General features: G+C 56.7%; 53 protein-coding genes (2 of these 53 running past the window's edge). 26 read left to right on the top strand and 27 right to left on the bottom strand.

What is annotated here, in order from left to right:
• The 4 genes from glmM to rlmE all read right to left on the bottom strand — a co-directional run.
• Positions 1–540, bottom strand: partial view of a phosphoglucosamine mutase gene (glmM, locus tag AC6I8I_RS02060; RefSeq protein WP_312055276.1) — the beginning only. The gene continues 795 nt to the left of window position 1, outside the view; the window shows 540 of its 1335 coding nt (coding positions 1–540); it begins with the start codon at positions 538–540; its stop codon lies off the left edge, out of view.
• A gap of 2 nt (positions 541–542) precedes the next feature.
• Complete coding sequence (gene folP / locus AC6I8I_RS02055) at positions 543–1376, bottom strand: dihydropteroate synthase (protein ID WP_031375416.1); 834 nt, start codon at positions 1374–1376, stop codon at positions 543–545.
• An 80-nt stretch (positions 1377–1456) separates the two neighbouring features.
• Entirely contained in the window at positions 1457–3385 is a 1929-nt protein-coding gene (gene ftsH, locus AC6I8I_RS02050; protein ID WP_031375417.1) for an ATP-dependent zinc metalloprotease FtsH, read from the bottom strand.
• A 113-nt stretch (positions 3386–3498) separates the two neighbouring features.
• Positions 3499–4128: a 23S rRNA (uridine(2552)-2'-O)-methyltransferase RlmE gene (gene rlmE, locus AC6I8I_RS02045; protein WP_031375418.1), complete on the bottom strand. Its 630-nt coding sequence runs from the start codon at positions 4126–4128 to the stop codon at positions 3499–3501.
• A 127-nt stretch (positions 4129–4255) separates the two neighbouring features.
• Between rlmE and yhbY the strand changes: the two genes are divergently transcribed.
• Complete coding sequence (gene yhbY / locus AC6I8I_RS02040) at positions 4256–4549, top strand: ribosome assembly RNA-binding protein YhbY (protein WP_010251809.1); 294 nt, start codon at positions 4256–4258, stop codon at positions 4547–4549.
• Between the two features lie 106 nt (positions 4550–4655).
• Here yhbY and greA read toward each other — a convergent pair whose 3' ends face one another.
• Positions 4656–5132: a transcription elongation factor GreA gene (gene greA, locus AC6I8I_RS02035; RefSeq protein WP_031375419.1), complete on the bottom strand. Its 477-nt coding sequence runs from the start codon at positions 5130–5132 to the stop codon at positions 4656–4658.
• A 248-nt stretch (positions 5133–5380) separates the two neighbouring features.
• Here greA and dacB point away from each other — a divergent pair, with 248 nt between their 5' ends.
• Positions 5381–6814, top strand: coding sequence for a serine-type D-Ala-D-Ala carboxypeptidase (gene dacB / locus AC6I8I_RS02030; protein WP_312055278.1), 1434 nt, complete (start codon positions 5381–5383; stop codon positions 6812–6814).
• A 306-nt stretch (positions 6815–7120) separates the two neighbouring features.
• On the opposite strand, the gene AC6I8I_RS02025 is transcribed toward dacB, so the two are convergent.
• Entirely contained in the window at positions 7121–9382 is a 2262-nt protein-coding gene (locus AC6I8I_RS02025) for a TonB-dependent siderophore receptor (RefSeq protein ID WP_312055279.1), read from the bottom strand.
• A 252-nt stretch (positions 9383–9634) separates the two neighbouring features.
• On the opposite strand from AC6I8I_RS02025, the gene fes reads away from it, so the two are divergent.
• The 3 genes from fes (at position 9635) to AC6I8I_RS02010 (ending at position 15090) form a co-directional block, all read left to right on the top strand.
• Positions 9635–10852 (top strand): enterochelin esterase, encoded by a 1218-nt coding sequence (fes, locus tag AC6I8I_RS02020; RefSeq protein ID WP_312055280.1) that lies wholly within the window; start codon positions 9635–9637, stop codon positions 10850–10852.
• Positions 10853–10955: 103 nt separating this feature from the next.
• Positions 10956–11171: an MbtH family protein gene (locus tag AC6I8I_RS02015; protein ID WP_312055281.1), complete on the top strand. Its 216-nt coding sequence runs from the start codon at positions 10956–10958 to the stop codon at positions 11169–11171.
• Positions 11164–15090 carry an enterobactin synthase subunit F gene (locus AC6I8I_RS02010; protein WP_497828257.1) on the top strand — a complete coding sequence of 1309 codons (3927 nt, stop codon included), beginning with the start codon at positions 11164–11166 and terminating at the stop codon, positions 15088–15090. The genes AC6I8I_RS02015 and AC6I8I_RS02010 overlap by 8 nt, the downstream gene beginning before the upstream one ends.
• 40 nt (positions 15091–15130) lie before the next feature.
• Here AC6I8I_RS02010 and AC6I8I_RS02005 read toward each other — a convergent pair whose 3' ends face one another.
• From AC6I8I_RS02005 to fepD, 3 genes are read right to left on the bottom strand one after another with little or no spacing between them, the layout of a single operon-like run.
• Positions 15131–15928 carry an ATP-binding cassette domain-containing protein gene (locus AC6I8I_RS02005; RefSeq protein WP_312055283.1) on the bottom strand — a complete coding sequence of 266 codons (798 nt, stop codon included), beginning with the start codon at positions 15926–15928 and terminating at the stop codon, positions 15131–15133.
• On the bottom strand, positions 15925–16905 hold the full coding sequence (gene fepG / locus AC6I8I_RS02000; RefSeq protein WP_312055284.1) for an iron-enterobactin ABC transporter permease: 981 nt from the start codon (positions 16903–16905) through the stop codon (positions 15925–15927). Before fepG ends, AC6I8I_RS02005 begins: the two co-directional genes overlap by 4 nt.
• Positions 16902–17891, bottom strand: a complete 990-nt coding sequence (gene fepD, locus AC6I8I_RS01995) for a Fe(3+)-siderophore ABC transporter permease (RefSeq protein ID WP_312055285.1) — start codon at positions 17889–17891, stop codon at positions 16902–16904. Before fepD ends, fepG begins: the two co-directional genes overlap by 4 nt.
• A gap of 145 nt (positions 17892–18036) precedes the next feature.
• Between fepD and entS the strand changes: the two genes are divergently transcribed.
• A complete protein-coding gene (gene entS / locus AC6I8I_RS01990) occupies positions 18037–19287 on the top strand; it encodes an enterobactin transporter EntS (RefSeq protein ID WP_312055286.1) in 1251 nt (416 codons plus the stop codon).
• Here the strand turns inward: entS and fepB are convergent.
• The gene (fepB, locus tag AC6I8I_RS01985; RefSeq protein WP_312055287.1) at positions 19282–20241 is read right to left on the bottom strand and encodes a Fe2+-enterobactin ABC transporter substrate-binding protein; all 960 of its coding nucleotides are present in this window, start codon (positions 20239–20241) and stop codon (positions 19282–19284) included. The two genes, entS and fepB, sit on opposite strands and share 6 nt — an antisense overlap.
• Positions 20242–20418: 177 nt before the next feature.
• On the opposite strand from fepB, the gene AC6I8I_RS01980 reads away from it, so the two are divergent.
• The 5 genes from AC6I8I_RS01980 to AC6I8I_RS01960 are packed head-to-tail and all read left to right on the top strand — an operon-like array spanning position 20419 to position 25275.
• The gene (locus tag AC6I8I_RS01980; protein ID WP_312055288.1) at positions 20419–21597 is read left to right on the top strand and encodes an isochorismate synthase; all 1179 of its coding nucleotides are present in this window, start codon (positions 20419–20421) and stop codon (positions 21595–21597) included.
• A 10-nt stretch (positions 21598–21607) separates the two neighbouring features.
• Positions 21608–23224, top strand: coding sequence for a (2,3-dihydroxybenzoyl)adenylate synthase (locus AC6I8I_RS01975; protein WP_312055289.1), 1617 nt, complete (start codon positions 21608–21610; stop codon positions 23222–23224).
• A gap of 19 nt (positions 23225–23243) precedes the next feature.
• Positions 23244–24098, top strand: coding sequence for an isochorismatase family protein (locus tag AC6I8I_RS01970; RefSeq protein WP_312055290.1), 855 nt, complete (start codon positions 23244–23246; stop codon positions 24096–24098).
• Positions 24095–24853: a 2,3-dihydro-2,3-dihydroxybenzoate dehydrogenase gene (dhbA, locus tag AC6I8I_RS01965; protein WP_312055291.1), complete on the top strand. Its 759-nt coding sequence runs from the start codon at positions 24095–24097 to the stop codon at positions 24851–24853. The genes AC6I8I_RS01970 and dhbA overlap by 4 nt, the downstream gene beginning before the upstream one ends.
• Positions 24854–24855: 2 nt before the next feature.
• Positions 24856–25275, top strand: a complete 420-nt coding sequence (locus AC6I8I_RS01960; RefSeq protein ID WP_497828256.1) for a hotdog fold thioesterase — start codon at positions 24856–24858, stop codon at positions 25273–25275.
• A gap of 78 nt (positions 25276–25353) precedes the next feature.
• Here AC6I8I_RS01960 and cgtA read toward each other — a convergent pair whose 3' ends face one another.
• From cgtA to rplU, 3 genes are all read right to left on the bottom strand, one after another.
• Complete coding sequence (gene cgtA / locus AC6I8I_RS01955) at positions 25354–26526, bottom strand: Obg family GTPase CgtA (protein ID WP_031375433.1); 1173 nt, start codon at positions 26524–26526, stop codon at positions 25354–25356.
• A gap of 242 nt (positions 26527–26768) precedes the next feature.
• Positions 26769–27026, bottom strand: a complete 258-nt coding sequence (gene rpmA, locus AC6I8I_RS01950) for a 50S ribosomal protein L27 (protein WP_031375434.1) — start codon at positions 27024–27026, stop codon at positions 26769–26771.
• A 15-nt stretch (positions 27027–27041) separates the two neighbouring features.
• Positions 27042–27353 (bottom strand): 50S ribosomal protein L21, encoded by a 312-nt coding sequence (rplU, locus tag AC6I8I_RS01945; RefSeq protein ID WP_031375435.1) that lies wholly within the window; start codon positions 27351–27353, stop codon positions 27042–27044.
• Between the two features lie 256 nt (positions 27354–27609).
• Between rplU and ispB the strand changes: the two genes are divergently transcribed.
• Both ispB and AC6I8I_RS01935 read left to right on the top strand, forming a co-directional pair.
• Positions 27610–28581: an octaprenyl diphosphate synthase gene (ispB, locus tag AC6I8I_RS01940; RefSeq protein WP_031375436.1), complete on the top strand. Its 972-nt coding sequence runs from the start codon at positions 27610–27612 to the stop codon at positions 28579–28581.
• A 242-nt stretch (positions 28582–28823) separates the two neighbouring features.
• Positions 28824–29117 (top strand): helix-turn-helix domain-containing protein, encoded by a 294-nt coding sequence (locus AC6I8I_RS01935; RefSeq protein WP_497828255.1) that lies wholly within the window; start codon positions 28824–28826, stop codon positions 29115–29117.
• A 69-nt stretch (positions 29118–29186) separates the two neighbouring features.
• On the opposite strand, the gene murA is transcribed toward AC6I8I_RS01935, so the two are convergent.
• The 7 genes from murA to mlaF form a co-directional block, all read right to left on the bottom strand.
• Positions 29187–30449, bottom strand: a complete 1263-nt coding sequence (murA, locus tag AC6I8I_RS01930; RefSeq protein ID WP_031375438.1) for a UDP-N-acetylglucosamine 1-carboxyvinyltransferase — start codon at positions 30447–30449, stop codon at positions 29187–29189.
• 67 nt (positions 30450–30516) lie between these two features.
• Positions 30517–30774, bottom strand: a complete 258-nt coding sequence (ibaG, locus tag AC6I8I_RS01925) for a BolA family iron metabolism protein IbaG (RefSeq protein ID WP_010251880.1) — start codon at positions 30772–30774, stop codon at positions 30517–30519.
• 113 nt (positions 30775–30887) lie between these two features.
• Positions 30888–31193 carry a lipid asymmetry maintenance protein MlaB gene (gene mlaB / locus AC6I8I_RS01920; RefSeq protein WP_031375439.1) on the bottom strand — a complete coding sequence of 102 codons (306 nt, stop codon included), beginning with the start codon at positions 31191–31193 and terminating at the stop codon, positions 30888–30890.
• Complete coding sequence (mlaC, locus tag AC6I8I_RS01915) at positions 31193–31831, bottom strand: phospholipid-binding protein MlaC (protein WP_031375440.1); 639 nt, start codon at positions 31829–31831, stop codon at positions 31193–31195. Before mlaC ends, mlaB begins: the two co-directional genes overlap by 1 nt.
• Before the next feature lie 16 nt (positions 31832–31847).
• Positions 31848–32393: an outer membrane lipid asymmetry maintenance protein MlaD gene (mlaD, locus tag AC6I8I_RS01910; RefSeq protein ID WP_312055293.1), complete on the bottom strand. Its 546-nt coding sequence runs from the start codon at positions 32391–32393 to the stop codon at positions 31848–31850.
• Between the two features lie 4 nt (positions 32394–32397).
• On the bottom strand, positions 32398–33180 hold the full coding sequence (gene mlaE, locus AC6I8I_RS01905; protein ID WP_031375442.1) for a lipid asymmetry maintenance ABC transporter permease subunit MlaE: 783 nt from the start codon (positions 33178–33180) through the stop codon (positions 32398–32400).
• 4 nt (positions 33181–33184) lie between these two features.
• A complete protein-coding gene (mlaF, locus tag AC6I8I_RS01900; protein ID WP_312055294.1) occupies positions 33185–34000 on the bottom strand; it encodes a phospholipid ABC transporter ATP-binding protein MlaF in 816 nt (271 codons plus the stop codon).
• A gap of 227 nt (positions 34001–34227) precedes the next feature.
• Here mlaF and AC6I8I_RS01895 point away from each other — a divergent pair, with 227 nt between their 5' ends.
• From AC6I8I_RS01895 to npr, 11 genes are all read left to right on the top strand, one after another.
• Positions 34228–35208, top strand: a complete 981-nt coding sequence (locus AC6I8I_RS01895) for a calcium/sodium antiporter (protein WP_312055295.1) — start codon at positions 34228–34230, stop codon at positions 35206–35208.
• A 16-nt stretch (positions 35209–35224) separates the two neighbouring features.
• Positions 35225–36208 carry an arabinose-5-phosphate isomerase KdsD gene (gene kdsD, locus AC6I8I_RS01890; protein WP_312055296.1) on the top strand — a complete coding sequence of 328 codons (984 nt, stop codon included), beginning with the start codon at positions 35225–35227 and terminating at the stop codon, positions 36206–36208.
• Between the two features lie 13 nt (positions 36209–36221).
• Positions 36222–36788, top strand: a complete 567-nt coding sequence (gene kdsC, locus AC6I8I_RS01885; RefSeq protein WP_312055297.1) for a 3-deoxy-manno-octulosonate-8-phosphatase KdsC — start codon at positions 36222–36224, stop codon at positions 36786–36788.
• Positions 36785–37354: an LPS export ABC transporter periplasmic protein LptC gene (gene lptC / locus AC6I8I_RS01880; RefSeq protein ID WP_312055299.1), complete on the top strand. Its 570-nt coding sequence runs from the start codon at positions 36785–36787 to the stop codon at positions 37352–37354. Before kdsC ends, lptC begins: the two co-directional genes overlap by 4 nt.
• Complete coding sequence (lptA, locus tag AC6I8I_RS01875; RefSeq protein WP_312055300.1) at positions 37329–37880, top strand: lipopolysaccharide ABC transporter substrate-binding protein LptA; 552 nt, start codon at positions 37329–37331, stop codon at positions 37878–37880. The genes lptC and lptA overlap by 26 nt, the downstream gene beginning before the upstream one ends.
• Before the next feature lie 5 nt (positions 37881–37885).
• Entirely contained in the window at positions 37886–38611 is a 726-nt protein-coding gene (lptB, locus tag AC6I8I_RS01870; protein ID WP_031375449.1) for an LPS export ABC transporter ATP-binding protein, read from the top strand.
• Positions 38612–38659: 48 nt separating this feature from the next.
• Positions 38660–40093: an RNA polymerase factor sigma-54 gene (gene rpoN / locus AC6I8I_RS01865; protein WP_312055301.1), complete on the top strand. Its 1434-nt coding sequence runs from the start codon at positions 38660–38662 to the stop codon at positions 40091–40093.
• A gap of 21 nt (positions 40094–40114) precedes the next feature.
• Positions 40115–40402, top strand: a complete 288-nt coding sequence (gene hpf, locus AC6I8I_RS01860; RefSeq protein WP_312055302.1) for a ribosome hibernation promoting factor — start codon at positions 40115–40117, stop codon at positions 40400–40402.
• A 152-nt stretch (positions 40403–40554) separates the two neighbouring features.
• Positions 40555–41034, top strand: a complete 480-nt coding sequence (gene ptsN, locus AC6I8I_RS01855; RefSeq protein WP_312055303.1) for a PTS IIA-like nitrogen regulatory protein PtsN — start codon at positions 40555–40557, stop codon at positions 41032–41034.
• Positions 41035–41081: 47 nt separating this feature from the next.
• Entirely contained in the window at positions 41082–41936 is an 855-nt protein-coding gene (gene rapZ / locus AC6I8I_RS01850) for an RNase adapter RapZ (RefSeq protein WP_003851114.1), read from the top strand.
• On the top strand, positions 41933–42205 hold the full coding sequence (npr, locus tag AC6I8I_RS01845; RefSeq protein ID WP_031375452.1) for a PTS phosphocarrier protein NPr: 273 nt from the start codon (positions 41933–41935) through the stop codon (positions 42203–42205). Before rapZ ends, npr begins: the two co-directional genes overlap by 4 nt.
• Before the next feature lie 3 nt (positions 42206–42208).
• Here the strand turns inward: npr and mtgA are convergent, their stop codons facing one another.
• The 3 genes from mtgA to AC6I8I_RS01830 all read right to left on the bottom strand — a co-directional run bounded on the left by mtgA (position 42209) and on the right by AC6I8I_RS01830 (position 46429).
• The gene (gene mtgA / locus AC6I8I_RS01840) at positions 42209–42928 is read right to left on the bottom strand and encodes a monofunctional biosynthetic peptidoglycan transglycosylase (RefSeq protein ID WP_312759879.1); all 720 of its coding nucleotides are present in this window, start codon (positions 42926–42928) and stop codon (positions 42209–42211) included.
• A gap of 870 nt (positions 42929–43798) precedes the next feature.
• Positions 43799–46150 (bottom strand): aerobic respiration two-component sensor histidine kinase ArcB, encoded by a 2352-nt coding sequence (gene arcB / locus AC6I8I_RS01835; protein WP_497828254.1) that lies wholly within the window; start codon positions 46148–46150, stop codon positions 43799–43801.
• 141 nt (positions 46151–46291) lie between these two features.
• The gene (locus AC6I8I_RS01830; RefSeq protein ID WP_497828253.1) at positions 46292–46429 is read right to left on the bottom strand and encodes a hypothetical protein; all 138 of its coding nucleotides are present in this window, start codon (positions 46427–46429) and stop codon (positions 46292–46294) included.
• Between the two features lie 613 nt (positions 46430–47042).
• Between AC6I8I_RS01830 and AC6I8I_RS01825 the strand changes: the two genes are divergently transcribed.
• Complete coding sequence (locus AC6I8I_RS01825) at positions 47043–52574, top strand: glutamate synthase-related protein (protein ID WP_312055306.1); 5532 nt, start codon at positions 47043–47045, stop codon at positions 52572–52574.
• Positions 52575–52758: 184 nt separating this feature from the next.
• On the top strand, positions 52759–54516 hold the full coding sequence (locus tag AC6I8I_RS01820) for a sulfite reductase subunit alpha (RefSeq protein ID WP_312055307.1): 1758 nt from the start codon (positions 52759–52761) through the stop codon (positions 54514–54516).
• 109 nt (positions 54517–54625) lie between these two features.
• Here AC6I8I_RS01820 and sspB read toward each other — a convergent pair whose 3' ends face one another.
• The 4 genes from sspB to rplM form a co-directional block, all read right to left on the bottom strand.
• Complete coding sequence (gene sspB, locus AC6I8I_RS01815) at positions 54626–55111, bottom strand: ClpXP protease specificity-enhancing factor (protein ID WP_031375457.1); 486 nt, start codon at positions 55109–55111, stop codon at positions 54626–54628.
• 3 nt (positions 55112–55114) lie between these two features.
• Entirely contained in the window at positions 55115–55756 is a 642-nt protein-coding gene (gene sspA / locus AC6I8I_RS01810) for a stringent starvation protein SspA (protein WP_031375458.1), read from the bottom strand.
• A gap of 330 nt (positions 55757–56086) precedes the next feature.
• A complete protein-coding gene (gene rpsI, locus AC6I8I_RS01805; RefSeq protein WP_031375459.1) occupies positions 56087–56479 on the bottom strand; it encodes a 30S ribosomal protein S9 in 393 nt (130 codons plus the stop codon).
• A gap of 15 nt (positions 56480–56494) precedes the next feature.
• Positions 56495–56754: the 3' portion of a 50S ribosomal protein L13 gene (gene rplM / locus AC6I8I_RS01800; protein WP_008925400.1), read on the bottom strand. 169 nt of this gene lie beyond the right edge of the window; only the last 260 of its 429 coding nucleotides appear in the window; its start codon lies off the right edge, out of view; it ends in the stop codon at positions 56495–56497.

Raw genomic sequence — 56754 nt, 5'->3', positions numbered from 1 at the left:
GTCGACCACGATTTTCAGGCCGTTAAGGTTGAGTTCGCTTGGGAAGGTGCCCTTGCAGAATTCGATGTAACGTCCGGCGGCATCAACAATACGGCTGGCGCGGCCCAGTAAGGCGGATTCGACACAGGTAATCGGTTTTTCCATCTCCAGTTCGATCGCTTCTTCAACGTCGTCCGGTAACTTGGTGCCTTCGGAGGAGAAGAATTTGATACCGTTATCGTCGAACGGGTTATGCGACGCCGAAATCACAATCCCCGCTTCAGCGCGGAACGTGCGGGTCAGGTAGGCGATGGCCGGGGTCGGCATCGGTCCGGTAAAGGCGGCGGTCAGGCCCGCGGCCGCCAGACCGGCTTCTAAGGCCGACTCCAGCATATAGCCGGAGATGCGGGTATCCTTGCCGATAATGATCTTTTTCGAACCGTGACGCGCCAGCACTTTCCCTGCGGCCCAGCCCAGCTTAAGGACGAAATCAGGGGTGATTGGCGCTTCACCGACTTTGCCACGAATGCCATCTGTACCGAAATATTTACGATTACTCATGATTATCCTTTTGCTCTTCGGGTCGCTTCGACCACGCGCATCGCTTCGGCCGTCTCTTTAACATCATGGGCGCGAATAATCTGTGCGCCCTGCATCGCGGCGATCACCGCACAGCTCAGGCTGCCGGTTAAACGCTGTGACGGACCGACATTCAACAACTGACCTATCATCGATTTGCGCGACATGCCCACCAGCAGCGGCAGGCCGAAATGGTGAAAATCGCTGAGATGAGCCAGCAGTTCATAGTTGTGGCTAAGATTTTTACCGAAACCGAAGCCCGGGTCGAGTATCAGCCGCTCTTTTTTGATTCCCGCCGCTTCGCAACGCGCGATCTGCTGCGCGAAGTAAGTGTCCACTTCGTGCAGGATGTTTTCATAGTGCGGCGCCTGCTGCATGGTGCGTGGTTCACCCTGCATATGCATTAAACAGACCGGCAGGCCGGTCGCTGCCGCGGCTTCCAGCGCACCCGGCTCTGAGAGCGAACGCACGTCGTTAATGATGTGAGCGCCTACTCGCGCTGATTCGCGGATCACCTCAGCTTTAGAGGTATCGACCGAGATCCAGACCTCAAAACGTTGGGCAATCGCTTCGACCACCGGGATGACCCGCTCCAGCTCCTGCTCGACGCTGACCTCATCGGCCCCCGGACGGGTCGACTCACCGCCGACATCGATAATGGTCGCGCCGGCATTGACCATCTCATTGGTGTGGGTGAGCGCATCGACCAGCGCGTTATGTTTACCGCCATCGGAAAAGGAGTCGGGCGTGACATTCAAAATACCCATCACATGGGGAAATGATAAATCGAGATGGGAATCACCGGCGAACAACTTCATGGCGAATCACTCCTTGCTGATCAATATCTGGATGTAAAAAACCCCGGACCAGCCGGGGTTTTGTCTGACGAGGTAACGTCTTATTTATCGAACTGTTCTGACATGGTGTTGCCTGGGTTTGGCGTACGCGGTTCATCGACCGGACGCGGCGCCTTTGGCGTGCCGTTGCTGTCAGAGTTGCTGCTGCCTGGGTCTTCCCAGCCCGCTGGCGGACGCACTTCGCGGCGCGCCATCAGGTCGTCGATCTGCGGTGCATCAATGGTTTCATACTTCATCAGCGCGTCTTTCATCGCGTGAAGGATGTCCATGTTCTCACCCAGAATGCGGCGAGCACGCTGGTAGTTGCTGTCGATCAGGTGCTTAACTTCCTGGTCGATAATGCGGGCTGTTTCATCGGACATATGTTTCGCTTTCGCGACTGAACGTCCGAGGAACACTTCCCCCTCTTCTTCGGCATACAGCAGTGGACCCAGTTTTTCTGAGAAGCCCCACTGCGTCACCATGTTACGTGCCAGGTTGGTCGCGACTTTAATGTCATTCGACGCACCGGTAGAAACATGTTCAGCACCGTAGATGATCTCTTCTGCCAGACGACCGCCGTACAGCGTCGAAATCTGGCTTTCCAGTTTCTGACGGCTGGCGCTGATCGCGTCGCCTTCAGGCAGGAAGAAGGTCACACCCAGCGCACGGCCGCGTGGAATGATGGTCACTTTGTGCACCGGATCGTGCTCAGGGACCAGTCGACCAATAATCGCGTGACCGGCTTCATGATACGCGGTTGACTCTTTCTGCGCTTCCGTCATCACCATGGAGCGACGTTCTGCCCCCATCATGATTTTGTCTTTCGCTTTCTCAAACTCAACCATCGACACCACACGCTTGTTCGAACGGGCAGCAAACAGCGCCGCTTCGTTGACAAGGTTAGCCAGGTCGGCACCGGAGAAGCCAGGCGTACCGCGCGCAATGATTGCCGCGTCAATATCAGTCGCCAGTGGCACACGGCGCATATGCACTTTCAGAATCTGCTCACGGCCACGTACGTCTGGCAAGCCCACTACCACCTGACGGTCGAAGCGGCCTGGACGCAGCAGCGCCGGGTCAAGCACGTCAGGACGGTTAGTTGCGGCGATAACGATAATACCTTCGTTACCTTCGAAACCATCCATCTCAACCAGCATCTGGTTCAGGGTCTGTTCACGTTCATCATGACCACCGCCTAAACCGGCGCCACGCTGACGGCCCACCGCATCGATTTCATCAATGAAGATGATGCACGGTGCCGCTTTTTTGGCCTGTTCGAACATGTCACGCACACGAGATGCACCGACGCCGACAAACATTTCAACGAAGTCAGAACCGGAGATGGTAAAGAAAGGCACTTTCGCTTCACCGGCAATCGCTTTCGCCAGTAACGTTTTACCGGTACCCGGAGGACCGACCATCAGTACGCCTTTCGGAATCTTACCGCCCAGCTTCTGGAAACGGCTCGGCTCCCGCAGATATTCCACCAGTTCGGCAACTTCCTCTTTCGCTTCGTCACAGCCTGCAACGTCGGCGAAGGTGGTTTTAATCTGGTCTTCGGTCAGCATGCGGGCTTTACTCTTGCCGAAGGACATCGCGCCCTTGCCGCCGCCGCCCTGCATCTGGCGCATAAAGAAGATCCACACCCCGATCAGCAGCAGCATCGGGAACCACGAAATGAAGATCGACGCCAGCAGGCTTGGCTCTTCCGGTGGTTCGCCAACCACTTTGACGTTTTTGGTCAAGAGGTTATCGAGCAACTTGGGATCATTGACAGGAATGTAGGTGGTGTATTTATTGCTGTCTTTTTTAATAACGTTAATTTCACGCCCGTTAATACGTGCCTCGCGGACCTGATCCTGGTTCACTTCCGACAGGAAGGTTGAATAATCAACCCTACGGCCATTCGACTCGCTGGGCCCAAAGCTCTGGAATACTGACATCAGCACGACCGCGATGACTAACCAGAGAATCAGGTTTTTCGCCATGTCACTCAAGGGATTAACCTCATATTACAACGGTGTTAACAGATAGCGTAGGGTACTATAGATCCTTCATACATGGAATCGCAGCAAAACTGCGGACTACTCCAGCAATCTGGTTATAGTTTGCGCCCAGTCGCCACAATGTACACTTCACGTGAACGTGACCGTGAAGCGTCCGGCTTACGAATTTTCACTTTCGTAAACAGGGAGCGAATTTCCCGCAGGTATTCATCGAAGCCATCTCCCTGAAACACTTTCACTACAAAGCTGCCGCCGGGTGCCAGGATATCCCGACACATTTCCAGCGCCAGCTCGACTAAATACATCGACCGGGGAATATCTACGGCAGGTGTACCACTCATATTCGGTGCCATATCTGACATGACAACCTGAACTTTCTGATCGCCAACGCGCTCAAGCAGCGCATTGATCACCGATTCTTCACGAAAATCACCCTGAAGGAAATCGACACCGACAATCGGATCCATAGGCAGGATATCACAGGCAATAACGCGCCCTTTGTTCCCAATTTGCTGTACCACATATTGTGACCAGCCACCGGGTGCAGCACCCAGATCTACCACGGTCATGCCGGGTTTGAAAAGCTTGTCACCCTGTTGTATTTCATCAAGTTTAAACCAGGCGCGCGAACGCAACCCTTTTTTCTGCGCCTGAAGCACATATTTATCGCTAAAGTGTTCCTGAAGCCAGCGGCTGGAGCTGGCCGAACGCTTTTTACCCGTCATAATATTTCCAACTAAATCGTCATCGTAGCGATAAACCTGCACGCAATGGGTTGCGTCGATTTGGTGATATACCCGAGATGGCGGTAGAATGAACCGTTTTCAATCCCTGAGTAAGTAAAAAACTACGATGAATCTAAGTACCAAACAAAAACAGCACCTCAAGGGCCTCGCCCATCCGCTCAAGCCGGTGGTTATGCTGGGTGGCAATGGCCTGACTGAAGGCGTGCTGGCCGAAATCGAGCAGGCTCTGTCGCATCACGAACTGATTAAGGTGAAAATCGCCTCAGAAGATCGTGAAACTAAGCAGCTGATCGTTGAGGCGATCGTGCGTGAAACCGGTGCCAGCAACGTACAGGTGATCGGCAAAACGCTGGTGCTGTATCGCCCGTCTAAAGAGAGCAAGATTTCTCTGCCACGTTAAGTGGGCAAAGAAAGTGCCATGCTCTTACCTCAGATAAAAGGCCGCAATGCGGCCTTTTTCCTTTCTTTACATTGTGCTTTAACGCATTTCAAAGCGTAGCAACATCTTAAAGGTATTCCACCTTCAGGATTTCGTATTCGACATCGCCGCCAGGGGTTTTGATAATCGCCACGTCATCTGCCTCTTTACCTACCAGGCCACGCGCCATCGGTGAATTTACCGAAATCAGATTTTGCTTAAAGTCAGCTTCGTCATCACCCACGATACGATAGGTCGACTCTTCGTCGGTATCGATATTCAGAACCGTTACCGTCGCGCCAAAAATGACCCGGCCGGTTTTCGGCATCTGGGTGACGTCAATCACCTGTGCATTGGAGAGTTTGGCTTCAATCTCCTGAATGCGGCCTTCACAAAAGCCCTGCTCTTCACGTGCGGCATGATATTCCGCGTTCTCTTTCAGGTCGCCATGCTCGCGCGCGTCAGCGATAGAGGCAATAATGCGCGGACGCTTCACGGTTTTCAGCTCGTTCAGCTCTTCGCGCAGTCTTTCTGCGCCTCTTAACGTCATCGGAATCTGATTCATTTAAGCTCCTCGTCATCTATCCTGTTTAACGGTGTCATCCTGACCGGTGACTGCAGAAAAAAGCGTTCTGCGACGCATTAGCCGGTTTTGCAAACAAAAGAATCCTGACCCGGACAGTATTCCAGGCCAGAAAAGGGTTTTGCAATTTGATACGTATTTTACCCCAGAGTTCCCTGCGGGTCATCGTTTACTTTCCACCGTCCAGCGACGTAGTATTGACGGCTTCACCTGCCAGTTACCGCGAGATTATGCGATTTTCACGACTTGTTACCGGATTAACCTGTGCATTTATGCTGCAGGCACAAGCAGCGCCAGTTGATGAATACATGCAGTATCTGCCAGACGGCGCCAATCTGGCGCTGATGGTGCAGAAAGTGGGTGCATCAACCCCGATTATTGATTACCACGGAAAACAGATGGCGTTGCCCGCCAGTACCATGAAGGTAGTGACGGCGCTGGCGGCGTTACTGGAACTGGGCGGAGACTACCGTTTTCAGACCACCTTTGAGACCAAAGGCGCGCTGGTTGATGGCACGCTGAACGGAGATTTAGTGGCGCGTTTTGCTGGCGATCCCACTTTAAGCCGGCAGGATCTGCGCAATATGGTGGCCGGGTTAAAGAAGCAGGGCATCACCCATATTAAAGGCAATCTGGTGATTGATACCTCGGTGTTTGCCAGTCATGACATGGCACCAGGCTGGCCGTGGAACGACCTGACCCAATGCTTCAGCGCCCCGCCGGGTGCGGCGATCGTCGATAAAAACTGTTTTTCTGTCTCGCTCTACAGCGCTAACACGCCGGGCGAGAATGCGTTTGTGCGTATCGCCTCCTATTACCCGGCGCATATGTACAGCCAGGTGCGCACCATTGGCCGCAACAGTGGCGAAGGACAATATTGCGAACTCGACGTAGTGCCGGGTGAGCTGAACCGCTACACCCTGACCGGCTGCATGCGTCAACGTGCCGAACCACTGCCGCTGGCGTTTGCGGTTCAGGATGACGCTGCCTGGGCTGGCGAGATCCTGAAAGCGGAACTGCGTGCGGCAGATATCGATTACAGCGGGCATCTGGTGCGTCAGTCTCTGGTCACCGAGCCGGGCACGGTACTGGCCTCAACCCAGTCGGCACCGCTGCACACGCTGCTGCATACCATGCTGAAGAAGTCTGACAACATGATTGCCGACACGGTGTTTCGCACCATTGGTCATCACTACTTCAACGTGCCTGGGACCTTCCGCGCCGGCCAGGACGCGGTTCGCCGGATCCTGAAAGCCAAAGCCAATATCGACATGGGCAACAGCATTCAGGTCGATGGTTCCGGCCTGTCGCGTCATGACCTGATTTCGCCGCAAACCATGATGCAGGTGCTGCAGTACATTGCGAAAAATGACAGCACGCTGGATTATATCTCGATGCTGCCACTGGCCGGTTATGACGGCACGCTGCAGTACCGCGGCGGACTGCATGAAGCGGGACTGGATGGCAAAGTTTCAGCGAAAACCGGCTCACTGCAGGGGGTTTATAACCTGGCGGGCTTTATCACCACCTCGAGTGGCACCCGGGTCGCCTTTGTACAGTTCCTTTCCGGCTATGCGGTTCCACCGGAAGATCAGCGTACCCGCCGTATTCCGCTGGTGCGTTTTGAGAGCCGGCTCTACCGGGATATTAATCAGAACAACTGAGTAACACGGCATAAAAAAACGCAGCAGGCGATCAACCTGCTGCGTTTGTTAATAAAGTCTGGCCCCGTCAGCGATAAGACCGAGCCTGCACTGGAAACAGGGGCAGCTCGGAAAAACGCTTAAGCCCATCCCTGACCGTCCGGCCTGTGAGATTACCTGCCTCATCCCTGAAATACGCCCGACGTCGGCCCACGCCTGGCGTTTTTGGGCATGGCACGGGACGCGTCCCTACCCTGCCCCTGTTCCCTGCGCGTCGAGCTTATCCCTTCGGCCGGATTCATCCGGGTCTGGTGATGGCTAAACCCATCAGAAGCGGGTGTTCACACTCATATAGTAAGTGCGGCCCGACTCGTTAAAGGTGTTGGCACCGGCACCGTACAGATACGCGCCGGTGTTGGCGTTACCGGTAGTCTGCGCATTGCCTTCGCGGAAGTGGCGCTTATCGAACAGATTGTCGATCCCCACCGTGACGCTGGCATATTTGTTGACGTCATAGGTGCCGCTCATGCCGACCACTGAGTAAGGACTTACCTCATCGGTGGCGCTGCCGGTAACCGGATTGCCTTTATAGTCATACTTTTTCGGCACCTGTTTGCCGTACCAGGTTAGCGTGGTTTGCAGTGACAGATCCTGCGTTGCCTGCCAGCTCAGCGTCGAGTTAAGCGTGTATTCCGGGATCACCGACAGACGATCGCCGGTCTCTTTGTTCTTACTCTGCAGCATGTAGGTGAAGTTATTGTTCCAGCTCACGCTATCTGAGAACGGCACGTTAACCGTCCCTTCCAGCCCTTCCACCACCGCTTTCGGCACGTTTTCCCACTTATAGATGTCGGTCGTTCCGTTCGAGGCGGTGCCAGTTGGCAGCGTGCCGGCCTCGATCTTATTGCGGTAATCGTTGCGGAACCAGGTCAGACCGGCCTGATAGCCTTCATGCTTCCACTCCAGCCCCACCTCTTTATTGATGCTGTTTTCCGCTTTCAAATCGTCATTGCCCATCAGATAACAGGCACCGGCGCTAGAGGCGCAGCCCTGGCCGTTACTGTACAGCAGATAATTAGGGTTGGTCTGATACAGGCTCGGCGCTTTGTAGGCGCGGGCGATGCCCATTTTCAGCGTGAAGTCATCGCCTAATCCCTGTGACAGATTGAGCGACGGGCTCCAGTTGTTACCCGCGATGGAGTGATGATCGAAACGCAGGCCGGGCGTCAGCATGGTGCTGTCGGTCAGTTCAATATTGTCTTCTGCAAACAGTGAGAAGATTTCAGCCTGAGAATAGGGGCTGCGACCGGTGGTGGCGATGCCTGGGATGGAACCATTGCTGGTCGCCTGGGTGGTCGATGACGGGTCTTTCATCCGCTGCTGGTTCCACTCGGTGCCGAAGGTGGCCGTCTGATTGACCAGCCATTCAAACGGAATGCTGACCTCACTGTGCAGCAGCACATCGTCCAGCTGAATGGTATTGAAGTCGCTGTTGGAGAAGATCCCCTCGGTACCACCTGCCAGCCCTTCATTCAGGCGCGAGTTGCGGGTGTTCTCATATTGCGCATAGGTATTGGTACTGATGCCGTTATCCCAGGCACCGGTCCACTTCAGCGAGAAGTTCTGCCGATAAAGGCGATTGGTCTCATCACCGTATTTACTTTTTACCAGCGCGTTGGTGTTGGTGTTCTGTGTATCACCGGCATACAGGTTGCCCTGCCGACTGTAACCGGCACCCAACTCCAGTGCCTGCATCGGCGCAAAAGCCCAGCGCAGTAAGGCATGGACATCTTTATTGACCGAGCCTTCACGGCCAGCCGGATAGGAGCCAGCATAGGAGCCGGTTCGCTGGGCAGCATGCCCTTCATTAATGTCGTACGCGTCGGCCTGGGTTTTTGCCAGTCCGCCATACAGCCGGAAGCTGAAGTCGTCGCCTAACGGCCCTTCGAGGCTAAAATTAGTGCGTCGGGTGGCGCCTTCATCTTTATGCTGCGGTACGTTGTAATAGGCGCTCCACGAGCCGTGCCACTGATTATCCAGCGCTTTTTTGGTGATGATATTCACCACCCCACCAGCCGCGCCGTTACCGTAACGGGCCGCCGCCGGACCGCGAATCACTTCGATATGATCAATCATCTCAGGCGGAACCCAGTTGCTGTCGCCGCGCGTGTCACGCTCGCCGCGCCAGCCCAGACGCACCGAGTTGCGGCTGGTTACCGGCAAGCCATCCACCAGGATCAGGGTGTTTTCCGGCCCCATGCCGCGGATATCGATCTGACGGTTATTCCCACGCTGGCCGCTGGTGGAGTTACCGGTCAGGTTAACGCCGGGCATGGTACGAATGATTTCAGAGACGTCGCGAGCAGGCGGATGTTTTTTGATTTCGTCGGCGGTGATGGTCGACACACCGGGTGCCTGAAGCGTTTGCTCGGCGGCGGTCACCATCATGGTGCTGTCGCTGGCGGTATCGGATGCGTTGCTGGTGATGCCCGGGTCAGTAGCAGCTGCTGCTGCGCCGGTAGAAATGAGAGAGGTGGTGACGCCAAGTTCAATCATAATGGCTAACGAAAGCCGGGATAACTTTTTCATTTTTTTATTCCTGGATTGCCAGCGAAAGGCCACTGCCGGCGCGCCGGTGAAAAGGTAAGTACCTTGCCTGCAACGCATTCCAGTTCTCTCCGGACCATCTTCAACAGACCCTCGTCCCGGTCTGAAGCCCGATACGGCAGAGAGGATGCGCGCGCTCCCTGTAGAGCGGAAACACCCTATTGCAAATGAAAATAATTATCAATAGTATTATTCATAACATGCATCACCCTAATCAAGTGTAGTGATCGACTGATGGCGCGTATGACGTGGTTAAATGAAGTGACCGGCAGTGACGCCTGGTGGCAACAGCAGCAGCAACAGGGCATTCCCTTGATTGAACCCGGCGAAGAGGGCACCTGTCAGGTCACCTTCTTCTGGCGTGATCCCCACGGTGATGAGTCCCACTCGGCGATCCGCCGCGTCTGGATCAACATCACCGGCGTGACCGATCACCATCAGTCCGCCGCCCCCTCCTCCTTAACACGCGTTCCCGACACCGATGTCTGGTGGTGGCAAACCACCCTGCCCGCTGACTGGCGCGGCAGCTATTGCCTGATACCCGATCGCCTGGCCGAGAAATTCGACGGCCAGACTGATATGCAGACGCTGCGTCAATGGTGGAGCGGCAAATTCCCGTCAGCGCAGGCGGACCCGCTCAACCCGTTGCGCAGCTGGGCTGGCGGACGCGGCCTACGGGTTTCACCGCTGCACCTGCCGCAGGCGCCCGATCAATCGGTGTGGCACGATGTTGATCGCGGCCAGCCGGCGGCTATTCCGTTGCAACCGCTGCAGTGGCGCAGCGAACGACTGGGTAATCAGCGCACGGTGTGGCTTTACTGCAGCGGCGAGGCCCCTGCCGCCGACCGCCCGCTGGCGTTATTGCTGGATGGGCAGTTCTGGGCGCAGACCATGCCGATTGCCGGTCCGCTGCGGCAACTCACCGCGGCAGGAGAACTGCCGCCGGCGGTTTATGCGATGATCGACATTATCGATCGCGAGCACCGCAGCCGCGAGCTGACCTGTAATGCCGAATTCTGGCTGGCGGTGCAGCACGAACTCCTGCCGCTGATTCAGAAAACCGTCGCCTGTCGGGTGCAGGGCGACAGCACGCTGGTGGCGGGACAAAGTTTTGGCGGACTTTCCGCAGCTTACGCCGCCTTAAGCTGGCCAGAGACCTTTGGTGCCGCCATCAGCCTTTCCGGCTCTTTTTGGTGGCCGGCGCGCGGTAACCCCAACGGCTGGCTACCGCAACAACTACAACAAGGTTTGCTGCAGGCACCGCCGCGCCGCTTTTATCTTGAAGCAGGCCGACGTGAGCGGCTGATTCTGGCAGCAAATCAACAATTTGAGCGTGATTTAATCGCGGCCGGACATCAGGTCTGCTATCAGCAGTTTGAAGGCGGTCACGACGCGCTCTGCTGGCGCGGCGGCCTGCTGGCCGGATTAAAAGCAATGTGGCAATACCCGTAATTCGCCTATCGCCCCTCTTTCACACCCGAGGCCGATCGCGGTCAGCGGCGACGTGCAGGATCAGGGCGATATCTCGCCTGGATAGCACGGGCAGGAGACCTACATGCAACATCTCAATCCGTTCGACGATCCGCAGCAGGATTGTCATGTACTGATCAATAACCAGCAACAGTACAGCTTATGGCCCGCCTTCCGGGCGATTCCGTCTGGCTGGCAGCCGGTATTTGGTCCCCAGCCACAGGCAATCTGCCTCAGCTGGCTGAATGAAAACTGGCACGATATCCGCCCGGTCACCGCCAGCCGGAGTGACGATGTCTGAGATCACCATGAACCCGAATCTGACTGAACAGAAAACGTTACCGCTGGTTGCCGCTCAGCCCGGCATCTGGATCGCAGACCAGTTATCCCCACACGCCAATGCTTACGCGGTGGCGCATTTTGTCGAACTGCGCGGCGCGCTCAACAGTGCGCTGCTGGCCAAAGCTATCGTTGCCGGCATGCAGGAAGCGGATACGCTGAATATGGCGTTTGGCGAGCAGGACGGTGAACCACAGCAGTGGCCTGCGCCGCAGCACTTTGCTGAGCCGCAGGTGATTGACCTGCGCAATTCGGCCGATCCGGTCGCCGCGGCTCGTGCGCTGATGCAGCAGGATATGTCTGGTGACCTGCGGGTGATCAGCGGCGCGCCGCTGTACCACCACAGCCTGCTGCGGCTGGGTGATGAGCACTGGTACTGGTATCAGCGTTATCACCATCTGGTGGTCGATGGCTTCAGCTTTACCGCCCTGACCCGCCGTATCACCAATCTCTACAGCGCCTGGCAGCGTGATGAAACGCCTGAGCCGACCCCGTTTACGCCATTCAGTGAGGTGGTGGAAGAGTATCAACGCTACCAGCAATCTGCTGGCTGGCAGCGTGATGCGCAGTTCTGGCGCGAAAAAGGCGCACAGCTTCCCGCGCCCGCGTCGCTCTCCGACCAGCCGCTGGCGGGCCAGAGTGCCAGTACCGATCTGCTACGTCATAGTGTTGCGCTGGACAGCAATAACTTTCAGGCCCTGCTGGCGCATACCCAGCAGCAGCAGCTCAGCGCGGCCGACACCGCCATTGCGCTGGTCTCGCTGTGGCTGTCGCGTCTCAGCGGGCAAAACGACTTTGCCGCCGGTTTCATCTTTATGCGCCGCATCGGTTCAGCCGCGCTGTGTGCCACCGGCCCGGTAATCAATGTGCTGCCGATGGCGATACACAACGATCCGGCCCAGCCGCTGAGCGCACTGGCAGCGCGCCTGGCGGGTGAAATAAAAAAAATGCGTCGTCATCAGCGCTACGATGCCGAGCAGGTGCAGCGCGATCTGGGCCGCCTCGGCGACAGCGATCCGCTCTACGGACCGGTGATCAACCTCAAGATGTTTGATTACCAGCTCGACTTTGCCGGCATTGAAGGCGTGACGCATCAGCTCGCCTCCGGCCCGGTACGCGATCTGGAGATTGCGATCTACCTGAGCGAACAGGGCGACCTGACGCTGGAGCTGCTGGCGAACGCCCAGCGCTACAGCGAAGCAATCCTCAGACAACACGCCAGCCGCGTTGATCTGCTGCTGTCGCAGCTGGCCGCCGATCCCGATCGCCCGTGTGGCGAGCTGGATATGCTGACGCCGGCTGAACATCAGCAGTTAGCCACCCTTAATCAGACGGCGATGCCGCTGCCGGCAGAAACGCTGAGCAGCCTGCTGTTAAGCCAGGCGCTGCGTACCCCGCTGGCCCCGGCGCTGGCGGATGAGGCCCATCAGCTTACTTATCAACAGATGCAGCAGCAGGTGGCGGCGCTGGCGCAGCAGCTGATTGCACAGGGAGTGATGCCGGGCGATATTGTTGCCGTCGCTCTGCCGCGATCGATCTTCCTGTCGCTGGCGCTGCAGGCCATGGTCAGCGCGGGTGCCACTTACCTGCCGCTCGATACCGGCTATCCCGACGATCGTCTGCAGATGATGCTGGAAGACGCCGCGCCGAAAACGCTGGTCACCTGTCATCAGCTGGCCGGACGACTGGCCGCCCTTACGCCGATCACGCCGCTGTTTTATGACGCGCTGTTAACCCCGAACAGGTCAGAGATCGGCCAGCAGCCACGCCCGCAGGATGGCGCTTACATTATCTATACCTCCGGCTCAACCGGTCGGCCAAAAGGAGTGCTGGTCAGCCATCAGGCGATCGTTAACCGCCTGCTGTGGATGCAGGATCACTATCCACTCGGCAGCAGTGATGTGGTATTGCAGAAAACCCCGAGCAGCTTCGATGTCTCTGTCTGGGAGTTCTTCTGGCCGCTGATGGTCGGCGCACAGCTGGTGATGGCCCCACCGGATGCCCATCGCGATCCGGAGGCGCTGCAACAGCTGTTTGCCCGCTATCGCGTTACCACCACTCACTTTGTGCCGTCGATGCTAGCGGCCTTTGTCGCCACGCTACAGGATGCGGACGCCGTGGCGCGTTGCGCTACCCTGCGCCAGGTGTTCTGCAGCGGCGAAGCGTTACCGGCTGAGCTATCACGCCAGTGGCAAACGCTGACTCAGGTCGCGCTGCACAATCTCTACGGTCCGACCGAAGCAGCGGTCGACGTCAGCTATTACCCGGCATCGGGTGAGGAACTGGCGGCGGTCGAAGGTGCCAGCGTACCGATTGGCTTCCCGGTCTGGAACACCGGTTTACGGATTCTGGATGCCCGTCTGCAACCAGTGCCGCCTGGCGTGGCTGGCGATCTCTATCTGACCGGCGTGCAGCTGGCGCATGGCTATCTTGATCGCCCTGACCTGACCGCCAGTCGTTTTGTCGCTGACCCCTATGGCGACGGCAGCCGGATGTACCGTACCGGCGATGTCGCGCGCTGGCTGGCCAATGGCGCAGTCGAATATCTCGGCCGCAGCGACGACCAGCTTAAAATCCGCGGACAGCGGATTGAACTGAATGAGATCGATCATGCCCTGGCTGCCCTGCCCGGCGTGGAGCAGGCGGTGACGCACGCCCTGGTGCTGGGCGGCGCAGACCACCAGCAAGGGGATGCGCGCCAGCTGGTCGGCTATGTGGTGGCGGATCAGCCGATTGATGCCGCAGCGATGCGTCAGGCGCTGGCGACGCAACTGCCTGCGCACATGGTACCGGTCGCTATTGTCCAGCTGGCGGCGTTGCCGCTCAGCAGCAACGGCAAGCTGGATCGTAAAGCGTTGCCGCTGCCGCAGACACAGACAGCGGAAGCGGGTCGGGACCCGCATCCGGGACTGGAAACCACCCTGGCGCAGGCGTTCGCCATGCTGCTGGAGCGGGAGTCGGTCAGCGCGCAGGATGACTTCTTCGCCCTCGGCGGCCACTCGTTACTGGCGATGCGGCTGGCGGCACAGCTGCGTCGTCGCCTCAATCAGCCGGTGTCGGTCGGCCAGATTATGATCGCCTCCACGGTGGAAAAACTGGCAGCCTTGCTGAGCAGTGAATCGGCTGAGGCCAGCCGTGCCGGCTTTGAAGCGGTGCTGCCGCTGCGGCGCGGCAGCGGGCCGACGCTGTTCTGCTTCCATCCGGCTTCAGGTTTTGCCTGGCAGTTCAGCGTGCTGCAACGCTATCTCGATGCACGCTGGTCGCTGATTGGCATTCAGTCGCCAGACCTCGCCAGCCCGCTCAATCAGGCAACGCATCTCGATGCGGTGTGTGAGGCGCACCTGGCGACGATACGCCAGCAGCAGCCGCACGGTCCTTACTATTTCCTCGGCTATTCGCTGGGCGGGACACTGGCGCAGGGTATCGCGGCGCGGCTGGAAGCCGCAGGCGAAACCGTTGCCTTCCTCGGCCTGCTGGATACCTGGCCACCAGAGACGCAGAACTGGGATGAGAAGCGCGGGGAAAACGTGCTGGATCCGGCGGTACTGGCAGAGGTTAACCGGGAGCGCGAGCAGTTTATTGCAGCACAGCGCCAGCAGGCGGGAGAAGGGATGGAGGCGCTGTTTACCACCATCGAAGCCAACTACGCCAGCTCGGTGCGACTGCTGGCCACGGCCCGCAGCGCGCGCTTCAACGGCCGGGCGACCCTGTTCCTGGCGGAACAGACGCAACAGCCCGGTCAGGATGCCGGTCGCGCCTGGTCACCTTACGTTGCTGAACTGGACATATGGCCGCTGGATTGCGCCCACGTCGAGATTATTTCGCCGCGAATATTTGAACAGATTGGGCCGCGCCTGCAGCAATTGCTGGCGACGTTTTAATCCCCGACCGACTCGCGCCTTCCCCCCGGGGAAGGCCGAATCAGCTGGCTGCGCGCCCCAGCGGCACAATCATCGGGGTGTGCGCCACCGGATCGTCAACAATCATGCAGCGCAGACCGTAAATGGTTTCAATCAGCGCCGGCGTCACGATGTCGGCCGGTTTACCTTCGGCAATAATCTTACCGTCCCGCATAGCGATCAAATGGCTGGCGTAGCGGCACGCCTGATTGAGGTCGTGCAGCACCACCACCAGCGTCCGGCCATGCTGTTGATTCAGATCCTGCATTAACTCCAGCAGCTCGATCTGATGGGCAATATCCAGCCAGGTGGTGGGTTCATCGAGTAACAGCAGTGGCGTTTGCTGCGCCAGCACCATCGCAATCCAGACCCGCTGCCGCTGACCGCCGGACAAGGTATCGACCTGCTGCTGTGCCAGATCGGCCACGCCGGTCGCCAGCATCGCCTGCTGCACCGCCACTTCATCTTCCTGACGCCAGCGGCCAAACAGCGGCTGGTGAGGATAACGCCCGCGCGCCACCAGCTCACTGACGCTGATGCCGGCCGGAGCACTGGAGCTTTGCGGCAGCAGCCCGAGCCGACGCGCCACCTCTTTGGTGGCATAGTGGGCAATCGCATTACCATCCAGCAATACCTCGCCCTGTAAAGGCGATGCCAACCGGCTTAGGGTGCGCAGCAGCGTCGATTTACCACAGGCGTTGGGGCCGATAATCACCGTCAGCTCACCGTCAGGGATTGTCACCGAGAGATTCTCCGCCACGATTTTTTTGTCATAGCCGAGCGTCAGTGCGTTGCCCTGCAAACGTGTCGTTACTGTCATTGGCGTCGCGCCTCCCGCACCAGTAGAGCAATCAGATAAAGTCCGCCCAGGCTCACGGTAATCACACCAACCGGCAGTTGATAGGGCAGGAAAAAGTGCTGCGCGGCGTAGTCAGCGGCGGTTAACAGCAGTGCGCCACATAATGCCGCCAGCGATAATGCGCCTTTGATTCCGCCGCACAGCCGTCGGGCGATTTGGGGTGCCAGCAGCGCAATAAACGAGATCGGCCCGACCAGCGCGGTCGAGGCCGCCGTCAGGATCACCCCGGTCAGCATCAGCAGAATGCGGCTGCGCTCAACCGCTACGCCAAGCGCGCAGGCGGTGTCATCGCCCATCTCCAGTAGTCGCATGCGCCGCGCCAGCAGTGCGGTTGCCAGCAGCGCCAGCAGCAGCACGGTGATAACCGGCGTGGTTTTCGCCCAGCTGATGCCGTTCAGTGAGCCGGCGCTCCACAGGCCAGCGCTCAGTGCCGCCTCGAGTGAGGCGCTGATGATCAGCCAGCTGTTAAGCGCCATCAGCAGCGCACGCACGCTGATGCCGACAATGATCAGCCGAAACGTCTCGACGCCGTTGCGCCAGCTAAACAGCCAGACCACGCCCGCCGTCAGCAATCCGCCGATCAGCGCCGCCAGCGTCATGCCTTCCATGTTCTGCTGGAACAGCACCAGCGCCACCAGCACTCCGCTGTAGGCACCGGTATTGAAACCGAGAATATCCGGACTGCCGAGCGGATTGCGCAGCAGCGATTGAAAAATTGCGCCGCTTACGCCGAGCGCGGCACCAATCAGCAGCGCCATCATCACCCGCGGCAGACGCCACTCCAGCACGATCAGCTGGATATTGCGCGCCGCCTCGCCGTTGAACACCTGCCATAGCTGGGCAGCGGTGATCGGCAAAGTGCCGCGCGTCACGCCGAGAAAAGCCAGTGCCAGACACGCCAGCAGCAGCCAGAAGGCATTAATCGTTACGCGTCTCATACCGCACCTCTGCCGATCTTGCGGCGCACCAGCACAATCAGCATCGGCGCGCCGAGAATCGCGGTCACAATCGACACGCGTAGCTCACCCGGCACCAGCACCCGGCCGAGAATATCAGCCGCCAGCAGCAGACAGGGCGTGATGAGAATGGTGCCAGGCAGCATCCAGCGATGATCGTTGCCGAACAGCCAGCGTGCCAGATGCGGCGTCATTAATCCGACAAAGGCAATCGGCCCCACTGCGGCAGTGGCGGCGCCGCTCAGCAGGGCGATCGCCAGCAGCCCAATAAGCTGGGTGCGGGCAACGCGGGTACCGAGCGCGGTTGCCATATCACCGCCCATGCTGAGACTGTTGAGCGAGCGTGCCAGCAGCAGCGCCAGCAGGCTGCCAATCGCCACCGCAGGAAAGGTGGTGCGCAGCATGGCGAAATTACGGATATCCAGCGAACCGCTGTGCCAGAAACGCAGATGATCGTAGATGTCAGGGTTAAGCAGCGATAAGCCAGAGGTTAAGCCCTCTAACACCGCGCCCAGCGCCACCCCGGCCAGCGTCAGACGTACCGGATTAACCCGTCCACCACCGATAGCGCCGGTCAGCGCCACCAGCAACGACGCCAGCAGCGCCCCGCTAAAGGCAAAGCCCAGCCAGTCGGCCGGCGAATCGGCACCGAACAGCGCAATGCCCAGCACCACCGCGAAGCCAGCCCCGGCATTAATACCCAGAATACCGGGATCGGCCAGCGGATTGCGCGTCAGGCTTTGCATCAGCGCGCCCGCCACGCCGAGGCCAACACCCGCCAGCAGCCCGGCCAGGGTGCGCGGCAGTCGGGCGTCACGCACAATAATGCAGTTCGCGCTGGAGCAGTCGGTCAGCAGCGCCTGGCTGACATCATGAAAGGCAATGGATTTGGCACCCAGCATCAGGCTAAGCGCGAGGAGCAGCAACAGCAGCATCCCTGAACCTGCTATTACATGGAATTGACGCATAACGTTTAAACCTTCACGAATTCAATGGCATCGCAGCGGATACCTTTATGATAATGATACTTGTTATCGTTCTTACGCGTTTTTTGTATGTTACCATGACTCGTAAACTCAATGACGAGGAAAATGGGTGCAAAAAGGCGACGTTATGAACAAACCCTCCCACTTTATCGATCTCAGCCTGCTGAAAACCCATCCCGCCTTCCGCGCCGTGTTTATCGCCCGATTTATCTCTATCGTCGCGCTTGGCATGCTGGCTGTCGCGGTACCGGTACAGATTCAACAGCTGACGCAATCCCCGCTGCTGGTCGGACTGGCGGTCACGCTGGCCGGTGCCGGCATGTTTATCGGCCTGCTGACCGGTGGCGTGCTGGCCGATCGCTACGAACGCCGACGCCTGATTTTATTTGCCCGTTCCACCTGCGGCCTCGGTTTTGTCGCGCTGTGTGTCAATGCCCTGCTGCCCGCGCCCTCGGTGATCGCGGTATTTGTGCTGGGCCTGTGGGATGGCTTTTTTGGTGCGATTGGCGTCACCGCACTGCTGGCTGCCACGCCGGCGCTGGTGGGGCGCGAAAATATCATGAAAGCGGGCGCTATCACCATGCTGACGGTCCGCTTTGGCGCTATCCTGTCGCCGGCGATTGCCGGCCTGGTGATCGCCCATGCTGGCGTGGCCTGGAACTACGGTCTGGCGGCGATCGGCACCTTGCTGACGGTGCTCACCCTGCTGCGACTGCCGACGCTTGCGCCGCCACCGCAACCGCGTGAACATCCGCTGACCGCGTTATCCGCCGGGATTGGTTTTCTGTTCGCCAGCCCGATCGTCGGCATGGCCGCGCTGGTTGGCGCGCTGGTCACCTTAGCCAGTGCGGTGCGGGTGCTCTACCCGGCGCTGGCTCCGCACTGGCAGGTCGGACTGGAGCAGCTGGGGCTGATGTATGCCGCCGTTCCACTTGGGGCGGCGGTCGGTGCCTTAACCAGTGGCCGGCTGGCGCAGTCGTCGCAGCCGGGCCGATTGATCCTGGCCAGCGCCATTGCCGCCTTTGTGGCGCTGGGCCTGTTCAGCCTGATGCCGTGGTTCAGCCTGAGTCTGGTCTGCCTCGCCGCGTTTGGTTATTTCAGTGCTATTAACAGCCTGGTGCAGTATGCCCTGATCCAGACGCTAACGCCGGATGCGCTGCTTGGGCGGATCAACAGCCTGTGGACGGCGCAGAATGTTACCGGTGATGCGCTTGGCGCGGCGGTGATCGGGGCGATGGGGTCACTGCTGCTGCCGCAGCAGGCGGCAGGCCTGCTGGGTCTGGCCGCCACCGTGCTGGGTGTTGTGATGTGGCTGCTGATGGCGCGTTTGCGCCGTTATCAACCGCCTGCACCCGGGCAGGCGGAAACATCATCATGATTTAACGAACAGCGCCTCCAGTCGGTTCAGCAGATTGCTGGCGCTGTAGTAATCCAGACGGAAGGTATCCAGCCCCAGCGCGTAGACCGCTTTGCTACGCACCGCCGGAGTCTGGGCCAGGAAAGGATTCTTCATCACCTGCTCTGCGGTTTTCGGTTCGGCGGCAAACAGCAGATACGAGTGTCCATTCAGCCCGGCAGCCAGATTTTCCCCTGACAGCTGAATGATGTCTTTACGCTGCCCCATGCTGTGACCGTGCTGCATGTCGGCAGGTGGTGTGGCCAGGGTGAATCCCAGCTGTTGCAGCAATTTCCCCTGCGCGGACGCCTCAGTCCACAGATTAACTGCGCGACCGTCACCGTTCCAGACCATGGCGGAAACCGGCTGTGGCGGCAGCGTCAACGCTGAGCGGAGCGCTTTTTCACGCGCATCGAACGCGCTTATCCGGGCAGCGGCTTGTGCTTCATGGCCGGTTGCCTCACCCAGCAGCGTCACCAGCTGCTGCCAGCTTTTATCGTCGTAGTTGATCACCAGCACCGGCGCGATGGCGGTCAGCTGATCGACCAGTTTAATCGCTGAGTCATTGCCGGTGGCACTGACCACAATCAGGTCCGGCGCTTCCGCCGCAATCGCTTCGGCATTTGGCTCGCCAATATAGAGACGTTTTACGCCGCGCTGTTTTGCCACCTCGCCCCACTGACGGAAGAACCCTTGCCCATCGGCCAGCCGGCTGTTGGGTGCCGTTGCGCCGCTGGCGATCACCGGCGCATCAATCGCCAGAAGCGAGCCGGTCAGGGTGACGCTGGTCGAGACAATGCGGGTCGGCGCCTGTGATAGCGTCACACTGCCTTTCGCGCCCGCCACCGTGCGCGGCCAGCCGTTCTGTGCCGCCACTGCAAAGCTGATACAGAAGAAAAACAGCGCTATCGCCGCCTTTACACCACGTTTAGTCATAAATTTCAGTCCACTTTTATACTGGCTATTTGCCCTGCTGTTTGTGCTGATTTAGCAGGAAAACGCAGCCGAAACACCGCGTATTTATTGACACTTCCGGCTAATCAACGTAGGTTACTGGGCCACAATACAAATGATAATCATTATTAATTATCTTATCATTTATAGGTGAAAATTATGGTGGAATCGTTGACGTTTGAACATCCCTTGTTGCAGGATTTCTCCGCGTTGTGCCGCGGCTTCCTGTTTACTTCTCCCTGGAAAAGCCTGACCACGCAAGGCTGCTTCACCACGCTGACCACCCCGGTAACCGCAGGTGAGACACTGACAGGGGATTTTCAGCAACAATTGCAGCACCATTTTGCCTCAGCCAGAAAACAGGGCATTACTCACCCTATTCTGGTGGGTGCGATCCCGTTTGACGTCAATCAGCCATCGGCACTGTTTATCCCCGAATCGTATCAGACCTTTAACCGCGACGATCTGCATGCGGTTACCTTACCACCCGAAGCCACTTTGCCGCAGGTGCGTCGCCGCACGGCGGTGCCGGATCATGCTAATTTCACCAATATGGTAGCGCAGGCAGTAGCCGCAACGCAGCGTGGCGATCTGGATAAAGTGGTGCTGTCGCGGCTGATGGATATCACGGCTGAACAGCCGGTGGATACCGCGGCGCTGATGCAGCGCATCGTGGCGCAGAACCCTAACAGCTATCACTTTCATCTGCCGCTGCCGGAAGGTGGTGCACTGGTCGGGGCCAGCCCGGAATTAATGATCCGCAAACAGGGACGGGATTTCAGCTCCTGTCCGCTGGCCGGTTCGGCCCGCCGTGATGCCGATCCGCAGCGTGACCAGGCCGCAGGTGAGAGCCTGATGCGCTCGGATAAAGATCGCCATGAACATAAGCTGGTAACCGATGCGATGCGCAACACGCTGCAACCGCGCAGCCGGATGCTGTCGGTGCCGGAGGTGCCGTCGCTGATCACCACCGCAACCTTATGGCATCTCGCCACCCTGATTAAGGGTGAAGTGCTCGACCCGCGCGAAAATGCGCTGTCGCTGGCCTGCCTGTTGCATCCGACGCCGGCACTGAGCGGCTTCCCGCATCAGCGCGCCCAGCAGCTGATACAGCAACTCGAACCGTTTGAGCGCCAGCTATTTGGCGGCATCGTCGGCTGGTGCGATGACCAGGGCAATGGCGAATGGGTGGTGACGATTCGCTGCGGCACGGTCAATGGCCCACGCGTGCGGCTGTTTGCTGGCGCGGGCATCGTTGCTGACTCACAACCAGAATCAGAATGGCGTGAAACCGGCGTCAAACTTGACACCATGCTTCGCGCTTTTGGACTGCAATAAAGGACCCTGTATGACCATTTCCTACAGCCGCTGGCCTGACGATCTGGCCGCGCGTTACCGCGAAAAAGGCTACTGGCTCGATCTGCCGATGACCGATATCCTCGAACGCCACCAACAGAGCGACAGCGTGGCGGTGATTGATGGCGATCGGCAGTTCAGCTACCGTCAGCTGGCCCGCTTAAGTGACAATCTGGCAGCAGCGTTGCAGCGTCGTGGCCTCAAATCGGGAGATACCGCGCTGGTGCAGCTCGGCAACGTGGCCGAATTTTACCTGACGCTGTTTGCGCTGTTTAAAATTGGCGTCGCGCCGGTTAACGCGCTGTTCAGCCATCAGCGTACTGAGCTGACGGCGTACGCCAGCCAGATTTCGCCGCGCCTGCTGATTGCCGATCGCAGCCATACGCTGTTTGCTGATGACAGTTTTATCAGCCAGCTGTGCCACGATCATACCCAGCTGCAGCAGGTGGTCCTGCGTGGTGATGCTCAGGCTGAAAACAGCCTTGAAAGCCTGCTGGCCGAACCGGCAGGTGATTTCGTTGCGACGCCGACCGCCGGTGATGAAGTGGCTTTTTTCCAGCTCTCCGGCGGCAGCACCGGCACGCCGAAACTGATCCCGCGCACCCATAACGACTACTATTACAGCATCCGCGAAAGTGACGTTATCTGTGGGGTGACCGCCGACACCCGTTATCTGATCGCCCTGCCCGCTGCGCATAATTTTCCGATGAGCTCACCGGGCGCGCTGGGGGTCTTCTACGCTGGCGGACAGGTTATTCTGGCAGCCGATCCCAGCGCTACGCTCTGCTTCCCGCTGATTGAAAAGCATCAGGTAACCGATACCGGTCTGGTGCCGCCAGCCGTTAGTCTGTGGCTGCAGGCGATTCAGGAATGGGGCAGCAATGCCGCACTGGCTTCGCTGCAACGCATTCAGGTCGGTGGCGCGAAGCTGGGCGAGACCCTGGCGGCACGTATTCAGTCTGAGATAGGCTGCAAACTGCAGCAGGTGTTTGGCATGGCAGAAGGCCTGGTGAACTACACCCGGCTCGATGATGATGAAACCACCATTCTGACCACCCAGGGCCGCCCGATCTCGCCGGATGATGAAGTGTGGGTGGCCGATGAACAGGGTAATCCGCTGCCGACCGGCGCCATTGGCCGTCTGATGACGCGCGGGCCTTATACTTTCCGCGGCTACTACAACAGCCCGGAACACAATGCCGCCAGCTTCGATTCACAGGGCTTTTACTGCTCTGGCGATCTGATTGAGATCACCCCGCAAGGCAACATCATTGTTCAGGGGCGTGAGAAAGATCAGATCAACCGCGGCGGCGAAAAGATCGCGGCGGAAGAGATCGAGAACCTGCTGCAACGCCATCCTGATGTGATCCACGCAGCACTGGTGTCGATGAACGATGAATTGATGGGTGAGAAGAGCTGTGCCTTCATCGTGGCGCGTCAGCCGGTGAAACCGGTAGCGCTGCGTCGTCACCTGCGTGAACTTGGGGTCGCGGAATTCAAACTGCCCGACCGTATTACCTGCGTAGATGCCCTGCCGCTGACCCACGTCGGCAAGGTGGATAAAAAACGTCTGCGCCAACAACTTGCCGATCAACAAGCGCAAGCCTGACCTGTCCGGAGATTTTTCTATGGCCATTCCAAAACTGACCTCTTATCCGCTGCCAGCCGCCACTGAATTGCCGACCAACAAGGTAAAATGGGCACTGGAGTCGGGCCGTGCGGCGCTGCTGATCCACGATATGCAGCGTTATTTCCTCAACTTCTGGGGCGAGAATAGCCCGCTGGTGGAGCAGGTCGTCGACAACATTGCCCGCCTGCGCCACTACTGTAAAGCGCAGGGGATTCCGGTGTTCTATACCGCGCAGCCGAATGCGCAGAGCGATGAAGATCGTGCGTTGCTCAACGACATGTGGGGTCCGGGCCTGAATAAGCACCCCGATCAGCAGAAGATCGTGGACGCGCTGGCACCGGATGCCGACGATCATGTGCTGACCAAATGGCGCTACAGCGCCTTCCATCGCTCGCCGCTTGAGTCGATCCTGCAGGAGATGGGCCGCGATCAGCTGATCATTACCGGCGTCTATGCCCATATCGGCTGCCTGACCACCGCCACCGACGCATTTATGCGCAACATTCAACCGTTTATGGTGGCCGATGCGCTGGCGGATTTCAGCCGCGATGAGCATATGATGGCGCTGACCTACACCGCTGGCCGCAGTGGTAAAGTGGTGATGACCGCCGACCTGATGCCGCTGCCGCTGAGCAAAGACGATCTGCGTGCGCTGATCCTGCCGCTGCTGGAAGATGACGACGTGCCGGAAGATGATGAAAACCTGATCGATTACGGTCTGGATTCGGTGCGGGTGATGGCGCTGGCGGCGCGCTGGCGTCAGGTGCACAGCGACATCGACTTTGTCAGCCTGGCCAAAAATCCGAGCATAGATGGCTGGTGGGCCTTGCTGTCCCGGGAGCCTGCGCAATGAGCCATTCGTTTGACTTCAGCGAAAAAATTGTCTGGATAACCGGTGCCGGCCAGGGGATTGGCTATCATACCGCGCTGGCGTTTCATCAGGCGGGTGCGCAGGTCGAAGCTTTCGATCAGCGTTTTCACGGCCACGACTATCCGTTTCCCTGCCATACGCTGGACGTGTCCGATCCTGATCAGGTGAGGTCGCTCTGCCAGCGTCTGCTGGCGACGCAGCCGCGTATTGATGTGTTGGTGAACGCGGCCGGTATTCTGCGAATTGGCGCTACCGATGAGCTGTCGTTCACCGACTGGCAGGCCTGCCTTAACGTTAATGCCGGTGGCGCGTTCAACCTGTTTCAGCAAACCCTGCCGGTGTTCCGGCAGCAGCGGGCGGGCGCGATTGTCACCATCGCCTCCAACTCAGCGCACGCACCGCGGATTGGCATGTCCGCCTATGGTGCCTCAAAAGCCGCCCTGCGCAGCCTCTGCCTGACGGTGGGTCTGGAGATGGCGCCGTATGGCGTTCGCTGCAATATCGTCTCACCCGGCTCAACCGATACCGATATGCAGCGCAGCCTGTGGCATACGCCGACCGGTGAGCAGGAGATGATCGCGGGCTTCCCGGACCAATTCAAACTCGGTATTCCGTTAGGAAAGATCGCACAGCCGCAGGAAATTGCCGCTAACGTGCTGTTCCTCGCCTCCGATCTTGCCAGCCACGTCACCTTACAGGATATTGTGGTGGATGGCGGTGCAACCCTGGGAGCCTGATAATGTCAGCGATCTGGAAACGATCTATCGATCTTGCTGCCCTGAATGCGCTGGGTGAGAACTCGCTGGTGGCGCATCTGGGGATCATTTTTACCGTAATCGGTGATGATTATCTGGAAGCGACCATGCCGGTCGATGCCCGAACGCATCAGCCTTTTGGCCTGCTGCACGGTGGCGCGTCCGTGGTACTGGCGGAGTCAATGGGATCGGTTGCGGGCTATCTGGCCGTTGAGGAAGGCAGCAGCGTGGTGGGCGTGGAAGTGAATGCCAGCCATCATCGTGCGGTATCAAGCGGTGTGGTACGCGGAATTTGTCGTCCGCTGCATCTGGGTAAGCTCAGCCAGAGCTGGCAGATTGAGATTCGTAACGGTCGCGATCAGCTGTGTTGCAGCGCCCGGCTGGGCGTGGCGGTAATGAGCTAACAACGGTGTGATGCTCCCCTTTCAGGATGAAAAGGGAGCATCGCGCATCAGCGGTGAGCCGGTGATGCGCGCAGAGCGTTAGCGCTGATAGATAATTTCGACGCCTTCGTCGTCTTCATCATCCCAGTCTTCATCCCACTCTTCATCTTCCACTTCAACCGCGTTTTCAATGGCTTCTTTGTGGTAATCATCCCACATGAACTCCACTTTCTCCGGCTGTTTCTCTTCGAGCTCGGCTTCTTTCGGGTTGGCGTTGATGAAGCTCATCACGTCCCAGCAGAGTTCGTTGACACCGGTACGGCTGGCAGCCGAGATCAGGTAATACTTCCCTTCCCAGCCCAGCGCGTCAGCAATCGCTTTAGCGCGTGACTGCGCTTCTTCTTCGCTCAGCAGGTCAATTTTATTGAACACCAGCCAGCGCGGCTTGTTGAACAGCTTATCGCTGTATTTTTCCAGCTCGCCGAGAATGATGCGCGCGTTTTCAATCGGATCGCTTTCATCGATAGGATCGATGTCGATCAGGTGCAACAGCACGCGGCAACGCTCGAGGTGCTTCAGGAAGCGAATACCCAGACCCGCGCCTTCGGCTGCGCCTTCGATCAGGCCAGGGATATCGGCCACCACAAAGCTCTGCTCGCTGTCCATACGGACCACGCCAAGGCTCGGGACCAGAGTGGTAAACGGATAGTCCGCCACTTTCGGTTTGGCTGCCGAGACGGCACGGATAAAGGTCGATTTACCGGCGTTTGGTAAGCCCAGCATCCCGACGTCGGCCAGCAGCATCAGCTCCAGCTGCAGGTCGCGTTTTTCACCGGGCGTACCCATGGTTTTCTGACGCGGACTGCGGTTAACCGACGATTTGAAGCGGGTATTGCCCAGGCCATGCCAGCCGCCTTTGCCGACCATCAGTTTCTGGCCGTGGCGCGTCATGTCGCCTAAGGTCTCACCGGTGCCCTGGTCGATCACCCGGGTGCCGACCGGCACTTTCACCACAATATCTTTGCCGCGTTTGCCGGTGCAGTCACGGCTCTGGCCGTTCTGCCCACGCTCGGCGCGGAAAGACTTTTCGAAACGATAATCGATCAGGGTGTTAAGGTTTTCGTCAGCGATCAGGTAAACGTCACCGCCGTCACCACCATCACCCCCGTCCGGGCCGCCTTTCGGGATATATTTTTCGCGGCGGAAGCTGACGCAACCATTACCGCCATCGCCGGCGACGACCAAAATTGTCGCTTCATCAACAAACTTCATTTTCTATCTCCGTCACACAATCGTCTGCAGCACTCTGCAAACGGGTCCGCCAGGGTCTTCTGCGCTGACCAGCGGCGGATAAATCAGGATTGGCTTTCGCCAGTGCGTACATAAAGTGTACAGCAATCTTTTGTGATGCGTTACCTTCACGGCAACCGAGCGCAGAATGTAAAAAGCCCCGCAGCAGTTGCGGGGCCTTTAATTCGTGCGTTCAGACGTTAAACGTCTGCGTCACGACAACCTTACTCAGCAACGATGCTGATGTATTTACGGTTGTTCGGACCTTTGATTTCGAATTTTACTTTGCCGTCTGCGGTAGCAAACAGGGTGTGGTCACGACCACAACCTACGTTGTTACCGGCGTGGAATTTGGTGCCACGCTGACGAACGATGATGCTACCCGCCAGAACGGATTCACCACCAAAACGTTTTACACCCAGACGTTTTGCGTTGGAGTCACGACCATTTCGAGTCGAACCACCAGCCTTTTTATGTGCCATTTGTCAGATCTCCTCTTAGGCAGTGATGCCAGTGATTTTCACATCAGTGAACCACTGACGGTGGCCTTGCTGCTTACGGTAGTGTTTACGACGACGAAACTTAACGATCTTAATTTTCTCGCCACGACCATGAGCAACAACTTCCGCCTTGATCATACCGCCTGAAACCAGTGGCGCGCCGATTTTCACGTCTTCGCCATTGGCAATCATCAGAACCTGGTCAAACTCAATGGTTTCACCGGTTGCGATGTCCAGCTTTTCCAGGCGAACGGTCTGACCTTCGCTTACTCGGTGTTGTTTACCACCACTTTGGAAAACCGCGTACATATAAAACTCCGCTTCTGCGCTTGCCTTTTAGTTCATCAGGCGGCGCGCTAAATATTCACAATAGGGCGCGAATTCTACGCAAAACTCCAGGAGAAGACAAGAGCACTTTGCACTCTCTTGCAGAAAAAAAACACAGGCCGAACGCAAACGTTCCTCAACCAGAAAATTCAAGTACAATCAGTAACAGATTACCTGAACGCTGGCTGGGTAAAAGCACTTACCATGGCAGAGAAACGAGTCATAGCTGAAAAGACGAATGAACTTAGAACAGATTAATGAATTAACCGCACAGGATATGGCTGCCGTTAACCAGACCATCCTCGACCAGCTGAATTCAGATGTCTCGCTCATCAACCAGTTGGGCTATTACATCATCAGTGGTGGGGGCAAGCGTATCCGCCCCATGATCGCCGTGCTATCCGCACGCGCCATGGGTTACAAGGGCGATCTGCACGTTACCAATGCGGCGCTGATCGAATTTATCCATACCGCCACGCTGTTGCATGACGATGTGGTGGATGAATCCGATATGCGTCGTGGCAAAGCCACCGCCAATGCGGCGTTCGGCAATGCGGCGAGCGTGCTGGTCGGTGATTTTATCTACACCCGTGCCTTCCAGATGATGACCAGCATGGGCTCATTGCGCATTCTGGCGCTGATGTCGGAAGCGGTAAACGTGATTGCTGAAGGCGAAGTGCTGCAGCTGATGAACGTGAACGATCCTGACATCACGGAAGAGAGCTACATGCGCGTGATTTACAGCAAGACTGCGCGCCTGTTCGAAGCGGCATCGCAGGCGTCCGCGATTCTGGCGGAAGCCACACCGGAAGAGGAAAAAGCGCTGCAGGATTATGGACGTTATCTGGGTACCGCTTTCCAGTTAATTGACGATTTACTGGATTACAGTGCCGACGGTGAAACGCTGGGTAAAAATACCGGCGACGATCTGAGCGAAGGGAAACCGACGCTGCCGTTACTGCATGCGATGCAGCACGGATCGCCGGATCAGGCGAAGATGATCAGAGAAGCAATTGAACAAGGCAATGGCCGGCATCTGCTGGAGCCAGTGCTGGAAGCAATGAATCAGTGCGGCTCGCTGGAATGGACGCGCAAGCGTGCGGAACAGGAAGCGGATAAGGCCATTGAAGCATTGAAAATCCTGCCGGAAACGCCGTGGCGCAGCGCGCTGGAGTCGCTGGCGCACATGTCCGTTCAACGCGATTTCTAATCCCTGACGGAGCCAGCCCTGGCTCCGTTTTTGTTTAACTGCTCCCACTTTTTTCACGCTTCTTTCTCTGGTTGCACCTCTTTTGCGCGGGTTCACGCAGATCTGGCTTAAGATCCAAATTTTACTGGAAACATATGGAATCTATTTGCTATAAATCCCACTAACTTTCCAGATAACATTGCAAAAAGGAAAGCCGGCCCTCGTCTGGGTGACGCAATAACACGGAAAAGGAGAACAGGTTTATGCAGAAAAGGATTGAAGACTGGCATCCCGCCGACATTATCGCCGCCTTACACAAGCGCGGCACGACGCTGGCCGCGCTGTCACGCTCGGCAGGCCTGAGTTCATCTACCCTGGCCAATGCGCTGTCGCGACCGTGGCCCAAGGGTGAGTGGCTGATTGCCGAGGCGATTGCTATCCATCCCGCCGAGATCTGGCCCAGCCGCTACTACGATGCCGATACGCATTGCCTGCTGGATCGTAAGAAACGGATCCGATCGCTGCCCAATCAACCCACCGATCACAGCGATCTTTAGTTCTTACCCGGCGAAAAAAAACCAGCTCCGGATGCCGGAGCTGGCTCATGGTCTTGCCGCGAAGCGGGATTATTCGTCGCCGCTTACGCGCTCAATATTCGCACCCATCGCTTTCAGTTTATCTTCGATGTGTTCATAGCCACGATCGATATGATAGATACGATCGACCAGCGTGGTGCCTTCCGCGATGCAACCCGCCAGTACCAGGCTGGCAGACGCACGTAAATCGGTGGCCATTACCTGCGCGCCAGACAGCGTTTCAACGCCGTGACAAATCGCGGTATTGCTCTCAATTTCCGCGTGCGCACCCATACGAATTAATTCCGGGATGTGCATGAAGCGGTTTTCAAAGATAGTTTCGGTGATCAGGCCAGTGCCTTCTGCAACCAGGTTAAGCAGCGTGAACTGCGCCTGCATATCGGTTGGGAACCCCGGATGCGGTGCGGTGCGGACGTTAACCGCTTTTGGCCGCTTGCCATGCATATCCAGGCTGATCCAGTCTTCACCGGTTTCGATATCCGCACCCGCGTCACGCAGTTTCGCCAGGACGGCATCCAGCGTATCGGGCTGCGTTTTATGACAGACCACTTTGCCACCTGAAATGGCGGCCGCTACCAGGAAGGTGCCGGTTTCAATACGGTCTGGCAGTACGCGATAAACCCCGCCACCCAGACGTTCAACGCCTTCGATGGTGATTTTATCGGTGCCTGCGCCGCTGATTTTTGCGCCGAGGGTGTTCAGGAAGTTGGCGGTATCGACAATTTCTGGCTCACGGGCGGCATTCTCAATCACCGTCGTGCCGGTCGCCAGCGTCGCGGCGCTCATGATGGTGACGGTCGCACCGACGCTGATTTTATCCATCACGATCAGCGCGCCTTTCAGACGGCCGTTGACGGACGCTTTAACGTAGCCTTCTTCCAGTTTGATCTCGGCACCCAGCTGCTCAAGGCCGGTAATATGCAGGTCGACCGGACGCGCGCCAATTGCGCAGCCACCCGGCAGGGAAACCTGTCCCTGACCAAAACGCGCCACCAGCGGACCCAGCGCCCAGATCGAGGCACGCATAGTTTTCACCAGGTCGTAAGGGGCACAGAATACGTCTACCGCGCTGGCATCGACATGCACAGAACCGTTGCGCTCCACCTTCGCACCCAGCTGGCTCAGCAGCTTCATGGTGGTATCGATGTCGCGCAGCTTCGGCACGTTCTGGATCTCGACCGGCTCTTCAGCCAGCAGGGCAGCAAACAGAATAGGCAGCGCGGCGTTCTTCGCCCCGGAAATGGTTACTTCACCACTTAAGCGGGTGGGGCCTTGCACACGAAATTTGTCCATTAACACGGCTCTCAATTAACTAGCTAAAGGTTGGACTCGCGCACCGCGAGTTCACCAGGCTGACGGATCAGAAACCGTTGAGTTTACGGTCACGCGCCCATTCAGCGGGAGTATAGGTTTTGATGGAGACAGCATGAATGCGGTTGTCCGCGATGAACTCCATCAGCGGCGCGTAAACAGCCTGCTGCTTCTTAACACGGCTCAGCTCACCAAACAGTTCGCCTACGGCGATAACCTGAAAGTGGCTGCCATCATTGCTCATCACATGCACTTCATCTAAAGGCAATGCTGCCATCAGCACGGCCTGAATTTCACTGTTTTCCATTGCGCTTAACTTCACCTGATAATAATAAGGGAGACATCTTAGAGGAAAGCGGCTGACTCTTAAATACGCAAAAGCCCCTGTGTAAAACAGGGGCTTAGCGTAACGACCGGAAATCAGGCGCTTTTATCCGCAGAAACAATAATCTGTTGCAGATTGTAAAGGGTAATCAGCGACTGCAGTTTGTCGCTGATGCCGGCAAACCGGGGCGTAATGCCCTGGGCTCGGGCGATTTCGCGCAGATGCACCAGCAGGGCCAGCCCGGAGGAGTCGACCCGCTCCAGCGCGGCGACATCAATAATATCAACATCTTTAATCAGCGTGTCGCGCTGCTGCCACAGGCTGAGCAGCGTATCGCGGTCCAGTTCGCCTTTCAGTAATAGCGTGCTGGCTTCACGCTGCCAGCTTAACGATTCGCGCATTATTGCTGTTTATCCAGCGTAATCGGCTGCGCTGCGGATGATTTCAGCTGCGCGGTCAGGCCATCAATGCCTTTGGTCCGTAACAGATCGCTCCACTCATTTTGCTTGGTGGTGATCATGCTGACGCCTTCGGCGATCATGTCATACGCCTGCCAGTTGCCGGTCTGACTGTTCTTGCGCCACTGGAAGTCGAGGCGAACCGGAGGACGGCCATTCGGGTCGATAATCGAAACGCGGATCGCGACAATTTTAGCGTCACCTAACGGCTGTTCAGGCTGAATCTGATAGGTCTGACCGTGATACAGCGCTAAGGCCTGGCCATAAGCCTGCGCCAGATAATCACCAAAGGCGCTGAAATAGGCTTCGCGCTGTGCCGGTGTAGAGTCGCGGTAGTAGCGGCCCAGCACCAGTGCGCCGGCATATTTAATCTGCACATATGGCAGCAGTTCCTGACGCACGATGTCACGCAGGTAGTTCGGGTCCTGCTTGATTTTCGGCTGCTCATTCTTAAGACGGGTGAAGGTCTTCTGCGCCGCTTCGTTCATCAGTTTGTAGGGATTGCTCTGGTCGGCCGCCGCATTGGCCGTCAGCGGCACCGCCACCACCAGCATGGCAATCATCAGTAAACGTTTAAACATAGTATACCCTCTTGTTTTAAGGTTGAGCCGGTTCCGCAGGCGCGGCATTTTCACTGCCCTGCGCATCCTTACTGTCATTATTCTGTTTGTTGTCGCCGCTCTTGTAGAGGAACTGACCAATCAGGTCTTCCAGTACCATCGCCGACTTGGTGTCACGTAGCGTGTCGCCATCTTTCAGCATCGACGAACCCAGTTCAGGATCGTCGAAGCCTAAATTGAGCGCCAGAAATTGTTCCCCCAGCAGTCCCTGCGTGCGGATCGCCAGCGAACTGGTGTCTGAAATTTTGTTGGCGTACTGATCGCTGATGTCCATGGTGACACGCGGCAGCAGCGTTTTCGGTTCCAGCTCAATATCGGTTACCCGGCCAATCACCACGCCGCCAATTTTTACCGGTGAGCTGGCTTTCAGGCCGCCGATGTTGTCAAAGGTCGCGTAGAGCTTCCACGTCGGCTCGGTGCCCATCGACTTTAAATCGGCAACGCGCAGCGCAAGAAACAGCGCGGCCAGTAACGCCATAATCATGAAAATGCCAACCCAGATTTCGCTTTTTTTGCTTTGCATTGCATCAATTCCCAAACATCAGTGCTGTCAGCACAAAATCCAATCCGAGCACCGCCAGTGACGCGTGCACCACGGTGCGCGTCGTCGCGCGACTGATCCCTTCAGAGGTTGGAATCGCATCATAGCCGTTAAACAGCGCTATCCACGTTACGGTGATAGCAAACACCGCGCTTTTAATCAGGCAGTTAACGACATCGGTACGAAAATCAACCGCATTCTGCATCGCCGACCAGAAGAAACCAGGATCGATTCCTTTCCAGCTCACGCCGACCAGCGCCCCACCGGCGATCCCTACCGCGGTGAAAATCAGCGTCAGCAGCGGCATGCTGATAAAACCGGCCCAGAAACGCGGCGACACCACCCGCCGTAACGGGTCAACCGCCATCATCTCCATACTGGAGAGCTGTTCGGTGGCTTTCATCAGGCCGATTTCGGCGGTCAGTGCGGACCCTGCCCGTCCGGCGAACAGCAGCGCGGTCACCACCGGCCCCAGTTCACGCAGCAACGACAGCGCCACCAGCATGCCAAGACTGGTTTCCGCGCCGTAAGTGGTTAAGACCAGGTAACCCTGAAGGCCGAGCACCATGCCGATAAACAGACCGGAAACCACGATGATCAGCAGCGACAGCACGCCGACGCTATACAGTTGTTTAATCAGTAGCGGCGTATGTCTGCGGAACGCTGGTTTGCCCACCAGCGCATGAAACAGCATTAACCCTGCGCGGCCAAAACTGGCGCACGTTTCAATTCCCTGACGTCCAAATGTCGCCAGCGCCTTCAACACCATCAGTTTAGTTACTCCCTGAGCCGGTTAAATCAGCGAGATAGTCGCCGGCAGGAAAACGGAATGGAACCGGACCATCCGCTTCTCCATCAATAAACTGGCGGACACGCGGATCGTTATTTTCTCGCAGTTCCGGCGTGGTGCCGTGTGCGATAATTTTCTGTCCGGCCACGATATAGGCGTAGTCCGCAATACTTAACACTTCCGGGACGTCGTGTGACACCACAATACAGGTCAGTCCCAGCGCGTGGTTAAGTTCATCAATCAGCTTAACCAGCACGCCCATGGTAATCGGGTCCTGTCCGACAAAAGGTTCGTCGAACATAATCAGTTCAGGCTCTAAGGCAATGGCACGCGCCAGCGCAACGCGTCGCGCCATACCGCCCGACAGCTCAGCTGGTTTCAGCTGAGCTGCGCCACGCAGACCGACCGCTTCCAGCTTCATTAACACCGTGCTGTGCAGTAACGGGGCCGGCAGGCGAGTGTGTTCACGCAGCGGCCAGGCGACATTTTCATACACCGTTAAATCGGTAAACAGCGCGCCTGACTGGAACAGCATGCTCATTTTTTTACGCGCCTCATACAACTTAGCGCGTGATAATGACGGGATGTTTTCGCCACGGAAAAAGATTTCGCCACGGGTCGGCTGAAGCTGACCCCCAATCAAGCGTAGCAGAGTGGTTTTACCGATCCCCGAAGGTCCCATTATCGCTGTCACTTTGCCTTTCGGTACGGTCAGCGAAATGTCATCGAAGATTTGGCGATCTCCGCGCGAAAAACTCACGCCACGAACCTCAACCAGATTCGTCTGCTGCTGGATCATTATTACCTCTTATAAGGATCGGGCGTAAACATGGGTTACGATGGTAGCCTGTTCGGTCCTGATTCACGATAGCTTTACAGAAACTTATCGCTAACATTTGGCGAAAACGGCCATTAAATTTACTTTTGCCTTTCAGACGGTCAAAATCAGCGCCTGTTATATCGCACAGAACCTGAAACCCGCCGGACAAGGCGTACCGGGCTGGGGTTTTTACGCAAGGATTTTTCATGTTCGTAGCTTCTGCACTGCTGATTATCGGTTTGCTTTTACTGGCTTATGGTGCCGATCGTCTGGTGTTTAGCGCCTCGATACTCTGTCGATCGTTTGGTATTCCGCCCTTGATCATTGGCATGACCGTCGTCAGCATCGGCACCTCGCTGCCAGAGATGATTCTCTCCTTCTCCGCCGCGCAGCATGGCCAGATGGATCTTGCTGTCGGTACCGCGCTGGGCTCGAATATTACCAACATTTTACTGATCCTGGGTGCCGCTGCGTTAATGCACCCACTCAGCGTACACTCTAATCTGATCCGTCGTGAACTCCCTTTAATGCTGCTGGTGACGCTGCTCAGCGGTTTTATGCTGTTTGATAACCAGCTTAGCCGACTGGATGGTATTGGGTTGATCGTCATCGCCGCGATCTATCTGATGGTGGTGATCCGCATTGCACGTAAAGCGGAACGCGATAACAACGACACCCTGACCCGTGAACAGCTGGCGGAATTACCGCGCGAAGAGAGCGGCAATACGGTGGCGTTTCTCTGGCTGGCGGTCGCCCTGATTATCCTGCCAATGTCGACCCGGATGGTGATCGATAATGCCACGGTGTTTGCCGACTATTTTGGCGTCAGTGAACTGGTGATGGGCCTGACGCTGATTGCGGTCGGGACCAGCCTGCCGGAGCTGGCGACGGTGATCGCTGGCGCGCTGAAAGGCGAAGATGATATCGCGATCGGTAACCTGATCGGTGCCAACATTTATAATATTGCTATCGTACTCGGCCTGCCGGCGCTGATGCATCCTGGCAGCATCGATTACCACGCGTTCGCCCGTGATTACTGGGTGATGCTGGGCGTCAGCGTACTGTTCGCCCTGCTCTGCCTGTTACGTCGCCGACGCGTTGGCCGTACGGCAGGCGCACTTTTACTCTGTGGTTTCTTCGTCTGGGTGACGCTGCTGTGGGTACAGCCAGCGTTTATGGACGGCTAACAAGGACAGACTGATCATGTCATATCAGCAACCGGCAGTTTTTGATTTCCAGCGCGCAGGCAAAGCGGTATTGCGCATCGAGCGCGAAGGTCTGGAGCAGCTCGATCAGTACATTAACGACGATTTCGCCCGCGCCTGCGCCCGGATTTATGCCTGCCAGGGTAAAGTGGTGGTGATGGGGATGGGCAAATCAGGCCACATCGGCAAAAAAATGGCGGCCACCTTTGCCAGCACCGGCACCCCCGCCTTTTTTGTTCATCCGGCGGAAGCCAGCCATGGCGATCTGGGCATGGTCAGCAACAATGATGTGGTAATTGCCATCTCCAACAGCGGCGAGTCGAATGAAATTCTCGCGCTGATTCCGGTGTTAAAGCGGCAGAATATCACCCTGATTTGCATGACCGGCCGGCCAGAAAGCGCAATGGCCCGGGCTGCCGATGTGCATCTGTGCGTCAGCGTCCCACAGGAAGCGTGCCCGCTCGGTCTGGCCCCGACCAGCAGCACCACCGCCACGCTGGTCATGGGCGATGCGCTGGCCGTTTCGCTGCTGGAGGCGCGCGGCTTCACCGCTGAAGACTTCGCGCTCTCCCATCCCGGTGGTGCGCTGGGGCGTAAACTGTTGCTGCACGTGGCCGATATCATGCACAGCGGCGATGAACTGCCGCACGTCACGCGTGATGCATCGCTGCGTGATGCGCTGCTGGAAATTACCCGCAAAAACCTCGGCTTGACGGTAATAGTCGACGATCTGATGAAGATTGAAGGCATCTTTACCGATGGTGACCTGCGCCGCATCTTCGATATGGGTATCGATTTCCAGCGCGCCACTATTGGTGAAGTGATGACGCCAGGCGGCATCCGCGTACGGCCAAACATGCTGGCGGTTGAAGCGCTCAACCTGATGCAAACCAAAAATATTACGTCGATCCTGGTCGCCGATGACGACCATCTGCTCGGTGTGGTACATATGCATGACATGCTGCGCGCTGGCGTAGTCTGAACAGGAAAAGACAATGCAACTGGCAACTCCCCCGATTGAAACCTGCTATGGCCCGGTCAGCGCCGGGGTAATGGACCGCGCCCGCCAGATTCGCCTGCTGATTTGCGACGTCGATGGCGTCATGTCCGACGGGGTGATCTACATGGGCAACAGTGGCGAAGAGCTGAAGGCGTTCAATGTGCGCGACGGCTACGGTATCCGCTGCCTGCTGACCTCAGATGTAGAAGTGGCTATTATTACCGGCCGTAATGCCCGCCTGATGGAAGATCGCTGTAAAACGCTCGGCATTCGTCATCTTTATCAGGGACAATCGGATAAGCTTTTGGCCTATGGCGAACTTCTGGATAAACTGTCTCTTTCCGATCACCAGGTCGCCTATATTGGCGACGACCTGATCGACTGGCCGGTGATGGCAAAAGTGGGGTTAAGCGTGGCGGTTGCGGATGCCCATCCGGTGCTGTTGCCGCGGGCGCACTACGTGACGCGCATTGCCGGCGGGCGCGGCGCGGTACGTGAAGTTTGCGACCTGATCTTAATGTCGCAGGATAAATTTGAGGATGCCAAAGGGCAATCAGTATGAGTAAAAGCAGGCGTTGGATGACGCTGATTCTGACCTTGATTGCACTGGTTTTAATCGGCTGGAATCTTACCAACCAGGATGAGGATACGCCGGTTGCCACCAATAATCAGGCACCGACCTATACCAGTGCGGATTCCCACACCGTGGTTTACAACCCGCAGGGTGCGCTGTCGTATAAACTGGTTTCCGATAAAGTGACCTACTTTTCGGATCAGGAACTGAGCTGGTTCGACAATCCGGTGATGACCACCTACGACGAAAATAAAGTGCCAACCTGGACACTCCGTGCGGACAAGGCAAAGCTCACCAAAGATCGTATGCTTTATCTGTATGGTCATGTTGAACTGAATACGCTGACGCAGGATTCCCAGCTTGACCGGGTCAAAACCGACAATGCGCAGGTTAACCTTGTCACTCAGGACGTTACCTCTGACGACCAGGTGACGCTGTATGGCCGCAGTTTTAACTCCACCGGCATGAAAATGCGCGGCAATTTACGGACAAAAAACGCCGAGTTAATCGAAAAGGTCAAAACTTCTTATGAAATTCAAAATGAACAAAAATAGCCTTAAGCTTTTACTCGCCAGCGTGCTGCTGGCGAGCAGCGTACCTGCGCTGGCCCTGACCGGTGACTCGGATAAGCCCGTCAATATTGACTCGCAGAACCAGGCGCTGGATCTGCAGGGCAATGTCGCGACCTTTACCGGCAACGTTATCGTCACTCAGGGTTCGATCAAAATCACCGCCGATAAAGTGGTGGTAACCCGTCCGGGCGGCGACAGCAAGAAAACCATCGTCGATGCGTACGGCAATCCTGCCACCTTTTACCAGATGCAGGACAGCGGCAAGCCGGTGCAGGGCCATGCGGCAAAACTGCACTATGAACTGGCTAACGACTTTGTTGAGCTGACCGGCAACGCCTTCATTGAGCAGCAGGACAGCAACATCAAGGGCGATCGCATTACCTATCTGGTGAAAGAGCAGAAAATGCAGGCGTACAGCCAGGGCCAGAATAAGCGCGTCACCACCGTGCTGGTGCCGTCGCAACTGCAGGATAAAGGTTCGTCCAACAGCGGAAAGAAGAGTAACTGATAGCTATGGCCACATTAATCGCAGAAAACCTGGCGAAGGCATATAAAGGCCGTCGCGTGGTAGAAGATGTCAGTCTGCAGGTAAAGTCCGGCGAGATTGTCGGCCTGCTGGGCCCCAACGGTGCCGGTAAAACCACCACCTTTTACATGGTGGTTGGCATTGTGCCGCGCGACGCTGGCCGCATTATTATTGATGATGAAGATATCAGTATCCTGCCGCTGCACGCCCGTGCGCGTCGCGGTATCGGCTATCTGCCGCAGGAGGCCTCAATTTTCCGTCGCCTCAGCGTCTACGATAACCTGATGGCAGTTCTGCAAATCCGTGACGACCTCACCGAAGAGCAGCGTCAGGATCGCGCCAACGAGCTGATGGAAGAGTTTCACATTGAGCACCTGCGCGACAGCATGGGTCAGGCGCTCTCCGGCGGTGAACGTCGCCGGGTCGAAATCGCCCGCGCGCTGGCGGCTAACCCCAAATTTATCCTGCTGGATGAACCGTTTGCGGGCGTTGACCCCATCTCGGTCATCGACATCAAGAAAATCATCGAACATTTGCGTGACAGCGGCCTTGGCGTGCTGATCACCGACCATAACGTGCGCGAAACCTTAGCGGTGTGCGAACGGGCGTATATTGTCAGTCAGGGCCACCTGATCGCGCACGGTACGCCGAATGAAATTCTGGCAGATGAGCAGGTTAAGCGGGTTTATTTGGGTGAAGAGTTCAGACTCTGATAAGGTGTCGTAAATACTGATGTTTACCTGGGAACTACCATCCTGTCTATGAAGCAAGGTTTGCAACTCAGGCTCAGCCAACAGCTGGCGATGACACCGCAGTTGCAGCAGGCGATTCGTCTGCTGCAACTCTCTACGCTTGAACTCCAGCAAGAGTTACAGCTGGCACTGGAAAGTAATCCGCTGCTTGAACAAACCGATCTGCATGATGAAATCGACTCTCGTGAGGCTCCCGAAGGCGAAGCGCTGGATACCCGTGAAGCGCTTGAGCAGAAAGAGATGCCTGACGAGCTGCCGCTGGACGCCACCTGGGATGAAATCTACACCGCTGGCACACCATCCGGTACCGGGACCGATTATCAGGATGATGAGTTACCGGTTTATCAGGGCGAAACAACCCAGTCGCTGCAGGATTACCTGATGTGGCAGGTTGAGCTGACGCCGTTTAGCGATACTGACCGCGCCATTGCCACCTCGATTGTTGATGCGATCGACGAAACCGGATACCTCACCGTTTCGCTTGACGAGATCCTCGACAGCATTGGCAACGATGAGCTTGAGGCCGATGAAGTGGAAGCGGTGCTGAAACGTATTCAGCGCTTTGATCCGATTGGCGTCGGTGCACGCGATCTGCGTGACTGTCTGCTGGTGCAGCTGTCGCAATATGCGCCCGAAACGCCGATGCTAACGGAAGCCCGGCTGATCGTCAGCGAACATCTGGACCTGCTGGCCAACCACGATTTTCGCAGCCTGATGCGGGTGACGCGCCTCAAAGAAGAGGTGCTGAAAGAGGCGATGACCTTAATTCAGTCGCTGGACCCGCGCCCGGGTCAGTCAATTAATACCGGCGAACCGGAATATGTGATTCCCGACGTACTGGTGCGTAAAGTCGGCAGCCGCTGGACGGTTGAGCTAAACGCTGACAGCGTTCCGCGCCTCAAGATCAATCAGCAGTATGCCGCCATGAGCGGGGCGACGCGTAACGACAGCGACAGCCAGTTCATTCGCAGCAATCTGCAGGAAGCGCGCTGGTTGATTAAAAGTCTGGAAAGCCGCAACGATACGCTGCTGAAAGTGACACGCTGTATTGTCGAGCAGCAGCAGGCTTTCTTTGAACAGGGCGAGGAGTTTATGCGGCCGATGGTGCTGGCCGATATCGCCCAGGCGGTTGAGATGCACGAATCGACCATTTCCCGCGTGACCACGCAAAAGTATCTGCACAGTCCGCGTGGTATTTTTGAACTGAAGTACTTTTTCTCCAGTCACGTGAATACCGAAGGTGGCGGCGAAGCCTCATCGACGGCCATCCGCGCGCTGGTGAAAAAATTAATCTCGGCGGAAAATCCAGCCAAACCCTTGAGCGACAGTAAACTTACCTCCATGTTATCTGATCAAGGGATCATGGTGGCACGTCGTACCGTCGCCAAATACCGCGAGTCTTTATCCATCCCGCCATCGAACCAGCGCAAACAGCTGGTTTGACAGAAATGAGAAGGAAGACCTATGCAGCTGAACCTTACCGGGCAAAATGTTGAAATCACCGCACCACTGCGCGATTTCGTCAGCGGTAAATTTGCCAAACTGGAACACTATTTCGAACATATCAATCAGGTTTATATTGTGCTGAAGGTGGAGAAGGTTACTCAGGTGGCTGACGCAACGCTGCACATAAACGGTGGCGAGCTGCACGCCACGTCCGAAGCGGAAGATATGTATGCGGCGATTGACGGGTTGATCGACAAGCTCACCCGTCAGCTGACCAAACACAAAGATAAACTGAAAAAACACTAACCTTCACGCTAGCTACGCGCGCCTGCCGCGCAGAGCCGACAGGATGGGGCGGATAATCCGCCCCGTTTTGTCATCTAAGCAAGCGCCATTTACCGCCAGCATCATGATACGCTGCGGGTAAATGGCCAGGTTAACTCGCAAGTGAAACGATAATGAACAACGATCTAACACTGGAATTGAGCACAGTGCTTTCGTCCGACTGCACCCGCAGCGGCGTACACTGCCAGAGCAAAAAACGCGCGCTGGAAATTATCAGCGAACTGGCCGCTAAGCAGCTCAACCTGCCGCACCAGACGCTTTTTGAAGCGATTCTCACCCGTGAACGCATGGGCAGTACCGGCATTGGCAATGGCATTGCCATTCCGCACGGTAAACTGGAAGAGGATACGCTACGTGCGGTCGGGGTGTTTATCAGCCTTGAACAGCCGATTGCGTTTGATGCCGTTGATAATCAGCCGGTCGATCTGTTGTTTGCTCTGCTGGTACCGGCTGACCAGTGCAAAACTCACCTGCACACCCTTTCACTGGTGGCGAAGCGTCTGGCGGATAAAACCGTCTGTCGTCGTCTGCGCGCCGCGCAAAGTGATGAAGAGCTCTATGCCATTATCACAGAAGGCCAGTCAGAGCAGTAAAGCGTCTTTACCGGCCACGTGCCGGTTTTAAAACGGGAGAGAAGGTCATGGTGCTGATGATCGTAAGCGGTCGGTCAGGCTCGGGAAAGTCAGTGGCGCTACGCGCACTGGAAGATATGGGTTTTTACTGCGTTGATAACCTGCCGGTGGTGCTGTTACCGGAGCTGGCGAACTCGCTGGCGGAACGTAACATCTCGGCAGCGGTGAGCATTGACGTACGCAACATGCCTGAATCCCCTGAGATTTTTGAAACCGCGCTGAATAACCTGCCCGACTCATTTTCGCCCCAGCTGCTGTTTCTTGATGCCGATCGAAATACCCTGATTCGCCGCTACAGCGATACCCGCCGTCTGCATCCGCTCTCCAGTAAAAACTTGTCGCTGGAAAGTGCCATTGATGAAGAGAGTGATTTGCTGGAGCCGCTGCGTTCGCGCGCCGATCTGATCATTGATACCTCAGAAATGTCGGTTCACGAGCTGGCTGAGATGCTGCGTACCCGGCTGCTGGGCAAGCGTGAACGTGAGCTGACAATGGTGTTTGAGTCGTTTGGCTTCAAGCACGGCATCCCGATTGATGCCGATTATGTGTTTGATGTGCGCTTCCTGCCGAATCCGCACTGGGATCCTAAGCTGCGTCCAATGACCGGCCTCGATCGCCCGGTAGCTGCCTTTCTCGATCGCCATACTGAAGTGCACAACTTCATCTACCAGACCCGCAGTTATCTGGAACTGTGGTTGCCGATGCTGGAAACCAACAACCGCAGTTATCTCACTGTCGCTATCGGCTGTACCGGCGGGAAACATCGTTCGGTTTACATTGCAGAGCAGCTGGCGGACTACTTCCGTTCACGCGGCAAGAATGTACAGTCACGCCACCGTACGTTGGAAAAGCGTAAATCATGACCGTTAAGCAAACTGTCGAAATCAAAAATAAACTGGGTATGCATGCCCGACCGGCAATGAAGCTGTTTGAACTGGTACAGAGCTTTGACGCCGAAGTGCTGCTGCGCAATGAAGCCGGCACCGAAGCCGAAGCCAGCAGCGTGATTGCGCTGTTGATGCTCGATTCAGCCCAGGGCGGCCACATTGAAATAGAAGCCAGCGGACCGGAAGAGATCCCGGCGCTGGCCGCGGTCATTGAGCTGTTTGAAGCGGGTTTTGACGAGGATTAATCCTTAGTCCAGCCGGTTACGCTGTAAAAATCCTTCCCCGCCCAGCTGGCGCATCTGACGCAGGATCCACTGCTGCCGCTGCCGTACATAGCCCGACGGCGCTGCGGCACGGAAGCGGATCGGATTAGGCAGCACCGCCGCCAGCAATGCTGCTTCAGCAGCCGTTAACCGGCTGGCTGGCTTGTGGAAATAGCGCTGTGACGCCGCCTCCACGCCAAACACCCCCGGCCCGAATTCGGCGATATTCAGATAGACGGTCAGAATACGTCGTTTGGTCCAGACCGTCTCAATGCCAACCGTCAGGCCCGCTTCCAGCCCTTTACGCACCCAGCTACGCCCATCCCACAAAAACAGGTTCTTTGCCGTCTGCTGCGACAGCGTGGATGCGCCACGCATCCGGCTATCGCTGTTATCCAGTACTGACTCGATCGCCGCGACGTCAAATCCCCAATGGGTCGGAAACTTTTGATCTTCTGAGGCAATCACCGCCAGTCCCATCCACGGCGAAATCTCATCGTGTCCGACCCAATCCGAATGGGCAACATAGCTGAAGTCACCGCGTAGCCAGGCACCCAGCTGACGCTCAACCATAACCGCGGAGAACGGCACCGGCAAAAATGAAAACAGTAAAATCCCTGCCAGCCAGATGCCCAGCCACGCCAGAATGATACGCACAGCAATCCGTTTAATACGTTGCCCGGTGCTTCCTTTATGCTTACTCATGCAATCTTCCCATACTTGTTTCAGGCGTTAATCAATTACCCGCGTAATCAATACGCAAAAAAATCCTGGATCGCCTTTATCGGTGAAAACGACGATGCAGTTTCCAGACAACAGGCATCCATTTTGCATTAAAAAGCGGCAACAGATCGAAATAGTTCAAGCACTTCCGTCAGAAAGGAATCGGTTCCATTCGCCGCCTCCGCTAATCTCCTTTCCAGATAAACATTTAATAATTTGCGCTAAGCATTAATTTTAATGATTTACGATACTTAACTATCTTGTTTTTCTGTCTTCGCTTTTTTTCACTAATTGGCTGAATCTGCGTTGATAACAGGTAAATTTTTTACCAGAATCTTGCTGCCATTCACCGCGCATTGCTTAAGATTTAGCCACCCATCGGGGTCTGACCTGATGGACCACAGCGTAAATCAGCGAAATCTTTTTTCCCTTTCCAAAACGTTTTGGATAAATCACGCCATTTCAGGCGGGTGATGAGCAATATCAGCGCGTTAGCAGCAACAGTGGCCCTGATTCACCTTCCGCTTCGCTTTAACACCTGACCGGGTCAGCAACCCGGCTCGCGCCGGGTTAAAAGCGCACAAAAAGTGGGATAACTGATTAAAATATCCGCAATACGACGCGGAAAATGATTCCTTACTTGACTGTGTTGCCAAATTAATGTTTTCTGTATTTAAACGCTGCTCAACATCACACATTTTAATGAATCTTTTAACAGGTCCAGATGAATTTGCTAAGGTGATGGCAGAGTTAACCAATACCACGCGGCTGCATTTATTACTCAAAGCATAGCAGCCGCTACTTTTTCCCTGGTGTTGGCGCAGTATTCGCGCACCCCGGCCTCGGCTGGGGTCATTTTTTTCTGGCCGACGACGCTTCCTGCTCCGCCACCCAGTCGCGCAATACCTGCACATCGTGTCGCCACTCATGCTTCAGCTCATCAATCCATTCAACCACGTTATCCCACCAGGCTGGCAGTTCCGGGCTCTGAATCTGTTTCGCCAGCAGCTGCAGATGCTGTAATCCTACCGATCCCGCCGCGCCTTTGATTTTGTGCCCCTCTTCGGCGATGCCTTTTTGATCGCGCGCCATCAGATTAGATTCGAGCACTTCAAGATAGCCTGGCATCATCTTTTCAAACATCGTCAGGCTTTGGGTAATCAGGCTCGGCCCGACCAGATCGAGATACTGCTCCAGCATCGGGATATCCAGCAGCGTCTGGCTTTTATCTGTGGCTTCACGCGCTGTCTCCTCCTCCGGCTCCGCCTGATAATCCCAGAACTTTTTGATGATGGCGGTCAGCGCCGGTACCGCCAGTGGCTTGCTGAGCACATCATCCATTCCGGCATCGAAATACTCTTTTTTGTCCTTCAGCACATTGGCGGTCAATGCTACCAGCGGCGGCAGATGGATGCCCTGGTGCTGCTGGCGGATCGCCCGCGACACATCCAGACCGGTCATGTCCGGTAACTGAATATCCAGCAGCACCAGATCGAACTCCAGCGGGTCAAACATCGCCAGCGCGTCGCTGCCGGTCATCGCCACCTCCACGCTGCAGCCCAGCTTCTCCAGTACCGAGCGCGCCACAATGACGTTCAGTTCGATATCTTCGACCAGCAATACGTGCAGCGCCGGCAGTGGCAGGCTGTCATCCACGCCTTCGTCTTCCACTTCTTCCGCTATGCGGGGCGCTTTAATCTCAACGGTGAAGCAGGAGCCCTGCCCCGGCGCGCTTTGCACCCGGATATCGCCGCCCATCGCCTGGGCCAGCCGACGGGATACCGCCAGCCCAATGCCGGTGCCGGTTGCCGGTTTGCCACCGTGCTGGTCCTTCACCTGATAATACATGGCGAAGATTTTGTCCTGCTCCTCCTGGCGGATGCCCATACCGGAATCCTGCACCTCAAAGCGCAGCGTTTCATCCGGCTGATACGCCACCCGTACCACGATCTCGCCCTGCTGGGTGAACTTGACGGCGTTACCAATCAGGTTCCACAGAATCTGCCGCAGGCGGGTGCCGTCGGTGGAGATCATGTGCGGCAACGGAAGCTGTGGCGCGAGAATAAACTTCAGCCCTTTTGGCTGCGCCAGCAGGCCGGAGAGGTTTTCTAAATCAGCGAGGAAGCTGGTGAAGTCGAGCGGCTGATTATCCAGCTGCACTTTACGCCGCTCAATTTTGTCTACTTCAATCACATCATTGAAGATGTTACCCAGTGTGATGGCTGAAACATGGATGGTTTTCAGGTACTTCAGCTGTTCCTGATTCAGATCGGTATCGAGCAGAATACGGCTCAGCCCGACAATGCCGTTAAGCGGCGTACGCAGCTCGTGGCTGATAGTAGAGATAAAGGTGGTCTTCTCCCGGCTGGCGTTCTCTAATGCGTCCTGGTAGCGCTTACGCTCGGTTATATCGCGGCCAAATCCCATCAGTCCACTGCGTTTGCCGACCCGGTCGTAATAAGGCACTTTGCGGATCTCAAAACAGGCTTTACGCCCGTCCGGATATTGCAGCCACTGTTCATAGGTCAGGGAGACGTTGTGGCGGAACACTTTCTCATCGGTTTCCAGCACTTTGGTGGCGGCTTCATCATCGTAGATATCGCGTGGCGTCAGGCCGATCAGCTGCTTTTCACTTTTGCCGGTCAGCAGTTCCATCGCGCGGTTACAGCCGGAGAACTGTTTGTCGATATTGCGATAGAACACCAGATCCGGCGACGCATCGAGAAACGAACGCAGGAAGGAGGATTGCTGCTCCAGCTCAATCTGCGCCTGTTCGCGCCGGGTGACTTCCTCACGTAGTTTGTCCATCACCTGCTCACGCGCCTGCTCCGCCTTTTTACGGTCGGTGATCTCCTGATTCAGCTGGGTGATGGTCTCTTTCATCTGCTGATTCAGTTCCAGGTCGCGAGTGCGCATCTCTTCCAGTTTATCCACCAGCCTCGCCAGCCGCTGTCGCGACTCCTCCAGCTGATCGACCACCACCGACAGGAAATAAACCGCCCACGGGGTGATCAGCAGCCCGAAGAACACCGATCGCACCATGTCGATGCTCTCAACGTGCCCGCGCAATACCATGGTGACCGCCATCTGGACAATCATCGCCAGCACCACCAGCGCCGAGGCCAGCAGCAGCGAGAACCGCACCAGGCCAAGCTTCACCATCAAATCCACGTAATATTGTGCCAACAGCCGAATTTGTTTCATAAAAACTCCCTGGAAGAGAAACAGGCTCATCATAGCGTAATTAACCGGCCAGCGTCGCAGCCACGCAGCGGAAGATAAGCGATGTAATGCACCGTTATGGCGCATCGAGCCGGCCGTTCGACGACGTTTATGACAACCGGCTTAAAACCCTTGACTGCGTGTGCCAAATGAATAATCTGTAAGGCCGCCGCTCAAAACGGTGCCTCCTCTGCCCGGTGTTTTTTCAATATCCTGTCGACGTTCTGTTGCCCAGGTTTGCCTCTTTTTATGAATACTCATTCATCTTTAATGCTGTTTTAATCATATCCAGCCTGATTAATTTTTCTTATAACCCCTGGCTGTTTCATTCAAATAATCGGACATAAGAAAAACAGATACATGCTGTGCAACACCGGTACGGAACAGCATTAAATGCTGTTAAAGCCCCACTCACCAGCATGGTGCAGAGATATGACGGCTGCACTACAGTGAGTCAGTTCACATTTATCGCGCGATCGCTACCGGCTAAAGCACCACAATTTAAACCTATTTATCTTTTTAATTCATAACCTTAGTATCAAAAACAGCACAATAACCTCGGCTGAGCCCCTCATTTGACCTGATTACGCTTTCCCGATAAGTTGGAAATCCGCTGAAAGCTTTCCTGACGGGCCAGTGTCTCGGCATATCTATGCAACAAGAAGACTCCCGCGTGGTTTAAGTCATCTCCTTTAAGAGACCGGAAATCGAAGAGCAGCTCAACTAAGGACGTTTCACCGATGTCTGGAGAGAAATGCTCAGGGCTATGACGCGCGCTCGACAGAGCATGGCGATGAAAATGAAGTGCGCCTCAGTTGCGCTCAGACCCTGAAACAGTGCAGGTAATGTCAAAAGCAGTTTAAGGAGACCCTCAATGTCCACTAACAAACCTCATTCCTATGGCTTGTATGATCCAACAGCCGGCAGTGATAGCTGTGGTGTAGGTTTCATAACGCGTAAGGACGGCGAGCAGACCCATGAGATTCTGCAGATGGCGCACAGCGCCCTGTGCACCGTACCGCATCGCGGCGGGATGTCGGCGGAAGGCGTGGGCGACGGCGCCGGGGTCAACGTTGATCTCTCCCTGCACTTCTTCCGTAAAATTACCGGCCAGCCGCTGGAAGCGGGACGCTTCGGCGTCGGCAACTTCTTCGTGCCGAAAGATGCCGACCTGCGCGCTAACGCAGAACGTCTGGTCGATGAAACGCTGAGCAGCTTTAATCTGCCGGTGATCATGAAGCGTGACATGCCGCTCGACAGCAGCGTGACGCGCCCGGCGGCAGCGCAGTTCCAGTTACCGATTCTGCAGTGGATTTTCACTGCGCCGCAGGACGTGGCCGATCAAAACGACTTCGAACAACGCATTTACCGCGCCCTGTTAACCATCGAAGCCCGGGCGTTTACCGAGAGTGAATTCGGCGGTCTCTATCCGCTGTCGCTCTCTTCACGCACCCAGGTATTTAAAGCCCGTCTGAATTCCAATGAAGTGATCCCTTACTTCAAGGATCTGACCGATCCCGATCACCAGGTGCGTGGGCTGTTTTTCCATACCCGCTTCTCTACCAATACCGATCCGCACACCACCATGGCGCAGCCGTTCCGCCTGATGGCGCACAACGGTGAACTGAATACCGACCGTAAAAACCGCATCGCCGAATCAGCGCTGGCGCTGGCACGCGGCAAGAAAATTGTGCGGCCGAAAGGCCAGTCGGACAGTTCGCGTCTCGATCAGAGCATCCACAGTCGCCTGATGGAAGATAACCTCGATCTGATCACCGCAGTGGTTTCGATGATGCCGCCTGCCTGGGAAAACGACAGTGCGTTATCGCCGGAGGTGCGCGCGATGCTGGAATACTTCTCGCTGTATGAAGAGAAGAACGACGGTCCGGCCGCGTTAATTTTTGGTAATGGCGAAGTGATTGGGGCGCGTCTCGACCGTCTCGGCCTGCGTCCGCTGCGTTCAGTAGAAACTGCAGAGTATATCGGTGCGATGTCTGAAGCGGGCCAGATCGCCTTCCCGCCGGAAAGCGTGCTGCGTCGCGGCCGTATTGAAGCCGGTGGCATGCTCTACTTCGATCATCGCGAAAAACGCAGCTATACCACGCTGCAGGCGCTGGAAAAACTGGCCGCCGCAAAAGATTATCCGGCTCTGCTGCGCCAGGCGCGCGTCGGACTGGAAGACCTGCCCGCCATTCCGGCTGAGCAGCAAGGTTCACCGCTGCGCTATCGCGGCGACCTGAAAACCTATCAGCGCTTTGTGGCCTACTACTACAACCAGGAAAGCTTCAAGTTCATGATGGACCCGATGCTGAACACCGGCGCAGAGAAAATCTCCGCCATGGGTTACGGCAACGCAATTAACGGTCTGTCCGATCATGAAGGCGGCATGGCGCACTATTTCTCTCAGCGCTTCGCCCAGGTCACTAACCCGCCGCTGGACTCTATCCGTGAAGTGGATGGCATGACGCTGCGGGTCGCGCTGGGTGCTAAACCGCATCTCGGTCGCAGCAAAGGCCGTCAGATTGTGGTGCCTTCGCCGATCCTGAGCCATCTCGATATGCTGCGTTTACGTGAGCAGGATGTCGCGCCGTACGCCCGCTTTGAGATGCTGTATGAGCCAGTAACTGGCAAAGATCTGTTGAGCACCACCGCCAACGCCAACGCGCTGGAGAAGGCGATTGACGATCTGGCGCAGCAGGTGGTCGATTTCGCTCGCAGCCAGGGCGGCATCGCGGTCCTGACCGATCGTCATATCTCTTCTAAACAGGCGGCAATTCCGATGCTGCTGGTGGTCTCTGCCATCAACCAGCGTCTGGTGCAGGAAGGTCTGCGTCTGGATGTGTCACTGGTGGTGGAGAGCGGCCAGAGCATTTCGTCGCACCACATTGCCGCCACGCTGGGCTTTGGTGCCTCGGCTATCTATCCGCTCGGCGTACAGATGCGCGCTGAAGAGAAGTTCGGTGAAGGTGAAGAAGGCAATAAAGCCTTTAAACGCTATGCCAAAGCGGCTGAAAAAGCGTTGATGAAAACCATGGGCAAAGTGGGCCTGTGTACCGTTGAAAGCTACAGCAGCGGCGAGTTCTTTGAGCCTAACTTCCTCAACACTGACGATCCGGTGCTGAAAAAGTACTTCCCGAATATCAAAACCCCAGTGGGCGGCGCGGGTTTCGCTACTATCGCGCAAATGGCGGTCGACTGGCATCAGAGCGCCCTGAAAATTCAGGGTGAATCTGAAGTGCCGTTGCTCGGTCTGTTCAAAGAACGTGCCGAAGGCGCCGGTCACTCGTACGGCACCATTGCGGTGCGCACCTTTATTGATATGACTGAAGAGCCGATCCGCTTCGCCGATAAAGCGCGTGAAGAGGATAACTTTATCCGCCTGATGACGCTGGCGAAGCTCGACAACGCCTTTGGCATCAAGCCGGAAACCTTTAAAGACAGCAGCTTCGAGCGTATCCCGGATGAGGTGATCAACAATTTCACCATCACCGCCGATTACCGTCAGTTCTCAAGCCTGATGTATGAAGAGCGTAAACGTCGCCCGGCGGCGCTGCGCGATATTCTGACTTTCCCGGCTGACCTGACCCACATCGACAGTGAAGCGGAGTTCCGCCGCAAGCTGGGCCGCTACTCGCTGACCAACAACGGCTTTGCGATCCGCGGCCTGGTCTGTGAAGCGGTGGATGGCAGCCTGAATCACTTTATGCTGCGCCTGACCGATGCGATTGCCGGCCTGAAGCCAGAGCATGAGCGTCTGCAGAACCTGTCACGCGCATTGAAGTTGCGGTTTAACGACGATATCGAAAGCAGTGAAGTGGTCGATGGCGGCCTGAAAGTGACCGCTTACGGCAAAGCAGCCGATTATCTGTCGCGTATTTTCACTACCCTGCCCTCACTGCCGCTCAGCGAGGTTCAGCCCGCCTGTGAAATCACCCGCACCTTTGCTTCCGGTGCGATGAGTCACGGCGCGCTGGTGGCACCAGCCCATGAGGCGGTGGCACACGGCACCAATATGGTCGGCGGCATGAGCAACTGCGGTGAAGGCGGCGAACACTACTCGCGTCACGGCACCATCCGTGCGTCACGCATCAAACAGCTGGCCTCGGGTCGCTTCGGCGTCTGGGCGGCCTACCTCGCCGATCCGATGCTGGAAGAGCTGGAAATTAAAATTGGTCAGGGCGCCAAGCCTGGCGAAGGCGGCCAGTTACCGGCGGCTAAAGTCACGGTGGAAATCGCCGCGGCTCGTGGCGGTACGCCTGGTGTTGAGCTGGTCTCACCGCCGCCGCATCACGATACTTACTCGATTGAAGATCTGGCGCAGCTAATCCATGACTGTAAAGCCGCGCGGGTACGGGTGATCGTCAAACTGGTTTCGTCGGAAGGCATTGGCACCATCGCGGTTGGCGTTGCTAAAGCGGGTGCGGACGTCATCAACGTAGCCGGCAACACCGGCGGCACCGGTGCGGCCTCTGTTACCAGCCTGAAATATACCGGCCGCGTAGCCGAAATCGGCATCGCGGAAGTACATCAGGCGCTGTGCGCTAACGGCCTGCGTGACAAAGTGCTGCTGCGCTGTTCAGGCGCTCAGCAAACCGGCAGCGACGTGGTGAAATCAGCGCTGCTGGGCGGCGACAGTTTTGAATTCGGTACGACCGCCCTGATGATGCTGAAATGCGTGATGGCGAAAAACTGTAACGTCAAATGCCCGGCGGGCTTAACCACCAATGCCGAAGCCTTTGATGGCGATCCACGCCAGCTGGCGCAGTACTTCCTCAATGTCGCGCATGAAGTGCGTGAGATTCTGGCACGGATGGGATTACGCTCGCTGCGTGAAGCACGCGGTCGCGCTGACCTGCTGCACCTGATGGATCACCCGCTGGAAGTCGGCAAGCTTGATTTACGCGCCATGCTGACCGTGGTGCCGGAGCTGAAAATCGAACATCCGGTTTACCTGGAAAAAGATTTCGAGCTGGATGATGGCTGGGTAGAGCAACTGAAGCTGGCGCTGGTTGAACAGCGTAAGCCTGACGTCACGCTGGGCGATAACGTGGTACTCAACAACCGCAACAAGAGCGTCGGCGGCCAGCTGGCGATCGATATTGAGCGGATGCTGAACCATCAGCTGAGCGCAGAGCAACTGCAGGCGATGCCGGCGGTGCTGGCCGACGATCGTGGCCGTCACTACCTGGCACCGGAGAGCGTGAAAATTTCCACCTCCGGTTCCGCTGGTCAGTCGTTTGGCGCATTCTGCAACGATGGCATGCAGATGCGGCACTACGGCACCTGCAACGACGGCGTTGGCAAAGGACAGTGTGGTGGTGAACTGGTGGTGATGTCGCCAGGCGGCGGCGCACAGGATGGCGATGGCAACGTGCTAATCGGCAACTTCGCACTGTTCGGTGCCACCGGTGGACGCCTGTTTGTGCAGGGTCAGGCCGGTGACCGTTTCGCGGTGCGTAACTCCGGCGCTACGGCGGTGGTTGAAGGGGTCGGCGATTTCTGCTGCGAGTACATGACCAACGGCGCCATTCTTAACCTCGGCACCTTCGGTAAAGGGTTCGGTAATGGCATGAGCGGCGGCTTCGCCTATCAGTACGATCCCTATGGATCACTGGCCAGCCATGCTGCCGGCGATTCAGTGCTGTTCGGTTCAATCGCCGATCAGGATGAGATGGCGCAGGTCCACAAGCAGGCCGTGCTGACCATGCTGAACTGGCATCTGGAGGCAACGCAGTCTCCGCGTGCAGCGTGGCTGCTGGAGAACTGGGAAACCGAGTGTCACCACTTTGTCTACGTCATGCCGCGCTCGCTGCTGCTTTACCAGGACGGCGGAGAAATCCTCAAAGCCAAAACCCGCAAAGACTTGCTGGAAGAGCTGTCGACCGCGCTGGCTGGCCATCAGGTAGCGAAGTTTAAAGCCGCCTGGCGTCAGGGTAAAACCATCGCCAACGGCGCAGTACCGGCTTATGGCGCGACCGACACGCTGGAGATGTTTGTTCTGCTCAACAATTACACCGTGCTGAGCTTCGCGCAGCAACTGGCGTTGGGCAAACTGCCAAAAGGCACGCCGGTTGAAGATCCGGCGGTAGAAAAAGCGGTTCGCAACCTGCTGATGACCGAAGACTTTTCGCTGGTCAGCAAACTGCAACGTCATGCCCGCTCAGCGATTGAAAGCTACAGCGATGATGAACTGGCCAGCCTGATCGGCACCAAACGGATGTCCGATTACAAAGCTGCGCTGACGCAACGTAACATCCGCTCGATGGACAGCCTGGCGACATATGGCTGGATCATGTATCAGGACGCCTGTAACCGCGAAGTGCTGGGACATCTGCCTGATTTTGAAGAGCTGTTTGCGCGTGCAGCATTGCCTGAAATTGCCGCGGCGGTGGGAAAACTGTCCTGACAGGGCGACTGACCTGATTGAACCTGAATATTATTCATTGATATTACCCGGATTAAGCGTGGTAACACGCAGAGGAAGCACCACTCTTCCCGCCGCCGCGTCAGGCGGCGTGGAAAGTGGAGCGGCTCTCTGCGATAGCGGCGTCGCTTATGAAGGGTGAGAACGGGATTGAGTAAAAGTACCCATGAAAATTCCTTATATTCCAGAAGATGCACCCTTTAATGGCGATCAGAAATACTGGCTGGCAGGCTTCCTCGCCGGTCTTCACTCCCGTTTACTGGTGTTAGAAGACAAGCAGCAGCCTGCGGCAGGTACCGGTGCCGCCGCCACCACCCAACTGCATATTCTCTACGGTTCGCAAACCGGCAACGCGGAAGCGCTGGCGCAAACCGCCGCCAAATCAGCACGAGCTAAAGGCCTGGTGCCGGTAGTTCAGGCGCTGGGCGATGTGGATCTCGACGTGTTCGCCACCATGCGTCACGTACTGATCGTTACGTCGACCTATGGCGAAGGCGAAATGCCGGACAATGCCCAGTTGTTCTGGGATGCCATCTCCGCCAGCACCGCCCCGCGTCTGGAGCAGATGCACTTTGCGGTGCTGGCGATTGGTGATACCGGCTACGATGGCTTCTGCCAGGCGGGTAAATTCATTGATATGCGGCTGGAGCAGCTGGGCGCGAAACGCGTGGTCGATCGTATTGATTGCGACATCGACTACGAAGAGCCGTCCAGCGAATGGCTGAACAGTTCGATGCCGCAGTTTGCCGCCAGCGCAGGCAGCAGCGGCACGGTGCTGGAGAGCGCACCAGAAGCGCCGGTGATCCCGGGCAGCAACAAGTCAAATCCTTACGCTGCGGCGCTGATCACCAACAAGCGTCTGTCAGGCGAGCAGTCGGCGAAGGATATTCGTCACTTCGAGTTTGATCTGACCGACAGCGGCCTGAAATATGAAGCGGGCGATGCGCTGGGCGTTATCCCGGTCAACGAACCGTCGCTGGTCAGCCTGCTGCTGACGCAGCTGAATGCCGATTACCAGACGCCGGTGCCCGGTTTTGACCGCAGCCTCGGCGATCTGCTGACCTATCAGTTTGAAATCTCAGAACCGTCGCGCAAGCTGATCGAGTGGGTTGGGCAGAACACCACCAACCAGGAACTGCGTCACGTGTTGCAGCACGACGATAAAGATGCGCTCGGCGTGTGGCTGTGGGGCAAAGATACGCTCGACCTGCTGCAGCTTGAGCTGACCCGCTCGCTACCGGTGCCGGAATTTGTCGCGCTGCTGCGTCCGTTGCAGCATCGTGCCTACTCCATCTCGTCAAGCTCGAAGGCGCATCCTAACCAGGTACACCTGACCGTCGCCTCCGTTCGCTATCACAGTGGCGGCCGTAACCGTGGCGGCGTCTGTTCAACCTATCTGGCCGAACGCGTACGCCGCGGTGAAAAGCCGGCTATCTTCATCTCGCCAAACAAAGCGTTTCGCGTGCCGGCTAATAACAGCGCCCCGCTGATCATGGTGGGACCGGGCACCGGTATCGCCCCGTTCCGCGCCTTTTTGCAGGAACGTCAGGCAACCGGCGCCCAGGGCAAAAACTGGCTGTTCTTTGGCGATCAGCATCAGGAACATGATTTCATCTATCGCGACGAGCTGACCGGCTGGCACGACAGCGGCTTGCTGACCCGGCTGGATCTGGCGTTCTCACGCGATCAGGAGAAGAAGATCTACGTACAGACCCGCATGCTGGAGCAGGGCGCAGAGCTTTACGCCTGGCTGCAGGAAGGGGCTTATTTCTACGTCTGTGGTGATGCGTCACGCATGGCGAAAGATGTCGACAGCGCGCTGTATGAAGTGGTGCGTCAGTTCGGCGGGCTGTCCAGTGAACGTGCGGCGGATTACATCGATCAGCTGAAGAAAGAGAAGCGTTACCTGCGCGACGTCTATTAATTCGCGCGCGTCTACGTAATAAAAAATCCGGCTTGCGCAGGCAGCCGGATTTTTTATTGCCCTTAACAACCGGCAAAAAAATACCCGTCCTGAGGACGGGTATCGGATGTTATTTTACCACGCGCAATGAAGGGCGTCCGCCACGCGGTGGTGGATCGTCATCAGGCGGTGTCTCGTCATCGCTGGCATCGTCAGGACGATCGCCATCAATCACGGACATCATGGTCTCTTCCTGACCGTCTGACGTCTCCTGAGAGGCCAGTTCGTAAGCCGGTTCAGGTTCGAACATCGTTCCAGCGCCGTTTTCACGCGCATAGATTGCCAGAATCGCCGCCATCGGCACGTTAACCTGACGCGGAACGCCGCCGAAACGGGCGTTGAACGACACCTGATCGTTAGCCAGATCGAGATTGCCCACGGCGCGCGGCGCAATGTTCAACACGATCTGACCATCGCGCGCATACTCGAGCGGCACCTGCACACCGGGCAGGTTAATGTCGACCACCAGGTGCGGCGTTAACTGGTTGTCGAGCAACCAGTCATAGAAGGCGCGCAGCAGATAGGGGCGACGTGCGGTAAGTTGCGACATTTCCATAAATCAGCCCCGGGCTTGCAGGCGCATTTCACGTTCAGCTTCAGTTAATGAAGCGAGGAAAGAGTCACGCTCGAAGACACGATTCATGTAGCCTTTCAGCTCTTTTGAACCGGAGCCGATCAAATCGATGCCCATTGACGGCAGACGCCATAACAGCGGAGCCAGATAGCAATCGACCAGGCTGAACTCTTCGCTCATGAAGAACGGTGTGCGACCAAACAGCGGCGCAATCGCCAGCAGCTCTTCACGCAGTTGTTTGCGTGCGGCTTCGGCTTCCTGACCGCTGCTGTTCTCAACGGTTCTCATCAGGCTGTACCAGTCCTGCTCGATGCGGTGCATCATCAAACGGCTTTCACCACGGGCAACCGGATAAACCGGCATCAGCGGTGGATGCGGGAAACGCTCATCTAAATATTCCATGATGATGCGTGATTCATACAGCGTCAGCTCACGATCTACCAGCGTCGGCACCGTGCGATACGGGTTGAGGTCAATCAGATCCTGCGGCAGGTTATCCATTTCGACCTGCTCGATCTCTACGCTGACACCCTTCTCCGCCAGGACAATACGTACCTGATGGCTGAAAATGTCAGTAGGACCAGAAAACAGCGTCATTACCGAACGTTTGTTGGCAGCGACAGCCATGAAAACCTCCAAGTTTGTTCACAAAAAGTTACTGCGAATAGCCAACCATCCGGCGACTCACTTGCTCATAGAACTCGCACGCAACCCACGTTAGCTGCGTCGTATACTGATATCCCGACGGCGGGGAGACGCATAACGCACCGGCCTGCGGGCGCAAAGTGACACAGAGTTTACCAGATTTTAGGCAGCTTGTGGGCGTGGAATGAATCTTTGCGGGGAAATTGGGAGCGCCGTTAACGTTTTCCCGCCAGCACCGGCGGTGCGGCACAAAGCAAAAAACCCGCCGAAGCGGGTTTTTTGTGCCAATTGTCTCTGCCGAAGCAGCAACAATTAACGCTTGGAGAACTGAGGACGACGACGTGCTTTACGCAGGCCGACTTTCTTACGTTCAACCTGACGCGCATCACGGGTAACGAAGCCAGCTTTACGCAGCTCCGCACGCAGAGATTCGTCATATTCCATCAGAGCGCGGGTGATACCGTGACGGATCGCACCAGCCTGACCAGAAATACCACCACCTTTAACAGTGACGTACAGATCGAATTTACCAACCAGGTCCAGCAGCTCAAGCGGCTGACGAACTACCATGCGGGCAGTTTCGCGACCGAAGTACTGTTCCAGAGAACGTTGGTTGATAACGATGTTACCGCTACCCGGCTTAATAAATACGCGAGCGGTAGAGCTTTTGCGGCGACCAGTGCCGTAGTTTTGAGTTTCAGCCATTGCCTTTAATCCCGATTAAATGTCAAGAACTTGCGGTTGCTGTGCCGCATGGGTGTGCTCGTTGCCTGCGTAAACTTTCAGTTTACGGTACATAGCACGACCCAGCGGGCCCTTCGGCAGCATGCCTTTAACCGCGATCTCAATCACACGCTCAGGACGGCGAGCAATCATCTCTTCAAAGGTCGCCTGTTTGATACCACCGATGTGACCAGTGTGGTGATAGTAAATCTTGTCAGTACGCTTGTTGCCGGTTACAGCAACTTTTTCTGCGTTCA

Source organism: Pantoea sp. X-Soil-YNGN-775 (genome assembly GCF_059730575.1).
This window is presented reverse-complemented; position numbering and strand designations above follow the sequence as displayed.

What these genes read in the sequence shown, in the direction of transcription:
- folP (WP_031375416.1), bottom strand. Translation starts at nt 1,376, where the DNA reads ATGAAGTTGTTCGCCGGTGATTCCCATCTCGATTTATCATTTCCCCAT.
- ftsH (WP_031375417.1), bottom strand. Translation starts at nt 3,385, where the DNA reads ATGGCGAAAAACCTGATTCTCTGGTTAGTCATCGCGGTCGTGCTGATG.
- rlmE (WP_031375418.1), bottom strand. Translation starts at nt 4,128, where the DNA reads ATGACGGGTAAAAAGCGTTCGGCCAGCTCCAGCCGCTGGCTTCAGGAA.
- yhbY (WP_010251809.1), top strand. Translation starts at nt 4,256, where the DNA reads ATGAATCTAAGTACCAAACAAAAACAGCACCTCAAGGGCCTCGCCCAT.
- greA (WP_031375419.1), bottom strand. Translation starts at nt 5,132, where the DNA reads ATGAATCAGATTCCGATGACGTTAAGAGGCGCAGAAAGACTGCGCGAA.
- dacB (WP_312055278.1), top strand. Translation starts at nt 5,381, where the DNA reads ATGCGATTTTCACGACTTGTTACCGGATTAACCTGTGCATTTATGCTG.
- AC6I8I_RS02025 (WP_312055279.1), bottom strand. Translation starts at nt 9,382, where the DNA reads ATGAAAAAGTTATCCCGGCTTTCGTTAGCCATTATGATTGAACTTGGC.
- fes (WP_312055280.1), top strand. Translation starts at nt 9,635, where the DNA reads ATGGCGCGTATGACGTGGTTAAATGAAGTGACCGGCAGTGACGCCTGG.
- AC6I8I_RS02015 (WP_312055281.1), top strand. Translation starts at nt 10,956, where the DNA reads ATGCAACATCTCAATCCGTTCGACGATCCGCAGCAGGATTGTCATGTA.
- AC6I8I_RS02010 (WP_497828257.1), top strand. Translation starts at nt 11,164, where the DNA reads ATGTCTGAGATCACCATGAACCCGAATCTGACTGAACAGAAAACGTTA.
- AC6I8I_RS02005 (WP_312055283.1), bottom strand. Translation starts at nt 15,928, where the DNA reads ATGACAGTAACGACACGTTTGCAGGGCAACGCACTGACGCTCGGCTAT.
- fepG (WP_312055284.1), bottom strand. Translation starts at nt 16,905, where the DNA reads ATGAGACGCGTAACGATTAATGCCTTCTGGCTGCTGCTGGCGTGTCTG.
- fepD (WP_312055285.1), bottom strand. Translation starts at nt 17,891, where the DNA reads ATGCGTCAATTCCATGTAATAGCAGGTTCAGGGATGCTGCTGTTGCTG.
- entS (WP_312055286.1), top strand. Translation starts at nt 18,037, where the DNA reads ATGAACAAACCCTCCCACTTTATCGATCTCAGCCTGCTGAAAACCCAT.
- fepB (WP_312055287.1), bottom strand. Translation starts at nt 20,241, where the DNA reads ATGACTAAACGTGGTGTAAAGGCGGCGATAGCGCTGTTTTTCTTCTGT.
- AC6I8I_RS01980 (WP_312055288.1), top strand. Translation starts at nt 20,419, where the DNA reads ATGGTGGAATCGTTGACGTTTGAACATCCCTTGTTGCAGGATTTCTCC.
- AC6I8I_RS01975 (WP_312055289.1), top strand. Translation starts at nt 21,608, where the DNA reads ATGACCATTTCCTACAGCCGCTGGCCTGACGATCTGGCCGCGCGTTAC.
- AC6I8I_RS01970 (WP_312055290.1), top strand. Translation starts at nt 23,244, where the DNA reads ATGGCCATTCCAAAACTGACCTCTTATCCGCTGCCAGCCGCCACTGAA.
- dhbA (WP_312055291.1), top strand. Translation starts at nt 24,095, where the DNA reads ATGAGCCATTCGTTTGACTTCAGCGAAAAAATTGTCTGGATAACCGGT.
- AC6I8I_RS01960 (WP_497828256.1), top strand. Translation starts at nt 24,856, where the DNA reads ATGTCAGCGATCTGGAAACGATCTATCGATCTTGCTGCCCTGAATGCG.
- cgtA (WP_031375433.1), bottom strand. Translation starts at nt 26,526, where the DNA reads ATGAAGTTTGTTGATGAAGCGACAATTTTGGTCGTCGCCGGCGATGGC.
- rpmA (WP_031375434.1), bottom strand. Translation starts at nt 27,026, where the DNA reads ATGGCACATAAAAAGGCTGGTGGTTCGACTCGAAATGGTCGTGACTCC.
- rplU (WP_031375435.1), bottom strand. Translation starts at nt 27,353, where the DNA reads ATGTACGCGGTTTTCCAAAGTGGTGGTAAACAACACCGAGTAAGCGAA.
- ispB (WP_031375436.1), top strand. Translation starts at nt 27,610, where the DNA reads ATGAACTTAGAACAGATTAATGAATTAACCGCACAGGATATGGCTGCC.
- AC6I8I_RS01935 (WP_497828255.1), top strand. Translation starts at nt 28,824, where the DNA reads ATGCAGAAAAGGATTGAAGACTGGCATCCCGCCGACATTATCGCCGCC.
- murA (WP_031375438.1), bottom strand. Translation starts at nt 30,449, where the DNA reads ATGGACAAATTTCGTGTGCAAGGCCCCACCCGCTTAAGTGGTGAAGTA.
- ibaG (WP_010251880.1), bottom strand. Translation starts at nt 30,774, where the DNA reads ATGGAAAACAGTGAAATTCAGGCCGTGCTGATGGCAGCATTGCCTTTA.
- mlaB (WP_031375439.1), bottom strand. Translation starts at nt 31,193, where the DNA reads ATGCGCGAATCGTTAAGCTGGCAGCGTGAAGCCAGCACGCTATTACTG.
- mlaC (WP_031375440.1), bottom strand. Translation starts at nt 31,831, where the DNA reads ATGTTTAAACGTTTACTGATGATTGCCATGCTGGTGGTGGCGGTGCCG.
- mlaD (WP_312055293.1), bottom strand. Translation starts at nt 32,393, where the DNA reads ATGCAAAGCAAAAAAAGCGAAATCTGGGTTGGCATTTTCATGATTATG.
- mlaE (WP_031375442.1), bottom strand. Translation starts at nt 33,180, where the DNA reads ATGGTGTTGAAGGCGCTGGCGACATTTGGACGTCAGGGAATTGAAACG.
- mlaF (WP_312055294.1), bottom strand. Translation starts at nt 34,000, where the DNA reads ATGATCCAGCAGCAGACGAATCTGGTTGAGGTTCGTGGCGTGAGTTTT.
- AC6I8I_RS01895 (WP_312055295.1), top strand. Translation starts at nt 34,228, where the DNA reads ATGTTCGTAGCTTCTGCACTGCTGATTATCGGTTTGCTTTTACTGGCT.
- kdsD (WP_312055296.1), top strand. Translation starts at nt 35,225, where the DNA reads ATGTCATATCAGCAACCGGCAGTTTTTGATTTCCAGCGCGCAGGCAAA.
- kdsC (WP_312055297.1), top strand. Translation starts at nt 36,222, where the DNA reads ATGCAACTGGCAACTCCCCCGATTGAAACCTGCTATGGCCCGGTCAGC.
- lptC (WP_312055299.1), top strand. Translation starts at nt 36,785, where the DNA reads ATGAGTAAAAGCAGGCGTTGGATGACGCTGATTCTGACCTTGATTGCA.
- lptA (WP_312055300.1), top strand. Translation starts at nt 37,329, where the DNA reads ATGAAATTCAAAATGAACAAAAATAGCCTTAAGCTTTTACTCGCCAGC.
- lptB (WP_031375449.1), top strand. Translation starts at nt 37,886, where the DNA reads ATGGCCACATTAATCGCAGAAAACCTGGCGAAGGCATATAAAGGCCGT.
- rpoN (WP_312055301.1), top strand. Translation starts at nt 38,660, where the DNA reads ATGAAGCAAGGTTTGCAACTCAGGCTCAGCCAACAGCTGGCGATGACA.
- hpf (WP_312055302.1), top strand. Translation starts at nt 40,115, where the DNA reads ATGCAGCTGAACCTTACCGGGCAAAATGTTGAAATCACCGCACCACTG.
- ptsN (WP_312055303.1), top strand. Translation starts at nt 40,555, where the DNA reads ATGAACAACGATCTAACACTGGAATTGAGCACAGTGCTTTCGTCCGAC.
- rapZ (WP_003851114.1), top strand. Translation starts at nt 41,082, where the DNA reads ATGGTGCTGATGATCGTAAGCGGTCGGTCAGGCTCGGGAAAGTCAGTG.
- npr (WP_031375452.1), top strand. Translation starts at nt 41,933, where the DNA reads ATGACCGTTAAGCAAACTGTCGAAATCAAAAATAAACTGGGTATGCAT.
- mtgA (WP_312759879.1), bottom strand. Translation starts at nt 42,928, where the DNA reads ATGAGTAAGCATAAAGGAAGCACCGGGCAACGTATTAAACGGATTGCT.
- arcB (WP_497828254.1), bottom strand. Translation starts at nt 46,150, where the DNA reads ATGAAACAAATTCGGCTGTTGGCACAATATTACGTGGATTTGATGGTG.
- AC6I8I_RS01830 (WP_497828253.1), bottom strand. Translation starts at nt 46,429, where the DNA reads ATGAGTATTCATAAAAAGAGGCAAACCTGGGCAACAGAACGTCGACAG.
- AC6I8I_RS01825 (WP_312055306.1), top strand. Translation starts at nt 47,043, where the DNA reads ATGTCCACTAACAAACCTCATTCCTATGGCTTGTATGATCCAACAGCC.
- AC6I8I_RS01820 (WP_312055307.1), top strand. Translation starts at nt 52,759, where the DNA reads ATGAAAATTCCTTATATTCCAGAAGATGCACCCTTTAATGGCGATCAG.
- sspB (WP_031375457.1), bottom strand. Translation starts at nt 55,111, where the DNA reads ATGGAAATGTCGCAACTTACCGCACGTCGCCCCTATCTGCTGCGCGCC.
- sspA (WP_031375458.1), bottom strand. Translation starts at nt 55,756, where the DNA reads ATGGCTGTCGCTGCCAACAAACGTTCGGTAATGACGCTGTTTTCTGGT.
- rpsI (WP_031375459.1), bottom strand. Translation starts at nt 56,479, where the DNA reads ATGGCTGAAACTCAAAACTACGGCACTGGTCGCCGCAAAAGCTCTACC.